General features: G+C 63.2%; 51 protein-coding genes (2 of these 51 cut by a window edge). 20 read left to right on the forward strand and 31 right to left on the reverse strand.

Annotated features, from left to right (window positions below; translation table 11 throughout):
• Positions 1-379 carry the 3' portion of a GcrA family cell cycle regulator gene (locus LB541_RS09120; RefSeq protein WP_140496642.1) on the forward strand. The gene continues 140 nt to the left of window position 1, outside the view, so only the last 379 of its 519 coding nucleotides appear in the window; its start codon lies beyond the left edge, outside the window; it ends in the stop codon at positions 377-379.
• A 90-nt stretch (positions 380-469) separates the two neighbouring features.
• Here LB541_RS09120 and LB541_RS09125 read toward each other — a convergent pair whose 3' ends face one another.
• The 3 genes from LB541_RS09125 to LB541_RS09135 all read right to left on the reverse strand — a co-directional run bounded on the left by LB541_RS09125 (position 470) and on the right by LB541_RS09135 (position 3,677).
• The gene (locus LB541_RS09125; protein WP_140496643.1) at positions 470-1,477 is read right to left on the reverse strand and encodes a magnesium and cobalt transport protein CorA; all 1,008 of its coding nucleotides are present in this window, start codon (positions 1,475-1,477) and stop codon (positions 470-472) included.
• A gap of 96 nt (positions 1,478-1,573) precedes the next feature.
• Positions 1,574-2,299: a phosphate signaling complex protein PhoU gene (gene phoU / locus LB541_RS09130; protein WP_140496645.1), complete on the reverse strand. Its 726-nt coding sequence runs from the start codon at positions 2,297-2,299 to the stop codon at positions 1,574-1,576.
• A gap of 112 nt (positions 2,300-2,411) precedes the next feature.
• Positions 2,412-3,677: an ATP-binding protein gene (locus LB541_RS09135; RefSeq protein ID WP_140663908.1), complete on the reverse strand. Its 1,266-nt coding sequence runs from the start codon at positions 3,675-3,677 to the stop codon at positions 2,412-2,414.
• Positions 3,678-3,871: 194 nt separating this feature from the next.
• On the opposite strand from LB541_RS09135, the gene ppk2 reads away from it, so the two are divergent.
• Positions 3,872-4,780, forward strand: a complete 909-nt coding sequence (ppk2, locus tag LB541_RS09140; protein WP_140496649.1) for a polyphosphate kinase 2 — start codon at positions 3,872-3,874, stop codon at positions 4,778-4,780.
• Positions 4,781-4,836: 56 nt separating this feature from the next.
• Here ppk2 and LB541_RS09145 read toward each other — a convergent pair whose 3' ends face one another.
• The 3 genes from LB541_RS09145 to LB541_RS09155 all read right to left on the reverse strand — a co-directional run bounded on the left by LB541_RS09145 (position 4,837) and on the right by LB541_RS09155 (position 7,262).
• A complete protein-coding gene (locus tag LB541_RS09145; protein ID WP_224518985.1) occupies positions 4,837-5,604 on the reverse strand; it encodes an enoyl-CoA hydratase-related protein in 768 nt (255 codons plus the stop codon).
• A complete protein-coding gene (locus LB541_RS09150) occupies positions 5,601-6,239 on the reverse strand; it encodes an acyl-homoserine-lactone synthase (protein WP_140496654.1) in 639 nt (212 codons plus the stop codon). Before LB541_RS09150 ends, LB541_RS09145 begins: the two co-directional genes overlap by 4 nt.
• A gap of 96 nt (positions 6,240-6,335) precedes the next feature.
• Positions 6,336-7,262, reverse strand: coding sequence for a helix-turn-helix transcriptional regulator (locus LB541_RS09155; protein ID WP_224618212.1), 927 nt, complete (start codon positions 7,260-7,262; stop codon positions 6,336-6,338).
• A gap of 60 nt (positions 7,263-7,322) precedes the next feature.
• Between LB541_RS09155 and LB541_RS09160 the strand changes: the two genes are divergently transcribed.
• Positions 7,323-8,174: a transporter substrate-binding domain-containing protein gene (locus LB541_RS09160; RefSeq protein ID WP_224618213.1), complete on the forward strand. Its 852-nt coding sequence runs from the start codon at positions 7,323-7,325 to the stop codon at positions 8,172-8,174.
• A gap of 84 nt (positions 8,175-8,258) precedes the next feature.
• On the opposite strand, the gene LB541_RS09165 is transcribed toward LB541_RS09160, so the two are convergent.
• A complete protein-coding gene (locus LB541_RS09165; RefSeq protein ID WP_140496659.1) occupies positions 8,259-8,666 on the reverse strand; it encodes a tellurite resistance TerB family protein in 408 nt (135 codons plus the stop codon).
• Positions 8,667-8,825: 159 nt separating this feature from the next.
• On the opposite strand from LB541_RS09165, the gene LB541_RS09170 reads away from it, so the two are divergent.
• On the forward strand, positions 8,826-10,472 hold the full coding sequence (locus tag LB541_RS09170; RefSeq protein WP_140523947.1) for a lysine--tRNA ligase: 1,647 nt from the start codon (positions 8,826-8,828) through the stop codon (positions 10,470-10,472).
• Here LB541_RS09170 and LB541_RS09175 read toward each other — a convergent pair.
• The 8 genes from LB541_RS09175 to LB541_RS09210 form a co-directional block, all read right to left on the reverse strand.
• Positions 10,438-11,289, reverse strand: coding sequence for a thermonuclease family protein (locus LB541_RS09175; protein ID WP_411969771.1), 852 nt, complete (start codon positions 11,287-11,289; stop codon positions 10,438-10,440). The genes LB541_RS09170 and LB541_RS09175 overlap by 35 nt on opposite strands.
• An 11-nt stretch (positions 11,290-11,300) precedes the next feature.
• Positions 11,301-11,945, reverse strand: a complete 645-nt coding sequence (locus LB541_RS09180) for a helix-turn-helix transcriptional regulator (protein ID WP_140496665.1) — start codon at positions 11,943-11,945, stop codon at positions 11,301-11,303.
• Between the two features lie 123 nt (positions 11,946-12,068).
• The gene (locus LB541_RS09185; RefSeq protein WP_140523944.1) at positions 12,069-12,614 is read right to left on the reverse strand and encodes a thioesterase family protein; all 546 of its coding nucleotides are present in this window, start codon (positions 12,612-12,614) and stop codon (positions 12,069-12,071) included.
• A gap of 64 nt (positions 12,615-12,678) precedes the next feature.
• Entirely contained in the window at positions 12,679-14,898 is a 2,220-nt protein-coding gene (locus LB541_RS09190) for a 3-hydroxyacyl-CoA dehydrogenase NAD-binding domain-containing protein (RefSeq protein ID WP_224618215.1), read from the reverse strand.
• 14 nt (positions 14,899-14,912) lie between these two features.
• Positions 14,913-16,121, reverse strand: coding sequence for an acetyl-CoA C-acetyltransferase (locus tag LB541_RS09195; RefSeq protein ID WP_140523939.1), 1,209 nt, complete (start codon positions 16,119-16,121; stop codon positions 14,913-14,915).
• 31 nt (positions 16,122-16,152) lie between these two features.
• Complete coding sequence (locus tag LB541_RS09200) at positions 16,153-17,322, reverse strand: acyl-CoA dehydrogenase family protein (protein ID WP_140685024.1); 1,170 nt, start codon at positions 17,320-17,322, stop codon at positions 16,153-16,155.
• Positions 17,323-17,432: 110 nt separating this feature from the next.
• The gene (locus tag LB541_RS09205) at positions 17,433-19,223 is read right to left on the reverse strand and encodes an acyl-CoA dehydrogenase (RefSeq protein WP_140629554.1); all 1,791 of its coding nucleotides are present in this window, start codon (positions 19,221-19,223) and stop codon (positions 17,433-17,435) included.
• A 262-nt stretch (positions 19,224-19,485) separates the two neighbouring features.
• Positions 19,486-19,947: a MerR family transcriptional regulator gene (locus tag LB541_RS09210; RefSeq protein WP_140497287.1), complete on the reverse strand. Its 462-nt coding sequence runs from the start codon at positions 19,945-19,947 to the stop codon at positions 19,486-19,488.
• Positions 19,948-20,392: 445 nt separating this feature from the next.
• Here LB541_RS09210 and LB541_RS09215 point away from each other — a divergent pair, with 445 nt between their 5' ends.
• From LB541_RS09215 to LB541_RS09230, 4 genes are all read left to right on the forward strand, one after another.
• A complete protein-coding gene (locus LB541_RS09215) occupies positions 20,393-24,409 on the forward strand; it encodes a peptidoglycan-binding protein (RefSeq protein ID WP_224618216.1) in 4,017 nt (1,338 codons plus the stop codon).
• Between the two features lie 192 nt (positions 24,410-24,601).
• Positions 24,602-25,525, forward strand: a complete 924-nt coding sequence (locus LB541_RS09220; RefSeq protein WP_140496679.1) for a sulfite exporter TauE/SafE family protein — start codon at positions 24,602-24,604, stop codon at positions 25,523-25,525.
• Positions 25,525-26,313 carry a TIGR02186 family protein gene (locus tag LB541_RS09225; protein ID WP_140523928.1) on the forward strand — a complete coding sequence of 263 codons (789 nt, stop codon included), beginning with the start codon at positions 25,525-25,527 and terminating at the stop codon, positions 26,311-26,313. Before LB541_RS09220 ends, LB541_RS09225 begins: the two co-directional genes overlap by 1 nt.
• A gap of 179 nt (positions 26,314-26,492) precedes the next feature.
• Positions 26,493-27,749, forward strand: a complete 1,257-nt coding sequence (locus LB541_RS09230) for an Hsp70 family protein (protein WP_140649384.1) — start codon at positions 26,493-26,495, stop codon at positions 27,747-27,749.
• Between the two features lie 12 nt (positions 27,750-27,761).
• On the opposite strand, the gene LB541_RS09235 is transcribed toward LB541_RS09230, so the two are convergent.
• The gene (locus LB541_RS09235; RefSeq protein WP_140496685.1) at positions 27,762-28,664 is read right to left on the reverse strand and encodes a LysR family transcriptional regulator; all 903 of its coding nucleotides are present in this window, start codon (positions 28,662-28,664) and stop codon (positions 27,762-27,764) included.
• 277 nt (positions 28,665-28,941) lie between these two features.
• Between LB541_RS09235 and LB541_RS09240 the strand changes: the two genes are divergently transcribed.
• Genes LB541_RS09240 through LB541_RS09250 form a run of 3 tightly spaced genes read left to right on the forward strand, consistent with a single transcriptional unit; the run spans position 28,942 to position 33,544 of the window.
• Positions 28,942-31,872, forward strand: a complete 2,931-nt coding sequence (locus LB541_RS09240) for a molybdopterin oxidoreductase family protein (RefSeq protein WP_140649386.1) — start codon at positions 28,942-28,944, stop codon at positions 31,870-31,872.
• Positions 31,869-32,603 carry a 4Fe-4S dicluster domain-containing protein gene (locus LB541_RS09245; protein ID WP_140649388.1) on the forward strand — a complete coding sequence of 245 codons (735 nt, stop codon included), beginning with the start codon at positions 31,869-31,871 and terminating at the stop codon, positions 32,601-32,603. Before LB541_RS09240 ends, LB541_RS09245 begins: the two co-directional genes overlap by 4 nt.
• A gap of 5 nt (positions 32,604-32,608) precedes the next feature.
• A complete protein-coding gene (locus tag LB541_RS09250) occupies positions 32,609-33,544 on the forward strand; it encodes a dimethyl sulfoxide reductase anchor subunit family protein (RefSeq protein ID WP_140513222.1) in 936 nt (311 codons plus the stop codon).
• A 5-nt stretch (positions 33,545-33,549) separates the two neighbouring features.
• On the opposite strand, the gene pdeM is transcribed toward LB541_RS09250, so the two are convergent.
• The 5 genes from pdeM to LB541_RS09275 form a co-directional block, all read right to left on the reverse strand.
• Positions 33,550-34,266, reverse strand: coding sequence for a ligase-associated DNA damage response endonuclease PdeM (gene pdeM, locus LB541_RS09255; protein ID WP_140496693.1), 717 nt, complete (start codon positions 34,264-34,266; stop codon positions 33,550-33,552).
• Positions 34,263-36,797 (reverse strand): ligase-associated DNA damage response DEXH box helicase, encoded by a 2,535-nt coding sequence (locus LB541_RS09260; RefSeq protein ID WP_224618217.1) that lies wholly within the window; start codon positions 36,795-36,797, stop codon positions 34,263-34,265. The genes pdeM and LB541_RS09260 overlap by 4 nt, the downstream gene beginning before the upstream one ends.
• Before the next feature lie 98 nt (positions 36,798-36,895).
• Positions 36,896-37,756 (reverse strand): NlpC/P60 family protein, encoded by an 861-nt coding sequence (locus LB541_RS09265; RefSeq protein WP_224618218.1) that lies wholly within the window; start codon positions 37,754-37,756, stop codon positions 36,896-36,898.
• A 29-nt stretch (positions 37,757-37,785) separates the two neighbouring features.
• The gene (locus LB541_RS09270) at positions 37,786-38,136 is read right to left on the reverse strand and encodes a MarR family winged helix-turn-helix transcriptional regulator (protein ID WP_140513216.1); all 351 of its coding nucleotides are present in this window, start codon (positions 38,134-38,136) and stop codon (positions 37,786-37,788) included.
• Between the two features lie 77 nt (positions 38,137-38,213).
• Positions 38,214-39,578: a leucyl aminopeptidase family protein gene (locus tag LB541_RS09275; protein WP_224618219.1), complete on the reverse strand. Its 1,365-nt coding sequence runs from the start codon at positions 39,576-39,578 to the stop codon at positions 38,214-38,216.
• Between the two features lie 130 nt (positions 39,579-39,708).
• Here LB541_RS09275 and LB541_RS09280 point away from each other — a divergent pair, with 130 nt between their 5' ends.
• Positions 39,709-40,503, forward strand: coding sequence for a tetratricopeptide repeat protein (locus LB541_RS09280; RefSeq protein WP_224618220.1), 795 nt, complete (start codon positions 39,709-39,711; stop codon positions 40,501-40,503).
• 109 nt (positions 40,504-40,612) lie between these two features.
• Here the strand turns inward: LB541_RS09280 and LB541_RS09285 are convergent, their stop codons facing one another.
• From LB541_RS09285 to LB541_RS09325, 9 genes are all read right to left on the reverse strand, one after another.
• Positions 40,613-41,629, reverse strand: a complete 1,017-nt coding sequence (locus LB541_RS09285) for a type II secretion system F family protein (RefSeq protein ID WP_140496706.1) — start codon at positions 41,627-41,629, stop codon at positions 40,613-40,615.
• Positions 41,630-41,638: 9 nt separating this feature from the next.
• Positions 41,639-42,652, reverse strand: a complete 1,014-nt coding sequence (locus LB541_RS09290) for a type II secretion system F family protein (protein ID WP_140496708.1) — start codon at positions 42,650-42,652, stop codon at positions 41,639-41,641.
• Between the two features lie 29 nt (positions 42,653-42,681).
• On the reverse strand, positions 42,682-44,190 hold the full coding sequence (locus LB541_RS09295; RefSeq protein ID WP_140496710.1) for a CpaF family protein: 1,509 nt from the start codon (positions 44,188-44,190) through the stop codon (positions 42,682-42,684).
• Positions 44,191-44,219: 29 nt separating this feature from the next.
• Complete coding sequence (locus tag LB541_RS09300; protein ID WP_224618221.1) at positions 44,220-45,503, reverse strand: CpaE family protein; 1,284 nt, start codon at positions 45,501-45,503, stop codon at positions 44,220-44,222.
• A gap of 40 nt (positions 45,504-45,543) precedes the next feature.
• Positions 45,544-46,281, reverse strand: coding sequence for a CpaD family pilus assembly protein (locus LB541_RS09305; protein ID WP_224618222.1), 738 nt, complete (start codon positions 46,279-46,281; stop codon positions 45,544-45,546).
• Between the two features lie 14 nt (positions 46,282-46,295).
• A complete protein-coding gene (locus LB541_RS09310; protein WP_140663946.1) occupies positions 46,296-47,816 on the reverse strand; it encodes a type II and III secretion system protein family protein in 1,521 nt (506 codons plus the stop codon).
• On the reverse strand, positions 47,813-48,625 hold the full coding sequence (cpaB, locus tag LB541_RS09315; protein ID WP_140624818.1) for a Flp pilus assembly protein CpaB: 813 nt from the start codon (positions 48,623-48,625) through the stop codon (positions 47,813-47,815). The genes LB541_RS09310 and cpaB overlap by 4 nt, the downstream gene beginning before the upstream one ends.
• 201 nt (positions 48,626-48,826) lie before the next feature.
• Positions 48,827-49,345: a prepilin peptidase gene (locus tag LB541_RS09320; protein ID WP_140513204.1), complete on the reverse strand. Its 519-nt coding sequence runs from the start codon at positions 49,343-49,345 to the stop codon at positions 48,827-48,829.
• A 161-nt stretch (positions 49,346-49,506) separates the two neighbouring features.
• Positions 49,507-49,686 (reverse strand): Flp family type IVb pilin, encoded by a 180-nt coding sequence (locus tag LB541_RS09325; protein WP_140557607.1) that lies wholly within the window; start codon positions 49,684-49,686, stop codon positions 49,507-49,509.
• 320 nt (positions 49,687-50,006) lie between these two features.
• Between LB541_RS09325 and LB541_RS09330 the strand changes: the two genes are divergently transcribed.
• The 3 genes from LB541_RS09330 (at position 50,007) to LB541_RS09340 (ending at position 51,797) form a co-directional block, all read left to right on the forward strand.
• Positions 50,007-50,429 carry a pilus assembly protein N-terminal domain-containing protein gene (locus tag LB541_RS09330; RefSeq protein ID WP_140496732.1) on the forward strand — a complete coding sequence of 141 codons (423 nt, stop codon included), beginning with the start codon at positions 50,007-50,009 and terminating at the stop codon, positions 50,427-50,429.
• A 127-nt stretch (positions 50,430-50,556) separates the two neighbouring features.
• On the forward strand, positions 50,557-51,138 hold the full coding sequence (locus LB541_RS09335) for a TadE/TadG family type IV pilus assembly protein (protein WP_140513202.1): 582 nt from the start codon (positions 50,557-50,559) through the stop codon (positions 51,136-51,138).
• A gap of 38 nt (positions 51,139-51,176) precedes the next feature.
• Positions 51,177-51,797, forward strand: a complete 621-nt coding sequence (locus tag LB541_RS09340; RefSeq protein WP_140496736.1) for a TadE/TadG family type IV pilus assembly protein — start codon at positions 51,177-51,179, stop codon at positions 51,795-51,797.
• A gap of 6 nt (positions 51,798-51,803) precedes the next feature.
• Here the strand turns inward: LB541_RS09340 and LB541_RS09345 are convergent, their stop codons facing one another.
• The gene (locus LB541_RS09345; protein WP_140523896.1) at positions 51,804-52,721 is read right to left on the reverse strand and encodes a phosphate/phosphite/phosphonate ABC transporter substrate-binding protein; all 918 of its coding nucleotides are present in this window, start codon (positions 52,719-52,721) and stop codon (positions 51,804-51,806) included.
• Between the two features lie 135 nt (positions 52,722-52,856).
• Between LB541_RS09345 and LB541_RS09350 the strand changes: the two genes are divergently transcribed.
• The 5 genes from LB541_RS09350 to dnaA form a co-directional block, all read left to right on the forward strand.
• Positions 52,857-54,098, forward strand: coding sequence for a phosphopentomutase (locus LB541_RS09350; RefSeq protein WP_140560884.1), 1,242 nt, complete (start codon positions 52,857-52,859; stop codon positions 54,096-54,098).
• Complete coding sequence (mutM, locus tag LB541_RS09355; RefSeq protein WP_140496743.1) at positions 54,091-54,981, forward strand: bifunctional DNA-formamidopyrimidine glycosylase/DNA-(apurinic or apyrimidinic site) lyase; 891 nt, start codon at positions 54,091-54,093, stop codon at positions 54,979-54,981. Before LB541_RS09350 ends, mutM begins: the two co-directional genes overlap by 8 nt.
• Positions 54,982-55,022: 41 nt before the next feature.
• On the forward strand, positions 55,023-55,796 hold the full coding sequence (locus LB541_RS09360) for an enoyl-CoA hydratase (protein WP_140564841.1): 774 nt from the start codon (positions 55,023-55,025) through the stop codon (positions 55,794-55,796).
• Between the two features lie 207 nt (positions 55,797-56,003).
• A complete protein-coding gene (rpsT, locus tag LB541_RS09365; RefSeq protein ID WP_140496747.1) occupies positions 56,004-56,270 on the forward strand; it encodes a 30S ribosomal protein S20 in 267 nt (88 codons plus the stop codon).
• A gap of 848 nt (positions 56,271-57,118) precedes the next feature.
• On the forward strand, positions 57,119-57,295 hold the start of the coding sequence (gene dnaA, locus LB541_RS09370; RefSeq protein WP_140496749.1) for a chromosomal replication initiator protein DnaA. The gene runs 1,368 nt beyond the window's last position; only the first 177 of its 1,545 coding nucleotides appear in the window; the start codon lies at positions 57,119-57,121; its stop codon lies off the right edge, out of view.

Raw genomic sequence — 57,295 nt, forward strand, 5'->3', positions numbered from 1 at the left:
CCGCGGGCGCGCCACGGCAGCGCCGGCACGCCAGAAGAAGACGGCGCAAGGGTCGGGCGCGCAGAAATCGGTGTCGCGCCCCGCGAGTGCGACCCGCCACGTCACGACATCGATCGGAGCAACGGCGCTGCAAGCGCAGTTCGATGCCGAGCCGGTGGCCCGCCACTATATCCGGCCGGTCGAGAATGTGGTGGTGCCGATCTCGCGGCATCTCCAGCTCACCGAACTCACCGAGCGCACCTGCAAATGGCCGAACGGCGATCCGCTGTCGGAGGACTTCAATTTCTGCGGCAACGAAGCCGCCGAAACCGGACCCTATTGTAAATACCATGCCCGCGTGGCGTTCCAGCCGGCAGCGGAGCGGCGGCGGAATAGATAAGGGACTAAGGCAGTAGGGCAGTAGGGCAGTATGTTTTGAATTTGCGCTCCCGAGCGTTTAGCCTACTGCCTACTGCCTACTGCCCTACTCTCACAGCCATCCATTCTTGCGAAACCGCCAGTAGAGGAAGCTGCAGATCAGCGCGATCGCCAGCAGCACCATCGGGTAGCCGTATTCCATCTTCAGTTCCGGCATGTCGCTGAAATTCATGCCGTATATGCCCGCGAAGGCTGTCGGCACGGCCAGGATTGCCGCCCATGAGGCGAGCTTTTTGGAGATCGCCGTTTCCTGGCTCTGGCCCACCAGCAGGCTCGCCTCGAAAGCAAAGGCCAGCACTTCGCGCAAGCTGTCGATCTTTTCCTGGACGGTGCGGATATGGTCGGTCACGTCGCGAAACAGCGGGTGCATGGCTGAATGGATCTGCGGCAGGTCGGCGCTGGTCAGCCGGCGGCAGACCTCCACCAGCGGCAGTGCGGCATTGCGCAGCCGCAACAGATCGCGACGCAGCATATAAAGGCGTTCGATATCGGGGCCGGTCATCGGCTTCAGCAGGACCCGGTCCTCGATCGCCTCGACCTCATCCTCGATCTGCTCGAGCACCGGCATGTAGTTGTCGACGATGAAATCGAGAATGGCATAGAGGACGAAATCCTCGCCCTTGGCCAGTGAATGCGGGCAGCTTTCCCAGTGCTGGCGCACCACAGCATAGGATGTCGAAGGGCCGTGCCTGACGCTGACGATGTAGCCGCTGCCCACGAACAGATGCGTCTCGCCGAAGGTGACGCGGCCCTCGATCAGCTGCGCGGTGCGGGCGACGATGAACAGCGCATCACCATATTGCTCGATCTTCGGCCGCTGGTGCGGATGCTCGGCATCCTCGATTGCGAGCTCATGCAGATGAAATTGCGCCTGCACGCGCAGCAGAAGCTCGCGGTCGGGTTCAAGCAGCCCGATCCACACGACGTGTCCCGCTTTCCTGGCCCATGTGCCGGCTTCCTCGATCGGGATGTCGGCGATGCGGCGCCCGGCTGTGTAGACGCTGGAGGCGATGACGGCCGATGTCGGCGGCGCGGGCTTGAAGTCCCGGACATATTCCATCGCAGCCTCCCGAAGCACTGCCTTTGCGGGGAACCAGCAGGCTTGCCTCAGGGATAGTCTAGCGCAATACGACCAAGCGTTCGAGAGAAAGTGCGTTCACTTGATCGGCTGCGTTGCGGAAAGGCCGATCTTGTCCGTCTTGTCGCCCTTCGGCCGGTCGGCAGGCATCTGGTCGCCGGTGACGATATAGTAGATCGTCTCGGCAATGTTGGTGGCATGGTCACCGATGCGTTCGATGTTCTTGGCGCAGAACAGCAGATGCGTGCAGGGCGTGATGTTGCGCGGATCTTCCATCATGTAGGTCAGCAATTCGCGAAACAGCGACGTGTACATGGCGTCGATCTGGTCGTCGCGGTCACGTACGAAGCCGATCCTTTCGACCGAGCGCGAGGCGTAGACGTCGAGCACTTCCTTGAGTTGGGTCAACGCCAGGTCGGCCAGGGCTTCGAGGCCGCGGAACAGGCTGGTCGGCTGGCGCCCGTCGGCAACCGCCACCACACGCTTGGCGACATTCTTGCCGAGATCGCCGACCCGCTCGAGATCGGCCGAGATGCGGATCGCGCCGACGATCTCGCGCAAGTCCGTCGCCATCGGCTGGCGCCGGGCGATGATGATGATTGCCCTGTCGTCGATTTCGCGCTGGCCTTCGTCGAGGACGGCGTCGTCGCGGATCACCTTCTGGGCAAGGCCGGGATCGGCATTGACCAAGGCGGAGATCGCCTGTTCGACCATGCGTTCGGCATGTCCGCCCATGGCGGCGATGCGCTTCGACAGATCTTTCAGCTCCTCGTCATAGGCGCTGACTATGTGCACGGACTGCATGACCGGATGCCTTCCCACGGATGATCTGATTTTGAGTCGTTTCCTCGAATCCCCGCTGATACGCTAACCGGATGACAGAAAAAAGAAATGGCACCTTGGAAACTAGGGCGGCTCAGGTCGCCGGCAAATGAACCGAGAAGGCGGCGCCCTTGCCGACTTCGGACTTGATCGAGAGCCTGGCGTTGTGGCGCGTCAGGATATGCTTGACGATCGACAGGCCAAGGCCTGTGCCCTTCTGGGTTCGACTGCTCTCGACGTCGACGCGATAGAAGCGCTCCGTGATGCGCGGAATGTGCTCCTCGGGAATGCCGGGGCCAAAATCCCTGATCGTCACGTCGATGCCCGCTTCGCCCTCGGCGTCGCCGCGCTCGATCGACACCACCACGCGGCCGCCCGACTGCCCATATTTGCAGGCGTTTTCCAGAAGGTTCTCGAAGACCTGGAACAGTTCGTCGCGGTCGCCCGGCACGTCGAGAGGGCCGTCGGCGAAATCCCGCTCGATGACGACGCCGTTTTCCCGCGCCAGCGGGGCCAGCGAATCGATGACGCTGTCGACGGTCTGGCGCAGGTCGACCTCGGTCCCCGGCCGCAGATAGGGCTTCATCTCCAGCCGCGACAGCGACAAAAGGTCATCGATCAGGCGTGCCATGCGGCCGGTCTGGTTCTGCATGATCTGCAGGAACTGCTCGCGCGCCGCCGGGTCATTGCGGGCCGGTCCGCGCAGCGTTTCGATGAAACCCGATATCGAGGCGAGCGGCGTGCGCAATTCGTGGCTGGCATTGGCGATGAAATCTGCGCGCATGCGGTCGATGCGGCGCGCTTCGCTCTGGTCCTTGAACACCATCACGTAGAGATCAGTGCCGTGACCGACGGAGGAGGCACTGACCCGGTAAGTCCGCTCGACCGGCAGCCTCTCGGTGTAATCGATGACATCCGACGCGACCTCGCCCGACAGCACGCCGTCCAGAAGAGCCTGCATTTCCGGCGCCCGGAATTTCAGCGACAACGATACGCCAGGCGCGATGCCGCCGAAGGCGGCGAAGGCGGCGGCGTTGGCATGAACAATGGCCGCGGCATGGTCGAAGATGATCAAGGGGTCGGCGACGGCCGCCGCCAGATATTCGCCGGACAGGCGTTGCAGGCCGATGGCCTCGATCGCCGCGCCGCTTTCGCCGGGCTGGCGCGTGGCTCCAGCCGGTATCATCGCCGCCACCAGCAGCAAAGCCAGCGCCGGCAGCAGCACATAGGCGGAAATGCCCGCAAAGGCATAAACCGCCATGACCGCGACAAGACCGGCGACCAGCAACCATCGGCTGTTCCACAGCCGCGCGGCAAGCGCCTGCGTCACGCCCTTCTCATCTGCGCCCTGGTCCGCCATTCGCGCCTGCGCCCCGCTCCCGGTCCGGCAATTTCGCTGGACCGGCCTGGCGCATGACGCCGAAAAATCAGAATCGATTTTCGGAAAGGATCATGCGCAAAATCCAAAAGTGCAGCGCCCTTTGCGTCTGAAGCGGCGCGCGGCACTGCAATGGCTCAATAGCACGAGTCCGTAAGCTGGAAAGGTTCGTCTCGATGAAAAAAGCCAAGGAAAACACCGCCGCGCCGACCCCGGGGCCGCTGAAGCTCAGGATCAACGGCAAGGAGCGGGAGTTCGACATCGAGAATCCAGCACTGCCGGACTGGATCGAGGAGCGCAAGCTGACCGCGGGCGGCTATCCCTACGACAAGAAGATGAAAAGCGACGAATATGACGAGACGCTCGAGGCATTGCAGATCGAGCTGGTCAAGGCGCAGGCGTGGCTGCAGTCGACAGGCAGGCGGATGATGGCGCTGTTCGAGGGCCGCGACGCGGCCGGCAAGGGCGGCACGATTTTCGTCCTGCGCCAGTACCTCAATCCGCGCACGGCACGCAACGTGGCGCTGACCAAGCCGACGCCGACCGAGCTGGGGCAATGGTACTACCAGCGTTATGCGGACCACTTCCCGACCGCGGGCGAATTCGTCACGTTCGACCGTTCCTGGTACAACCGCGCCGGCGTCGAACCGGTGATGGGCTTCTGCACGCCAGAACAGCACGAGAAGTTTCTCGACGAGACACCGCACTTCGAAAGGATGATCGTCAATGACGGCATCCACTTCTTCAAATTCTGGCTGAACATCGGCCGGGAAACGCAGCTCGAGCGATTTCACGATCGCCGCCACAGTCCGCTGAAGAGCTGGAAGTTTTCGCCGATCGACATTGCCGGCATTACCAAGTGGGACGATTACACCAGGGCGCGCGATACCATGTTCGAGCGCACCCACAAGGAATTCGCTCCGTGGATCATCGTGCGTGCCAACGACAAGCGCCGCGCGCGGCTGGCGGTGATGCGGCGCATCCTCCTGTCGCTGCCTTATGACGGCCGCGACCTCGACATCATCGGCAAGGAAGACAAGAAAATCATCGGCGAAGGGCCGTCATTCCTGGCAAAACAGGACTGACGGTGCCTGCGCCACGCGGCACTGGACCGCGTGGCGCAACGCCTTCGGCGCGACGCTCAGGCCGCCAACCGGGCAATCCGCTGCAGCCGCCGCAGCGTGGTGTCGTCCTGCAGCGCCTGCTGGAACAGCGAGATCTCCTGATCGATGCGTTCGCAAAGTTCCGCGGGGTTCCCCTTGAGCAGGCCCCGCGTCTGCAGCAACGCGGCGACCGGCTTCCTGGCGAGCTGCCTTGCCCGGCCGAGGGTTGCCTCCTCGACGCTGCCTTCGGAGACAATCTCGGCGACCAGCCCGAGCGCCCTGGCGTCGTCGGCGCGCAGCGTGTCGCCGAGGCAGAAAAAGCGGAAGGCGCCGGCGTAGCCGAGCTTCTGCGGCGCCAGGATGCTGGTCGCGGCATCCGGCACCAGGCCGAAATCGACGAACGGCACCCGGAACGTGCTTTCGGCGGACGCGATCACCATGTCGCAATGGAACAGGATGGTGCAGCCGACGCCGACCGCATCGCCGTCGACACAGGCCAGTATGGGTTTGGGGAACGTCGCCAGCGTGCGGAACATGTCGGTGACGGCGGCGATCAGCTTCTGGTGCTTGGTAGCGTCGAGGAATTCGGAAAAATCGCCGCCGAGGCAGAAGCAGCCCGCCAGGCCGCGCAGCACGACGACACGAACGTCGTCATTGTCGGCGGCTTCGTGGAACGTCCTTGCCAGGCTTTCATAGGCCCTTCTGTCGAGCACCGGCCGGCCGTCGGTCGACGATACGGTGACGATCAGCGTGTGGTTGCGCAGTTCGGGTTGCGGGTGCGCGTTCATGGCCGTTTCCGATCTCATGACGCCCGCCTTTGCCCGAACATATCGGGATATCCCCTGGCCAGAACGGGAGCGTGGTGATTGCGGCGCGAACGCACCACATCCAGCGTGTGCTCATTGAAGGTGAGCAGCGTCGCGACGACCTGCTGGTTGCCATAGGTGCGCTGATAGCCCAGCGGCGTGGCCAGGAAATGCAGCTGCAGCGCGCGCAGCACCCACATCGGCTCGAACTCGATGATCACCTTGTCGACGCCGCGCTTCAGCCCCCACTCGACGAAGCCGGCAATGAGCTCGGTACCGACGGTCGAAACGCCTCGGCGGCCGTCGCGAAAGCCGGGTGCCACTGCATAGCGGGTCAGTTCCCAGATGTTCGGACCCGACGGCGGCGTTCCCACGGAAAGATCGGCCAGCACCTCGGTCAAGAGATGTGGCCGCGTGGTCGGCAACATCCTCTGATAGCCCGCGACCTCGTTGCCTCTGATGACGATCTGATGCACCGCTTCGTCATGATCGAACTGGTCGATCTCGAAGCCATCGGGGCGCCGCAGGTCCTCCCACCCCATTTCCTCGACGAAAATCCTGTAGCGCAGCCGATGCACGGCCTCCCACAGATCGGGATGTTCCATCAGTTCTTTTGTTGTAAGGGAAAAAATCATTTTGCCGTCTCCTGTTCAAGAGGAAGATACGGCCGTGCCCTCGCAAGAAAATTACGCGATCACGTAGGCAGGAATTTCTAGGCCGACCCGGCCGACCTAACTAATATAGCCGCGCCTTATCGCTTCAGCGACTGCCTGTACGCGGTTGACGGCGCCGAGTTTGCTTTTGGCGTTAAGGAGGTGTTTCTCCGACGTGTGTTCCGAGATGCCGAGGATTTGCGAAATCTCCCATTCGGACTTGCCGACGGCGGCCCATTGCAGGCATTCGCGTTCGCGCGGTGTCAGCTCTACGCTATCGATGGTCTTGCTAGCCTTCGTGTGAAGCTGCATGGCGCGGCCCACCGCATAGGTCGACACCAGCGACACCAGGCCGAACTCGGCGGCGGACAGTTCCACGGCCTCGCCACCCAGTGACACCATGACGATCTGGCCGTCGAGCGTGATCAGCGGGAAGGCCAGCCCGTCGCGCAGCTTGAACACGACGGCGTCGCCCATCACTTCGCCGCTGCTTCTGTCGATGCTAACGCCCTGGGCCGCTTCCCGCCACTGGAACGGCGCCTGCAACTGTTTCATGTGGCTGACGATCGGGTCGTGATCGACATAGTTGCGCGCCACGTAGCGCTCCAACCATTCGACAGGCCAGTCGCAAAGCAGCACATGCTGCTTTTGCTGGCCGGTCGGCGTGCCCGGTTGCGGTACGGTGCCCGCCATCAGAGCGGTCAGGCCAAAATCCGACGTTATGCCCAACAGCCTCTCGCAAACCGCAGCCGCCGTTCCGGCTTGCTGCAGGTGATCTATGTATTCCAGCGTGCGATCGAACTGACCCATCGCAACATCAAACCCCATGTTGCCTCGTTGAAATCGATGATCCGTGCCTTGTTGGCACTTCGCCACCGACCAGGGATTGCAAAGCGTTGCCTTGTGGTTGTGGTTCTCGACCCTGGTCCCCACCCGGGCAGCCACCGCTGTTTGCAAACCTGCTAAAGCATATCCTGAAATCGACGCGTTGAAATCAAAAAGCATTGTGCCTGTACTATTTTCGTACCAGAACCGATGCGAACACAGGTGCGGCGGAAGTTTATCATGGCGTTCCAGCGGAGGTCTCTCGTCCTTGCGTCGATGCTGATCGCGTCGCTGGCGTTGGGTGAGCGCGCGCGCGCGGCCGAGCCGCAGGTGCCGGTGCTGTGGGATGCCAAGGAGCGGCTACCGAAACCGGATCTCTCCGCACTGCCGCGGCTGCGGTTCCTGACCACAACCGATTTCCCGCCCTTCAACTTCCTGGACGGCGCGGGAAAGCTGTCCGGTTTCCACATCGACCTGGCGCGCGCCATCTGCGCCGAGCTCGGCATCGTCGACAAATGTCAGATCCAGGCATTGCCGTGGGCCGAGCTCGAAGAAGCGCTTGAGAAAGGCGAAGGCGAAGCGATCATCGCCGGCATCGCCGCGACGCCGCAGTCACGCCAGACATACGCCTTCTCGCGCCCCTACCTGCAATTTCCGGCGCGCTTCATCATGCCGAAGGGCGAGACGCTGACCGAGCCGCTGTTCGCCAAGCTGCGCGGCAAGCGTGTCGGCGTGATATCAGGCTCGGCGCATGAGCGCATGCTGCGCGATTATTTCAACACCGTTCAGGTCGTCACCTTCGACAGGCCGGAAGACCTCTACGCCAACCTCAAGGCCGGCAAGATCGATGCCGCCTTCGGCGACGGCATGCGTTTCGCCTTCTGGCTGGGCGGTTCGGATGCGGCCGGCTGCTGCCGCTTTGCCGGCGGACCTTATCTGGCGCCGGAATATCTGGGTTCGGGCATGGCCATCGCCGCCCGATCCGATGACCCGGCGTTGGCCGCCGCTCTCGACTACGCGCTGCAGGAGATTTCGCTGAAAGGCACGTTCGCCGAGTTCTACCTGCGCTATTTTCCGGTCAGTTTCTTCTGATCCGGTCCCGGTCAGCTTTTTCTGAGTCAGCTTTTTCTGATCCGGTCCCGGTCAGTTTCTTCCGGTCGGGTTGAGTGTCGCCGCTCAGGTCAGCGTGCGCAGGCGCGCCTTGGCCGCACGGGCGATCGCCGCGACGGTCAGCGTGTCGAGATCCAGCTTGAGGCGAATGAGTTGGAGCACCCGCACCTCCTCCATCCGCATTTCGAGATCGACGGCCGCGACCTCGAAGGCGGCCGCATAGGCGGTGTCGCGCAGGCGCTCCGGCAGGGCCTCGGCCACGCTTGCCAGGACACCCTCCAGCCCGCCCTTTTCATGCAGCTTCTTCTGGCAGGCTTGGGCGACGCCAACCAGGCGGTCGTGGTCGAAATCCTCGAATACCGGCCATGAGCGGACGACCTCGCCGATCCGCGCCAGCTCGACATCCGTCATGTCGCGGTCGGAGGCGGAGGTGATGACCATCAGGTAGATCAGCGCTTCATGCGGGGTCGGCATTCAACAACTCCTCGATACGGGCTGCGAAGGTAGGAACGCGTTCCCTGCGCTGCAAGGAAAAAGCGCCGCGCTCGTTGACGCTCCGGTCAGGCGCGCATAGAGACCGGTTGAAAATCCTCACTTGCGGCTTTGCCGGCGTCTAATTTGGAAAACAGTGACATGGCGGGATCAAACATCATCGATCTCAATCCCGAAGTGCTGACGGCGGCGGCCGAAAGCAAGGCGTGGCCGTTCGAGGAAGCCCGCAAGATCATCGAGCGCTACAAGGGCCGCGAACTCCCGCAAACGGTGCTGTTCGAAACCGGATATGGCCCGTCCGGCCTGCCGCATATCGGCACGTTCGGCGAGGTGGCGCGCACGTCGATGGTGCGGCATGCCTTCCGCGTCATCACGCAGGACAAGGTCGCCACCAAGCTGCTGTGCTTTTCCGACGACATGGACGGGATGCGCAAGATACCCGACAGCGTGCCGGATCGCGCGGCGCTGGAGCCGCACCTGCACAAGCCGCTGTCTTCGGTACCCAACCCTTTCGGCGGGGATTATGCGAGTTTCGCCGACCACAACAACGCGATGCTCTGCCGCTTCCTCGACACGTTCGGCTTCGACTACGAGTTCGCCAGCGCGACGCAGTACTACAAGACCGGCCGCTTCGACGCGATGCTGTTGCGCGCGGCCGAACGCTACGACCAGATCATGGCGGTGATGCTGCCGACGCTGGGCGAGGAGCGGCAGGCGACCTACAGTCCGTTCCTGCCGATCTCGCCGAAGAGCGGCCGCGTGCTCTACGTTCCCATGAAGCATGTCGATGCCAGGGCGGGCACCATCACCTTCGACGATGACGGTACCGAGACCACGCTGCCAGTTACCGGCGGCAAGGTTAAGCTTCAGTGGAAGCCCGATTTCGGCATGCGCTGGGCGGCCCTCGGGGTCGATTTCGAGATGTTCGGCAAGGACCATCAGACCAATGCAGTGGTCTACGACCGCATCTGCAACATCCTTGGCGGGCACGCGCCGGAGCATTTCGTCTACGAGCTGTTCCTGGACGAGAACGGCCAGAAGATCTCCAAATCCAAGGGCAATGGGCTGACCATCGACGAATGGCTGACTTACGCGCCGACGGAGAGCCTGGGACTCTATATGTACCAGCGGCCGCGACAGGCCAAGAAGCTCTATTTCGACGTCATCCCGCGGGCCGTGGACGAATATTACACCTTCCTTGCAGCCTATCGGAGGCAGGACTGGAAGGAACGGCTGGGCAACCCGGTCTGGCACATGCACGACGGCAATCCGCCCGCCATCGACATGCCCGTGCCGTTCTCGCTGCTGCTCAACCTGGTCAGCGCCTCCAATGCGCAGAATAAGGACGTGCTGTGGGGCTTCATCTCGCGCCATGTCCGGGGCGTGACGCCGGCGACCCACCCTGAGCTCGACAGGCTGACGGGTTATGCGATCCGCTATTTCGACGATTTCGTGAAGCCGACGAAGACCTTCCGCGCGCCCGACGACGTCGAGCGGGAGGCGCTGGAAGCGTTGGATCAGGCGCTTGGCGCCCTGCCGGCGGGCTCGGACGGCGAGGCGATCCAGAACGCCGCGCTCAACGTCGCCCGCAAGGTGGAACGCTATCAGGATCATTCCAAGAAGAGCCCCGAAGGTGGTCCGGGCGTTTCGGGCGCCTTCTTCCAGATGATCTACCAGGTGCTGATCGGGCAGGAGCGCGGACCGCGCTTCGGCTCGTTCGCGGCACTCTACGGCATCGCCGAGACGCGCGGGCTCATTCAGAAGGCGTTGGCTGGTCAGCTGGCTTGAGAATGCCGCCGACCTCTTCCAAGATCGAGCCCGGCGCTTGCGGCGCCGGGGCGCGCGCGGCCGGCATCGAAGGCACGCCTGAAAGGCTTGGCGCCGATCCGAAAATGCCTTTCCTTTCGCTGCGCGCTTTTTCCCCGACTTCGACGTAAGGGCCGCCTTTGGCGGCGCGCGCCCAGCCGTTCTCGACCAGCCATCGGCCGACATCCTGCTTGCCGATCCGGCAGTCGGCGGCGATCAGGTCGCGGCCGCCTTCCGGCGGCACGGCGCAGACCACCGCCCGGCCGCGCAGGAAGGCGCGGAACGCCGTGCGCGCGCGGACGCCGCAGGGCCAGGATTTACCGTCCGAGGTGCAGGTCTCGTCCTGCCCGACAATGTCGACGCCGGAAACCGCGACAGAATAGCCCTTCGCCTCGATCAGTCCGGCGGCGGGCGCGAACGGCTGGAACAGCTTCGTCCCTTTCCAGTCGTCCGGCATTTTCGGCTTGGGCGGCATGGCCAGCGCCAGCTTGCTCAACGGCGCGCGCGGCTCCACCCGCTCCAGCTCCTTGCTGGGAAGCTCCGGCGGCGCCACGACTTGGGGATCGATCGCACGCGAGTGCGGGCTAGCGGCGGGGGGCGGCGGAGCGGCAATGGCCGATGTGGCCGGCTCCTCCGGCACGCCGTCGGTGCCTGGCTGAGAGACCGTATCGGCGCTCGGATCGATCTGTTCCACCGCGACGGCAGCTTCGCCGCTCTTCAGCGCGCGGCCGCCGGCGACTACCAGCGCGGCCATTCCAGGGACCATCAGAACCGCAAGGACAAGATGAGGAAGCCGCACCAGCCCGCACCCTATTGGCTTGCCCAGACGATCCGCGCCACCCATTCAACCTCGCGCATGGGAATGTCGCGGTCCGGATGATCGGGATTGAGCGAAACCAGTGCGATCGACCTAGCGGTCTGGCGATCGAGCACCTTGGCCATCACCTCGCCGCCCGTCGTCTTGACGACGACGCGATCGCCCTTGCGGATGAGGGCTGCCGGCTCGACGATGAGCACGTCGCCATTGCGGTAGAGCGGCAGCATTGAATCGCCTTGCACCTGAAGCGCATAGGAACTCTCGGTCGATTGCGCCGGCAGTTCCACCAGATCCCAGCCTTGACCGGCCGGGAAGCCGGCATCGTCGAAAAACCCGCCGGCGCCGGCCTGGGCAAAGCCGAGCAACGGAACGGCACGCCCGCGGGCGGGCATCGCGCCGTGGCCGGCCCGACCTTCTATCAGCCCGGTGAATTCGTCGAGCGAAGCGCCCGTCGCCTCGATGATCTTGGCCAGCGATTCGGTCGAGGGCCAGCGCGGCCTGCCGTCCGACGACAGTCGCTTCGACTTGTTGAAGGCAGTCGAATCAAGGCCGGCCCGCTTCGCCAGGCCGGAAGCCGAGAGCGAATACCGCTCGGCCAGAGCGTCGATGGCGGCCCAAACACGGTCATGCGAGAGCAATTCCGCTCTCCTTGCAAAAAGGAAAAAATGCCTTTCCTTTCTAGTCTTCGAATGAAGGTTTGTCCACCGGTTGTGCCATGGCACTACATCTTCCTGCTGGCCGCGCCAATTCCGGTTTCCGGGTCAACCGATCCGCTTGGCCTGCCCGCGCAGGTTCCGGTGCGAGGCCATGAACGCCCGCTCGGCTTCGCTGGGCGGACGCGGCTGGGCGGAGCGGCCAAGCGCGGCGACGACCTCGTCAATATCGAGAAAGCGCCGGGCGGCGCGGTCGTAGACGCCGGCTGTCGTCATGATCAATGCGGCGGTCTCGCCATTGTCGAGGACGAAACGGTGCTTGCCGATGACCTGGCTGCCTTCCCAGGTCTCGATCGAAGACACCACTTCGAAACGCCGCCACAGTTTGATCTCACGCACATAGGCCGATTGCAGCCCGCCGATCATCGGCGCCCAGCCATTCGTTCTCGCCAGAGTGATGAGGCCGGCGCGGATGAAGATATCGATGCGGCCAAGGTCCGCCAGCATCATATAGCGGGCATTGTTGAGATGGCGGTTAAAATCGATGTCCGTCGGCAGGCAGCGAAAGGCCAATCGGCTTTCATCACCCATCTGGTAGGAGCCACGGCTGCCCGCCGTGGCCATCATACGCGCAAGGCGCCCCCAGACATACATTACGGCGCGGCGCGTCTTTTCGGACGCGCAAGGGACGCCGCGGCACCTTTGATTCCGACCACGCTCAGGCCGCCTGCTTCACGTCGCCCTTCGCGTAGGGGTCGAAGCGCTGGTAAAAAGTCTCGCCCTTTTCGGCCATGTCGAGCAGCAGCCTGGGCACCTTGAACTCGGCGCCGTATTTCTTCTGCAAGCCCTTTGCGATCTTGACGAACTGCCCGGCGCCGATGCCGTCGATGTAGGACAGCGCGCCGCCCGTATAGGGCGCGAAGCCGAAGGCCAGGATCGAGCCGACATCGGCCTCGCGCGGATCGGTGACGATGCCCTCCTCCATCACCCGGGCCGCTTCCAACGCGATGGTGACCAGCAGGCGCTGCTGCAATTCCGCATAGTCGACCTTCTCCGGCTTGAGCTGCGGATAGAGCTCCTTAAGGCCCGGCCACAGCTTCTTCTTGGCCGGCTTGGCCGGATAGTCGTAGAAGCCCTTGCCGTTCTTGCGGCCGAAGCGGCCGTGGTCGTCGACCATGGTGTTGATCAGCGCCATCTGCTTCGGGTCGACCGCCTTCTCGCCGAGATCCCTGATGGTCTGCTTCATGATCTTCTGGGCGAGGTCGATGGCCGTCTCGTCGGTCAGCGCCAGCGGGCCGACCGGCATGCCGGCGGCCTTGGCGGCGTTCTCGATCATCGGCGCCGGAACGCCCTCGATCAACATCTTGTAGGCTTCCGACATATAGCGCAGGACGCAGCGGTTGACGTAGAAACCGCGCGTATCGTTGACGACGATCGGCGTTTTCTTGATGGCGCGCACGAAGTCGACCGCGGTGGCCAGCGCCTTGTCACCGGTCTTCTTGCCAAGGATGATTTCGACCAGCATCATCCTGTCGACGGGCGAGAAGAAATGGATGCCGATGAAATTCTTCGGCCGCGCCGAATTCTTGGCCAGGGCGGTGATCGGAATGGTCGAGGTGTTCGACGCGAAGACCGCCGACGACTTCAGCGCCGCTTCCGCCTGTTCGATAGCGCTTTTCTTCACCGCGGAATCCTCGAACACCGCCTCGACCACGAGATCGCAGCCGGCAAGGTCGGCATAGTCCGATGTCGGCGTGATCAGCGACAGGAGCCTGTCCTTGTCCTCAGGCTTGGCACGCCCCTTCTTCACCTGATCCGAGATCAGACCATCCGAATGGGCCTTGCCCTTCTCGGCGGACTCCATGTCGCGGTCGAGCAGCACCACCGGGATGCCGGCTTTGGCCGTGACATAGGCGATACCGGCGCCCATGAAGCCCGCGCCGAGAATACCGATCTTCTTGAACCTAGTTTCCGGCACGCCAGCCGGGCGGCGCGCGCCCTTGTTCAATTCCTGCAGCGACACGAACAGCGAGCGGATCATCGCCGCCGCTTCCTTGGTCTGCATGATCTCCGTGAAATAGCGCTGTTCGATCCTGAGCGCGGTGTCGAACGGCACCAACAGGCCCTCATAGACGCATTTCAGGATCGCCGCGGCGGCCGGATAATTGCCATAGGTCTCGCGGCGCAGGATGGCGATAGCCGGCGGCCACAGATTGGCGCCCGCCGCCGAATAGACCGGACCGCCGGGCAACTTGAATCCCTTCTCGTCCCACGGCGCTACCGGCTTGAGGCCGTTCCTGATCATGGCCTTCGCAGTCTCGACCAGCTTGGCCGGCTCGGCGATCTCGTGGATCAGGCCCATCGACTTCGCCTTCTGCGGCGACAGGTTCTGGCCGGAGGTCAGCATTTGCAGCGCCTGCTGCTGGTCGGTGAGACGCGGCACCCGCTGGGTGCCGCCGGCGCCCGGGAAAATACCGATCTTCACCTCGGGGAGCGCCATCTTCACCTTGTCGGAATCGGCGGCGACGCGGCCATGGCAGGCCAGCGACATTTCGAATGCACCGCCCATGCAGGTGCCGTTGATTGCTGAAACCCACGGCTTGCCCGATGTTTCCAGCTTCCGGAACAGACCGGTCATGGTGCCGGCGTTTTCGAACAGCGCCCTGGTCGCCTTTTCGAGATCCTTGCCCTTTTCAGCCGCGAAGGTCGTCAGCATCTTCTGGAGCATGGTGATGTCGGCGCCGCCTGAGAACGTATCCTTGCCGGAGGTGATGACCGCGCCCTTGATGGCGGCCTCGCCCGCCACCCTGTCGACAATGGCGTTCAGCTCGCGCATCACCTCCTCGGTGAAGACGTTCATCGAGCGGTCCGGCATGTTCCAGGTGACCAGCGCAATGCCGTCGGCGTCGATGTCGAGGGTGAAATTGGTGTAGCTCATCGTTTCTCTCCCCGTCAGACGCGTTCGATGATGGTTGCGGTGCCCATGCCGGCGCCGATGCACAGCGTCACCAGCGCGGTGTTCAAATCGCGGCGCTCGAGCTCGTCCAGCACGGTGCCGAAGATCATCGCGCCGGTGGCGCCCAGCGGATGGCCCATGGCGATGGCGCCGCCATTGACGTTGATCCTGTCGTGCTCGATATCGAAGGCCTGCATGTAGCGCAGCACCACGGAGGCGAAGGCCTCGTTGAGCTCGAACAGATCGATGTCCGACAGCTTCATCTTGGCGCGCTTCAACAGCTTCTCGGTGACGTCAACGGGGCCGGTCAACATCAGCACCGGCTCGGAGCCGATGTTGGCGAAGGCGCGGATGCGCGCGCGCGGTTTCAGGCCCATGGCCTTGCCGGCCTTCTTCGAACCGAGCAGCACGGCGGCCGCGCCATCGACGATGCCCGACGAATTGCCGGCATGGTGGACGTGATTGACCTCCTCCACTTCCGGATGCTTCTGCACCGCGACGGCGTCGAAGCCGCCCATTTCGCCGGGCATGACGAAGGAGGGATTGAGCGAGGCCAGCGACTGCATGTCGGTCGATGGGCGCATATGCTCGTCATGGTCGAGGATGGTGAGACCATTCTGGTCCTTGATCGGGATCACCGAATTCCTGAAGCGGCCATCGGCCCAGGATTTTGCCGCGCGCTTCTGGCTCTCGACGGCGTAGGCGTCGACATCATCCCGGCTGAAGCCGTATTTTGTGGCGATCAGGTCGGCCGAAATACCTTGCGGCACGAACCAGCCGGGCAGGCCGACCGAAGGGTCCATGAACCAGGCGCCACCCGAGGCGCCCATGCCGACGCGCGACATCGATTCGACACCGCCGGCAATGACGATCTCATCGGCGCCCTGGGCTATCTTGGCGGCGCCGAAATTGATGGCGTCGAGGCCGGAGGCGCAGAAGCGCGAGATCTGCATGCCGGGCGCCGAGGTCGCGTAGCCGGCCTCGAAGGCCGCGGCGCGCGGAATGACCGACCCCGCCTCGCCGACCGGGTCGACACAACCGAAGATGATGTCGTCGACAGTTGCAGTGTCGAGCCCGTTGCGGTCGCGCAGCGCCTCCAGCGTCCTGGCGGCGAGCCGCACTGCCGGCACTTCGTGCAGCGAGCCATCCTTCTTGCCCCTGCCGCGCGGCGTGCGAACGGCGTCATAGACGTAAGCTTCGGCCATTTTCCTGCTCCTTGGGTTTGCCGATCGATGCTCAGAGCGAGCGGCCGATCAGCAATTTCATGATCTCGTTGGTGCCGCCATAGATGCGCTGGACGCGGGCGTCGCGGAACATGCGGGCGATCGGATATTCATTCATGTAGCCATAGCCGCCATGCAATTGAAGGCATTCGTCGACGACTTTGCCCTGCAGGTCGGAAAGCCAGTACTTGGCCATCGACGCCGTCACCGGATCGAGACCGCCATCGATGTGGCGCGCCACGCAATCATTGTAGAAGACGCGGCCGATCGTGGCCTCGGTCTTCAGTTCGGCCAGCTTGAACTGGGTGTTCTGGAAATCGATGACCGCCTTGCCGAACGCCTTGCGCTCCTTGACGTATTCGATGGTCAGCGCCAGCGCGCGCTCGACCATGGCAATCGCGCCGGTGCCGATCTGCAAACGCTCCTGCGGCAATTGCTGCATGAGCTGGATGAAGCCTTGTCCCTCCTCGTGGCCGAGCAGGTTGGAGGTCGGCACACGCGCATCGTTGAAGAACAGTTCGGACGTGTCATTGGCCTTCAAGCCGATCTTGTCGAGATTGCGGCCGCGCTCGAAGCCGTCGACCTCGTCGGTCTCGACGACGATCAGCGAAGTCCCCTTGGCGCCCTTGGCCGGATCGGTCTTGGTGACGACGATGATGAAATTGGCGAGCTGGCCATTGGTGATGAAGGTCTTGGAGCCATTGATCTTGTATTGGTTGCCGTCCCTCTCGGCCCGCGTCTTGACGCCTTGCAGGTCGGAGCCGGCGCCGGGCTCCGTCATGGCGATGGCGCCGATCAGTTCGCCGGTGGCGAGCTTCGGCAGCCATTTCTTCTTTTGCTCCTCCGAGCCGTAGTGGAGGATGTAGGGGGCGACGATCGAATTGTGCAGACCGATGCCGAAGCCGTCGACGCCGACATGGCCGATGGCCTCGATGATGGCGCTCTCATGGGCGAAGGTGCCGCCTGATCCGCCATATTCCTCCGGCATGGAGGCGCAGAGCAGGCCGGCGGCACCGGCCTTCAGCCAGCTCTCGCGGTCGACCATTTCGTTCTTCTCGAACTCGTCGTAACGCGGCGCGATCTCTTCGGACATGAAGCGGTGAGCCATGTCGTAGAGCATGCCGACCTCGTCCGCCGCCCAGGCGGGCTTCGGCAGGCCAAGGATTTCGGCTGGGTTGGTCATGCGATGATCTTCCTCCCAAGGTCTGCCATCGAAATTGAAATCCGCGCACTGTCGCGGCGACCCCTCCCGGCCCTTTGGACCGCCCTCCCCTCAAGGGAGAGGGACTATTTCTAGAACGCTTCCGCCGGCAGTGCCATCAACGTATCGGCGCCACTGGAGATGCGGGCGAGACGCGTCGCGGTTTCCGGCATGATCCGCTCCATGAAGAAGCGCGCCGTCACCAGCTTGTTGTCGTAGAAGGACGACGCGCCGTTGGCGCCCGGCTTGCCTTGGGCGGCCCTGGCCATCCGCGCCCACATATAGCCGAGCGCCACGAGGCCGAAGAGATGCATGTAGTCGGTCGAGGCGGCGCCGGCATTGTCGGGCTTGGCCATGCCGTTCTGCAGCAGCCACATGGTCGCCGTCTGAAGATCGTTGAGGCTCTTCTTCAATGCCTTGGTAAAGGGGGCCATCTTCTCGTCGGCGCGGTTCTCTTCACAGAACTCGCCGACTTCCTTGAAGAACGCCTGCACCGCGCGGCCGCCGTTCAGACCCAGCTTGCGGCCGACGAGATCGAGCGCCTGGATGCCGTTGGCGCCTTCATAGATCATGGCGATGCGGGCATCGCGCACGAACTGGCTCATGCCGTGCTCTTCGATGTAGCCATGGCCGCCGAACACCTGCTGCGCCATCACGGCGTGATCGAAGCCCTTGTCGGTGAGCACGCCCTTCACCACCGGCGTCATCAGCCCGGTGTAGTCGTCGGCCGCCTGGCGGTCCCTGTCGTCTGCGGAGCGATGGGCGATGTCCGACTTGATCGCCGTCCACAGCGCCAGCGCGCGGCCGGCCTCGTTGAAGGCTCTCATGGTCATCAGGCTGCGGCGGATGTCGGGATGGACGATGATCGGGTCGGCCTTCTTGTCCGGCGCCTTCGGTCCCGACAGCGAGCGGCCCTGCAAGCGGTCCTTGGCGTAAGCGACGGCATTCTGGTAGGCAATCTCCGACAGTGACAGCCCCTGCAGGCCGACGCCGAGCCGCGCCTCGTTCATCATCGTGAACATCGCCTTGAGGCCGCCATTGGCCTCGCCCAGCAGCGTGCCTTGCGCCTCGTCATAGTTCATGACGCAGGTCGAATTGCCGTGGATGCCCATCTTCTCCTCGATCGAACCGCAGGAGACGGTGTTCCTCTCATCGGGATTGCCAGAAGCATCGAGCTTGAGCTTCGGCACGATGAACAGCGAGATGCCCTTCACCCCTTCGGGCGCCCCCTCGATGCGGGCCAGCACCAGGTGGACGATGTTGTCCGCCATGTCGTGCTCGCCGGCCGAGATGAATATCTTCTGGCCCGAGATCTTGTAAGTGCCGTCGCCATTCGGCACGGCCTTGGTGCGCAGCAGGCCCAGATCGGTACCGCAATGCGGCTCGGTCAGGTTCATGGTGCCGGTCCAGGCGCCCTCGACCATCTTCGGCAGCCATTTGGCTTTCTGCTCGTCGGTGCCATGGGTGATGATCGCCGCGATCGCGCCCTGCGTCAGGCCCGGATACATCATCAGCGACATATTGGCCGACACCATATACTCGGCCACGGCGGTATGCACGGCATAGGGCAGGCCCTGGCCGCCGAACTCGACGGGCGCCGCCAGCCCCATCCAGCCGCCCTCGCGATACTGATCGAAGGCTTCCTTGAAGCCCCTCGGCGTCGTCACCGAGCCATCGTCATGGCGCACACAGCCTTCCATGTCGCCGACACGGTTGAGCGGATGCATTACGTTTTCCGCGAGCTTGGCGCCCTCGGCGAGGATCGCCTCCAGCACGTCGGGCGTTGCATCAGAAAAGCCGGGGAGATTGGAATAGCGCTGGTAGCCCAGCACCTCGTTGAGCACGAACAGCGTATCCTGCACCGGCGCCCTGTAGATCGGCATGCTCTTCTCCACCCTGCGGACCTGATCCGAAACCCCCGAATTCATGTCAGGCGGCATGCGGACCCGTGTTCAGCGGGAGATAACAAAAATTGACGTTTGCGTAAACGTCAATTCAGCCGATGCGACAAAATTTCTCCTGCACCGCAGCAAACCGCACGCGATGCAGTACATGTGTTGGAACCCTTAATGACAAAAGCCGCGTGGCGCTCGCCACACGGCTTTTTTCGATCATGGATGTTGCGCCGCAAGGCGGCGGCCCAAATCAGCCGGCGACGCTCGCCTGCGGCGCCGAGCGCTCGACCAGCATCTGCCGGACGGCAGCCATGGAGGTGCTCAACTCGCTGATGGCGTCATCGATGAGCGTGCGCTGCTTCTGGAGGCGGGCAAGCTGCTTCTCCGACTTGTCCAATGCCAGCCGCAACTGCTTGGTGTTGGAGCCGGTGGGATCATAGAGATCCATCATCTGCTTGACGTCGCGCAACGAGAACCCGACCTTGCGGCCGAGCAGGATCAGTTTCAGCCGAACCCTGTCGCGGCGCGTGTAGAGGCGGGTTGAACCGTCGCGCTGCGGGTTGAGCAGGCCCTTGTCTTCGTAGAAACGCAGCGTGCGCAGCGTCACGCCATATTTCTTGGCCATTTCGCCGATGCGGACGAGGTCCTCGCCCGAGTCAACGGATATAGTGTTGGTATTGGCCGCGGTCTCGCCGGCCGAGATAAGCTTCATGGTCACTGGCTTTCCCCGTCTGTGGCGTCGCGGTCCTGGACCAAGCGATGCCTGACTGAAAGCGGGGGCGTGCTTCCAGCCTTGGTTTCAACAAACAAATCGCAAACAGCACGCTTGATGCGCCTTTTACGTTTACGTCAATTCTATACCGATAGCCCTCACATGACGCAAGGGCGTTGTGCGGGCGGCGCTTTATGCCGCAGCGGCTGGTTCACCGCGAACTTCGTCGCAACTTCTTAAGCTTGGTTAACGCGTTGTTTACCACGTTGGGCGAATTGTGCGCATGTCGGCTACCCGTGTTTATCCTGTATCGATTTTTTCACGGTTTTTCGGAGCGCGGGTGAACCCGGGAGGCTTGTCTTCCACCGTGGTGCGGTCGCCTTCGTTCCGGCGAGGATTTGGGGAGCTGGTCGCAAACCGGCCAATCTGAAAGACGGACGCACCGATGAACAGCAAGCGGTCCTACCTCGACACACTCAACGCCGGCAGGCAGCGCAGGCCTCAGACCACGCTCGAGCAGTTGAACCGCTCGCTGGAGACGCTGGAACAGCGGCTGGAGAGGACGCGCGAGGATACGATGGCACGTCCCGATCCCCGCCAATATGGCGCCGAACCGCGCTATCCCGCAGCACAGCCTTCGGCTCAGCCGCGCTGGTACCAGGATCCGCAGCCCGCGCCGCATCCGCAGGCGCCGATGCCGGCGCCGGCCGTCGGCCAGAACTACCAGAACCTTGCCCGCGATATCGACCGCATCCGCGGCCAGGAAGACAGCGTTGCCATGGTCGGCAAGATAGCCGGCGAGCTGCGCGGCATGCGCGAGGAATTGCGCCACCAGATGACTGCCGGGCTGCAGAGCGAATTCGAGGCGCTGCGCAAGGACATCGACCGCGCCCTGCTGGCAAACGCCAAGTCAGGCGCTTCGGGCAAGGGCAGCGCCGAACTTGGCCTCGAATTCGAGCGGCTTTCCGGCGCCATCAAGACGCTGTCGGAAAAAAGCGACGACAGAAGCGTCAACATGCTGCGGCTCGAACTCGAACAGGTCAAAGCCGCGCTCGACACGCTGGCGCGCGAGGAGAGCGTGCAGAAGGTCGACCGCCGCTGGGACGATTTCGATCGTCGCTGGACAGCCTTCGAGGACCGCGTCGACGCCGACCAGCGCAACCGCTCACCGGACCCCGCCATTTCGGGCCTGACCGATCGGCTGGAGCAGATCAGCAACGCCGTCAACAACCTGCCGGAATCGCTATCCCTGCGCTCGCTGGAGGAAAAGGTCCGCACGCTGGCCAGCGCCGTGGATCATTTCGCCAGCCAGCAGGACAATCGCGGCGGCAGCACGCTGGCCATGATCGACGAGCGGCTGGACGAGATCTCCCGCGCCATCGTCGCCTCGACCGTCGCGGCACAGGCCAATACGCTCGACCATGAAGCCTTCGAGCGCATCGAGAAACGGATCGATTCGCTCGCCCGGCAGATCGAGGAAGTGGCGCAGGACCACCCCGGCAACGCCGTCGTCGACCGGCTGAACACGCTGTCGAGCCGGGTCGACGAACTCGCCGGCCGCGCCGCCCTGCCCGAGCAGGCGATGGAACGGCTGGCCAAGCAGATCGCGCTCATCGCCGACAAGATCGACCGGGCGCCGGCCATGCCCGACGCCGACTATATCTTCCACGGGCTTGAGCAACGCTTCGACGTGCTGTCGTCGATGATGGAACGGCGCCAGGGCGACGCTATCGAACAGGGCAACATGCTGTTCCGCGACCTTGAGCGCCGACTGGACGAAGTTGCCGACCGGCTCGACCAGCGCATGCCGCAAGTCGACGGCGCCGGCATCATGGAAGCCATCGATGCCCGCTTCACGGCGCTCGCCAAGCGCATGGAAACACGCATTCCCGACCCCGCCGGCGAAGCCGCGATCCGTGGCCTGGAAAGCCGGCTCGAAGACATTTCGAGCCGCCTGGACTCGTCCGCCGCGCAAGTCGCCGGCATCGATCCGGCGCTGATCCGCAGCCTGGAGGCGCAAGTCGCCAGCCTGTCCGCCCACCTGTCCAGGCCCAGCGCACCGCTGCCGGAGTTCGAGGACATCAGCCCACGCCTCAATGAAATCGAGAAGGCGCTGGCGGGAACGCGCGACTCCATCCTTGGCGCGGCGCGCGAGGCGGCCGAGAACGCGGTGCGCTCGCTGGCCGGCTCGGGCGCCGACACGTCGGCAGTTTCCGGCCTTGCCCAGGACCTGAAGACGCTCGAGACGCTGACACGCCGTTCCGACGAGCGTAACTCGAGAACGTTCGAGGCCATCCACGACACGCTGCTCAAGATCGTCGACAGGCTGGGTTCGCTGGAGCCAGGCGAACCGTCCGAGGCGATGAGCGAGCTCCTGGACGCACGCCCGGATGAAGCGATCGGCAAGCGCCGTGCGCGAGCCGGCAAGATGGCCGTGGACGCTCCGTCGATGGATATCGACGAGCCCATGCCGCTGACAGGGGACATGGCCGATCTCGACGGCCGCGCCGCCGCGATCATGCGCAGCCAGCCCCCTTCGCCACGCGGGCCGGGTGCGCGCTCGCCCGCGGAGGCGGCGGCCGCCGCCGCCATGGCCGCGCTTGGTTCCGATCCGATCGCCGGGAAGGGCGAGCCGGCAGGCCGCCGCAAATCGATGTTGGGCGGCCTGGCGCGCGCCTTCAAGGGCAAGAAGGAAGCAGACGTTCCGCCGCTGGCGGGCTCGGTGCCGGGCCCGGAAATCCCGAGCGTCGATCTCGACGAGCCGCTCGACCCGAAAATGGCCAACCGGCCACTGGAGCCCGGCTCCGGCGCGCCCGACCTCAACGCCATCATGAAGCGCGTGCGCGACGAGCGCGGGCAACCGGCAAAGCTCAGCGACAGCGATGCCGCAAAATCGGACTTCATCGCGGCGGCCCGCCGCGCGGCGCAGGCCGCCGCCGCCGAGGCCGACGCCTTGAAGCGCCAGTCGACGATGAAGGGACCGGTGAAGGCGCTCAGGATCGGCGACCTGCTCAAGGCGCGGCGCAAGCCGATTCTGATGGCGGCCGCCGCGATCATGCTGGCGCTTGCCGGCCTGCAGCTTGGCAAGGCGTTCCTCGCCGATCCCGCCCAGGTGGCAAGCAATGATGCGCCGGCCGTTGCCTCGCAACCGCTGGAAACCGCATCCGTCGACGCTGCGAGCCCGCCCAGGCCGGAAACCCAGTTGGCGGCAGCGAACAGCGAACCGGCCCGTGAGGTCAGGCAGGCCGAGCCCTCCGCTCCGGCGGTCAAGGACGACATGGTGGCGCAGACCGCGCTCGCCATGCCGTCGGACGGCGATGGGCCGACGAACGCTGGCCCGACGGCGGAGCGGGCTCCGACGGCGATGGCTCCCGTCATGCCTGCCGGCGCGGGTGCGGCAGGCTCCGACGCGATGGCTTCGGCAGAACCCATTTCCGCCGGTCCCGTCGCAGCGGCTCCTTCTTCTCCGGCACCTTCCGCTGCTGCCGGCGGAACGCAAACGACGGATGCGGACAACGGTATCCAACCGACAATGGCTGCACCGGCCATGGCCAATGACACCACCGGCGCCGTCGTGCCCGCCGGCGCTCCCGCGGCCCCGGCCAAATTCGACATTCCCGCCGATGCGGGCCCGGTCGCCCTGCGCGACGCCGCAGCCACCGGCGACGCCAAGGCGCTGTTCGAGATCGGCTCGCGCTATTCCGAGGCGCGCGGCGTCAAGGAAGACATGGCGGCGGCGGCCAAATGGTATGAAAAGTCCGCGGAACTCGGCTTCGCTCCGGCCGAGTATCGCATCGGCAATTTCTACGAGAAGGGCATCGGCGTCCCGCGCGACATCAAGAAGTCGAAGACCTGGTACCAGCTCGCCGCCGAGCAGGGCAACGCCAGCGCAATGCACAATCTGGCAGTGCTGTTCGCCATGGCCGCGGACGGCGTGACCGACAATGAATCGGCCGCGCACTGGTTCCAGGAGGCCGCCGATCTCGGCGTGAAGGACAGCCAGTTCAATCTCGGCATCCTCGCCGCCAAGGGCGTCGGCATGAAGCAGAACCTGGAGGAGTCCTACAAATGGTTCGCGCTCGTCGCCAAGACCGGCGACAAGGACGCTGCCGCCAAGCGCGACGAGATCGCCAACGCGCTGCGTCCCGAGCAACTCGAGCGCGCCCGCGCCGCCACCGAATTGTGGAAGGCCAAGCCGCTCGATCAGGCCGCCAATTCGGCCGACATTCCCGAATCCTGGCAAGATGGCACACCGCAGACCACGGCCAGCATCGATATGAAGAAGGCGGTTAAGAATATCCAACTTATCCTCAACAAGAACGGCTACGACGCCGGCGGCGCCGACGGCGTGATGGGCGCGAAGACCAAGAACGCGATCGTCGCGTTCCAGACTGACAACAAGCTGCCCGCGACTGGTGCGGTCGACGAAAAGCTGGTCAAGGCGTTGCTGGCGCGCAAATAGCGGCAGGAGCGTCGTATCCGCGACGCCCCTGCCACACATTTGCCTGTTAACTGCTTGAGATGTTTTTTGTTTCGGCGCGGCGGCGGGGTTTGACCCTGCCGCCGCTTCGGCGCAAGGAAAAATTGGCTTTTCGGTGCGATACTATCCGCAACGGCGGTATTCGCCGACTGGCAAACTGATCGAGACCGACGGGTGGGCATCTATCTCCCGATTGCGGAAATTTCCGTCAACGTCTTCGTGCTGCTGGCCATGGGCGCTGCGGTGGGCTTTCTGTCGGGCATGTTCGGCGTCGGCGGCGGTTTTCTCATCACGCCGCTCCTGATCTTCTACAACATCCCACCGGCAATCGCGGTGGCGACCGGCGCCAACCAGGTCATCGCCTCATCCTTCTCCGGCGCGCTGTCGCATATGAAGCGCGGCACGCTCGACTTCAAGCTCGGCGGGGTGCTGCTTGCCGGCGGCATCGTCGGCTCCACTGGCGGCATCTATGTCTTCGCTTTCCTGCGCAGGCTGGGACAGCTCGATCTGTTCATCTCGCTGCTCTACGTCGTGCTTCTGGGCACCGTCGGCGGGCTGATGCTGGTCGAAAGCATCAACGCGCTGCGCGCCACGCGCAGCGGCGCGGCACCGGTGCTGAAGAAATCCGGCCAGCACAACTGGATCCACCGCCTGCCGCTGAAGATGCGGTTCAGGGCCTCGAAGCTGTTCGTCAGCGTCATCCCCGTGCTTGGGCTGGGCGCGGCCATCGGCTTCCTGTCGTCTATCATGGGTGTCGGCGGCGGCTTCATCATGGTGCCGGCTCTGATCTATCTCCTGAAAGTGCCGACCAACGTCGTCATCGGCACCTCGCTGTTCCAGATCATCTTTACCTCGGCCTACACCACTCTGGTCCACGCCACCACCAACCAGACGGTCGACGTGATGCTGGCCTTTCTTTTGATGGCCGGTGGTGTCGCCGGCGCGCAATATGGCGCCAAGGCCGGCCAGCGGCTGCGCGGCGAGCAGTTGAGAGCGCTGCTGGCGATGCTGGTGCTGGCGGTGGCGATAAGGCTTGCCATCGACCTCTTCGTCACGCCGCCCAACCTTTATTCGCTGTCCGGCGCGGGCTTCAACTGATGAATGGCCTGAAAGCGCTCGCAACCGCGGCTCTTCTGTCATTGATCGCCGCCGCACCCGCGAAGGCGCAGACGCCGCCGACCGAAAGCGTCCAGATCGGCCTTTCCACCGACAAAGTCTCGATCACTGCCGGCTTTTCCGGCGCCGATCTGACCATTTTCGGCTCGCTGGAAAATCCCGATCCGCTGGTGGCGCGCCAAGGCCGCTACGATATCATCGTCGTGCTCGAAGGCCCACCCAAGCCGGTGGTGGTGCGCCGCAAGGACCGGGTGCTCGGCGTCTGGGTCAACCTGGAATCCGAGACCTTCGAAAACGTGCCGGTGTCCTATTCGGTGGCGACGACGCGGCCGTTGCAGGACATCACCGAGCCGAACAGCTACAGGCAATTGTCGCTCGGCGCCTCCAATCTCTACATGCAGCCGGCCGATGCCGGCGACAGCCCGGCCACGATCGAGGAATTCACCGCGGCGTTGCGCGAACGCAAGGCCGCAACCGGCCTCTACAGCGAGAATGTCGGCGGCGTGCAGTTCCTGTCACAGAACCTGTTCCGCGCCACGGTGCGGCTGGCGCCGAACGTTCCGGTCGGCACCCACAAGGCGCGCGCGTTCCTGTTCAAGAGCGGCCTGTTCATCAAGGAGAGCTCGGCCCAGCTCGAGATCCGCAAATCCGGTTTCGAACAGTCGATCTTCCGTGTCGCCCACGACTATTCCTTCCTCTACGGCGTCTTCGCCATATCGCTGGCCATGGTGACGGGCTGGCTCGGAAGGTTGATCTTCCGCAAGGACTAAAGCGGCTACAAAGGGGTTTTCCTTTCCCGGATCATGCTATAGACCGCCACCTCCCGGCCCGCCGGGCAACACGCACAATTCAATTCGGCAGAGCGGTCCGATCACCCCGGACGACAGAGAGCGCACGCTTCACAGACGGCGCCGAACCGCTGCCTTAGCAGAGATGACAGGAGGCTGCGATGCGACCAGCATTCGCCGGCATCGATTTTGGCACTTCCAACTCCACCGTGGGCGTGGTCAGGAGCGGCCAGCCGCACCTCGTCGCGCTGGAAGGCGGCGAGGTCACGCTGCCAAGCGCCGTGTTCTTCAACTTCGAGGACAACCGTACCTGTTTCGGCCGCCACGCCATCGCCAATTACACCGACAGCGTCGAAGGTCGGCTGATGCGCTCGCTGAAGAGCGTGCTCGGCAGCGCGCTCGCGCAGGAAAAGACGCGCATCAAGGCGCGGTCGATCGGCTTCATGGAGATCGTCGGCCTGTTCCTCGGCCATCTCCGAAAAAGACTGGAGGACGATGCCGGCGGCGCCGTCGAGAGCGTGGTGCTCGGTCGGCCGGTGCAGTTCGTCGACGACGACGCCGAGGCCGATGCCAGGGCACAAAGCGAGCTCGAAGGAGCCGCCCGCGCCCAAGGCTTCAAGCATATCGCCTTCCAGTTCGAACCGATCGCGGCGGCCCTCGACTACGAGCAGAAGGTGACGCGCGAGGAACTGGCGCTGATCATCGACATGGGTGGCGGCACGTCGGACTTCTCGATCGTAAGGGTCTCGTCGCAGCGTGCCCGCTCGCTTGACCGCAAGGACGATATCCTGGCCAGCCGCGGCATCCATATCGGCGGCACCGACTTCGACCGATTGCTCAGCATCGCGCATGTGATGCCGGAACTCGGCTACCTCAGCCCGACCAAGGACGGCAAGCGCAACCTGCCGGCCAGCTACTTCATCGATCTTGCCACATGGCAACGCATCAACCTGGTCTACACGGCCAAGGCGATGACGCATCTGCGCCAGATCCGCTACGAGGCCGAGCGCGCCGATCTCGTCGACCGCTTCATCCAGATCGTCGAGCACCGGTACGGGCACGCGCTGGCCGCTCTTGTCGAAAGGGCCAAGATCGAGCTGACCGACAAGGTCTCGGCCGATGTCGAGGTGAGGCTGCCGGAAGTCCAGTTCGCCGCCGAGATCACCCGAAAGGCGCTGGACGCCACGATCGCCAGGGACATCGAGCGCGTTGCCGCCACGGTCGGCCAGACCATCGGCGACGCCGGGGTCAAGTCGTCCGACATCACCGCCGTGTTCCTGACCGGAGGATCCACCGCGATCCCGCTGGCGAGACAAAAAATCCTGTCGCTGGTGCCTCAGGCTTCGGTCATCGAGGGCGACATGTTCGGCTCGGTCGGACTTGGCCTTGCGCTGGACGCGCAGCGCAAGTTCGGCTGATATCCGGACAATTCACGAACGCGCGGACGCCTTCTCGTCGGCCCCCAAATGCGCCTTGAGCGCCATCTGGGCCAAGCTTGCCTGGCGGTCGCGATGTGTAATCATGGCGAAGTCGCGTTTCGGCAGTTCGAGCGGCACGGACCGCAGGCTGCCTTCGGCGACGGCGCGTCCGACGACGAGCTCCGAAATGATGGTGGCGCCGGCACCGGCCTCGACCGCCTGGCGAACCGCCTCGTTGCTCGGCAGCACCAGAAATATCTGCAGGTCGTCAAGCGAAATCCCTTCGCGGCGCGCCAGATCCTCCAGCACCTCCCGCGTGCCGGAACCGCCCTCGCGGATGATCCAGCGCAGCCCTTTTATGTCGGGGCGGCCCGGCGCGATTTCGGCGATCTCGGGATGAGAACCGGCAACCACCAGCATCAACCGGTCGATATCGACCTTGGCGCGGCGCAATATGTCGGACTCGGTGCGCCCCTCGACCAAGCCGAGATCGGCGGTTCCATCCAGCACGCTGGCTTCGACCTGCCTGGTGTTGCCTATGCTGACGCTCAGCCTGACCGCAGGATAGGCTTCGTGGAAGGACGCCAGCCGGCGCGGCAGCCAATAGCTGGCGATCGTCAGGCTGGCGGCAATGGAGAGGCTGCCGGCAACCGTCTGCGAGACATGTTCCAGCACATTGCGTGCGGCGGCGGCTCGTTCCAGTACGGCCTTGGCTTCTGGCAGGAACCGGTGACCGGTCTGGGCAAGCTCGATGTTGCGGCCGACGCGGTTGAACAGATGGACGCCGTGCTGCTCCTCAAGCGCGCGGATGGCGGCCGACGCGGCCGATTGGGAGATGCCCAGCAGCTCCGCCGCCTTGGTCATGTGGCCGCGCTCGGCGACGGCGACAAATATCCGCAACTGGTCAAGTGTCATAAGGCATTAAGAACCAATATCGATCGAATTTACAAGAACAACTGATTAGACGGGTTGATAGGCTTATTCTAAGTTTTCAATCGAAGTTAGAAAAAATTCGCTACCGATTGACAGAGAATGAAATGATCGGGCGGTTCAAGTCCCTGTTCGCGCACTGGACCCGCGGCCTGCGGCGGCGGCTGGCCGGCGATCGCTATCATCCGGAAGAGCATTACATGCGCGGTCCCGGGCCGAAAACCAGGGCCAAAGCCGCGAACCGCAGAAGCGCTCGGGGATCATGACCCAAGGATCTCTGCGCGGCGCGAATTCCGCCCCGTCCCAACGCCCGCTCGCCGACACGAACGCACCCGACGAGAACGATGGCGTCGACACCTCGCCCGCCATCTCCGACCGCATCGCCAAGACCACATGCTATATGTGCGCCTGCCGCTGCGGCATCGACGTGCACATCAAGGACGGCAAGGTCCGCTACATCAACGGCAACAAGGATCATCCGGTCAATCGCGGCGTGATCTGCGGTAAGGGCAGCTCCGGCATCATGCAGCATTACAGCCCTGCCCGGCTGAAAAAGCCGCTGCTGCGCACCGGCTCGCGCGGCTCGGGAGAATTCCGCGAGATCGAGTGGGAAGAAGCGCTGACGATCGCCGCGGAGCGGCTTTCGTCCATCCGCCGCAGCGACCCGAAGAAACTCGCCTTCTTTACCGGCCGCGACCAGTCGCAATCCCTGACCGGCTGGTGGGCAAGCCAGTTCGGCACGCCGAACTTCGCCGCGCATGGCGGTTTCTGTTCGGTGAACATGGCCGCAGGCGGGCTTTATACGATCGGCGGCTCGTTCTGGGAGTTCGGCGAACCCGACTGGGACAATACCCGGTATTTCATGCTTTTCGGCGTCGCCGAGGACCATGATTCCAACCCGATCAAGATCGGCCTCGGCAAGCTGAAGGCGCGCGGCGCCAAGGTGGTGTCGATCAACCCATGTCGCACTGGCTACAACGCCATCGCCGACGACTGGATCGGCATCCGGCCGGGCACCGACGGCCTGTTCGTGTTCGCCCTCATCCACGAGCTCTTGAAGGCAGGCCGCGTCGATCTCGACTATCTCCTGCGCTACACCAACGCCCATGTGCTCGTCATCCAGGATCCGGGTGCGGCCAATGACGGGCTGTTTGTCCGCGACAGCGCCGGCAACCTGCTCGCCTGGGACAGGGTGGCGAAGGTGCCTGTCCGCGCCACCGACGCCAGCGCCAAACCGGCATTGACCGGCAGCTTCACCGTCGACGGTCGTCGCTGCGTTCCGGTGTTCCAGCTGATCGCCGATCGATACCTCAATGAGAGTTATTCGCCCGATGCGGTCGCGGAGCGCTGCGGCATTGCCGCCGATACGATCCGCAGGATCGCCGCCGAGCTCGCTCATGTCGCCTTTGAGCAGACGATCGAACTGCCGGTGGCGTGGACCGACTGGGCCGGCCGCCGCCACGAGACGATTACGGGACGGCCTGTGTCGATGCACGCGATGCGCGGCATCTCAGCCCATTCCAACGGTTTTCATTCTTGCCGAGCCATTCATCTTCTGCAGGTGCTGCTCGGAACGGTGGACGTCCCGGGCGGCTTCCGCTTCAAACCGCCTTATCCGCGTTGCGCGCCGCCAGGACCGAAGCCTGCCGGCAAGAACGTCCGGCCGATGACGCCACTGGACGGCATTCCGCTCGGCTTCGTCTGCGGGCCTGACGACCTTCTGGTCGATGAGGCAGGGGTGCCGATCCGCATAGACAAGGCCTATTCCTGGGAGGCGCCGCTCGCTGCGCACGGCTTGATGCACACCGTCATCCGCAATGCCTGGGCCGGCGATCCATACAAGATCGACACACTGATGATGTACATGTCGAACATGGCCTGGAATTCCTCGATGAACACCGTCGAGACGATTCGTATGCTGACCGACCGCGACGAGGCGGGCAATTACAAGATCCCTTTCATCATCTATTCCGACGCCTATTATTCCGAGACCGTGCCGTTCGCTGACCTCGTGCTGCCCGACACAACCTATCTCGAACGGCACGACTGCATCAGCCTGCTCGACCGGCCGATCAGCCATGCCGACGGACCGGGCGATGCTATACGCCATCCCGTGGTCGAGCCGGACCGGGACGTGCGCCCGTTCCAATCGGTGCTGATCGAGCTCGGCGCGCGCCTCGGCCTGCCGGGTTTCGTCAGAGAAGACGGGGCGGCCAAATATGCCGACTATGCCGACTACATCGTTAATCACGAGCGCACGCCCGGTATCGGCCCGCTTGCCGGCTGGCGCGGCAAGGACGGCAATTCGACCGGCAAGGGCGAGCCAAACCCGGACCAGTTGCAGCGCTACATCGACAATGGCGGCTTCTGGCACCACGATTTCGCTGAGGACCAGCGCTACTACAAGATGGCCAACCGGTCCTATCTCGATTTCGCGGTGCAGATGGGCTTCATCCCGAAGGCCGAACCAGTCGTCTTCCAGCTCTATTCCGAACCCTTGCAGCGCTTTCGTCTTGCCGCGCGCGGCCATGGTCGGGCCGTGCCGCCCGAGAGCGAACGCCAGCGCATCGAGACCTACATGGACCCGCTACCCTTCTGGTACGTGCCGTTCGAGGAAGCGGCCGTCGACCAGCAGAAATATCCGTTGCATGCGCTGACGCAGCGGCCGATGCACATGTACCATTCCTGGGGTTCGCAGAATGCGTGGCTGAGGCAGATTACCAGCCAAAACCGGCTGTTCGTGCATGAGAGGACCGCCGCAGGTCTCGGCCTTGCCGACGACGACTGGGTGTGGATCGAAAGCATCAATGGCAAGGTCAAGGGACAGATCAAGCTGGTCGAGGGCGTGAACGAAAGCACGGTCTGGACCTGGAACGCCATCGGCAAAAGGCGCGGCAGCTGGGGGCTGAAGGACGATGCCGCCGAGAGCAATCGCGGCTTCCTGCTCAACCACATCATCGGCGACCAGACCGCGGCAGACACCAACGGCAGGCGGTATTCGAATTCCGATCCGGTGACCGGCCAGGCGGCATGGTTCGATCTCAAGGTGCGCATCGTCAAATGCGCGGCGGAGGAAGCCGGTTTCACCGAGCCGCAATTCGAGCGTTTCCACCAGCCGCCGCAATTCCAGCCATCGCCGGACACACTTCGCTTTGGCGCCGAATTCCGCATGAACAGGGAAGCCGCCAAATGACCTGCGTCCCCGCCCATACGGGCAAGAAACTAGGCCTGGTCATCGACCTCGACACGTGCGTGGGCTGTCAGGCCTGCGTCACCGCATGCAAGGAATGGAACACCGGCGGCCACATGGCGCCGCTGACAGACATCGATCCCTATGGCGGCCATGTCGACGGCGTCTGGTTCAACCGCGTGCACAGCTACGAGCACACCACCGCGATGGGCGGCCGCACGGTGAACTTCCCGCGCTCGTGCCTGCATTGCGAGACGCCGGCCTGCGTCACTGTGTGTCCGACCGGCGCTTCCTACAAACGAGCCTCGGACGGCATCGTGCTGGTCGATGAGGACAAGTGCATCGGCTGCAAGCTATGCAGTTGGGCCTGCCCCTATGGCGCGCGCGAATTCGACACCGATGTCGGCGTGATGAAGAAATGCACGCTCTGCGTCGACCGCATCTACAATGACAATCTCGCCGAGGAGGACCGCCTGCCGGCCTGCGTCGCGGCCTGTCCGACCAGCGCACGGCATTTCGGCGATCTCGGCGACCCCGCCTCGGCGGTGTCGCAACTGGTTGAGGAGCGTGGCGGCGTCGACCTGATGCCGGAACTCGGCTACCGCCCGACCAACAAATACCTGCCGCCGCGCGCGCATACCGAACGCGCCGCAAAGATTTCTGCGCCAACCCTGGAGCCGGTGAGGGCCGAGGGTGGGTTCCTCGGCTGGGTCGACCGCATGCTCTCGAACTAAACCCCATGCATCCAGCCTTCTCGGTCGTCTTCTTCACCACCGCCACCGGCGCCGGCTACGGCCTGCTGGCGCTGCTCGGCGTGCTGGCGCCACTTGGCGTCATCGCACCCGATTTCTGGCTGGGCTTCATCGGCATGGGACTGGCGCTCGGGCTGATCACCGCCGGCCTGTTGTCCTCGACCGGACATCTCGGCCGCCCCGAACGCGCCTGGCGTGCGTTCTCGCAATGGCGCAGTTCCTGGCTGTCGCGCGAAGGCGTCGCCTCGGTCGCCACCTTCGTCCCGGCCGGACTGTTCGGCATTGGCTGGGTCATTCTTGGCCGCACCGATGGCTGGGTCGCCGCCGCCGGACTTCTGGCAACGATTGGCGCCGTCATCACCGTCTGCATGACCGGCATGATCTATGCCTCGCTGAAACCCATCGCTCAGTGGCACAGCCCTTACACCTTGCCCGGCTATCTCATTTTCTCGGCTATGAGCGGCAGTGTGCTTCTGGCCGCGCTATGCCAAGGCTTTGCCGTCGGTTCCAAAATGCTTCTGGCAGCCTGCGTACTGCTGACCCTGCTCGGTTGGGCCTGGAAGCTTGCGACCTGGCGGTACAACGACCAATTGGAAATCCCCACCAACGCCAACACCGCAACCGGGCTTGCCGGGGGGACGGTTAGATCGCTGGAATGGCCGCATACCGAGGAAAATTATTTGCTCAAGGAAATGGGTTTTCGCATCGCGCGCAAGCACAGCGCAAAGCTGCGGCGGATCACCCAGCTCCTGGGTTTCGCGCTGCCCGCCTTGCTGCTGATTACGGCCTTCGCCTTGCCGTCACCTTTCGCGGCGCTCGCATCGGTGTTCGCCGCGGTCGCACAGTTTGTCGGCATGCTGGTCGAACGTTGGCTGTTCTTCGCCGAAGCGAAGCACACGGTCACTCTCTACTACGGGAAATAGCGGCTTCAGCCGGGTCGCAGCATCGAGCCTGAAATCGCAAAGATGCGGTCCGTGCCGAGCATATAGGCCATCAGCGATTCCAGGCGGAACAGGCCGGCATAGGCGCGGTCGAGCACGTTGAGTGAGCCGGTATAGGCGCCGAAGGCGGGCATGATCATGCGGCCGCCATCGCCGGCGAAGCAGCGCCGCCGCACTGAACGGCCCTGCTGGACGATGCGGGCGCAGGGATGGAGATGGCCCGATATCTCGCCCTCGACGCGCAGCTTCGACGGCTCGTGCCGGAACAGCAACGAGCCGATGGCGAGTTCGCGCACCGTATCGCCCGGCAGGTCGGCCGGCGCCTCCGGGTCATGGTTGCCGGCCACCCAGAACCAGTCGCGGCCCGCCATCAGCGCCTCCAGCCGTTCGCGGAAACTTCGATGCATGCGCTCGGCGCCGCCGCCATCATGGAAGGAATCGCCCAGGCTGATGACGATTGCCGGCTGGTAGTCTGAGATGACGGCCTGCAATCGCAGCAAGGTCGCGCCGGTGTCATAGGGCGGGAGCAGCATGCCGCGCCTTGCCAGCGATGAGCCTTTTTCCAGATGCAGATCGGAAACGGCCAGAAGCTTGAGCTCGGGAAAGTAGAGCACGCCGCGCGGATCGCAGACCGCACGTTCGCCGGCGATGCCGACCAGATCGGCGTCGGCGATCAACGATGCGCGCGCCAGCGAAAAATTCATTCCTCAGCCATCTCCGGCCCCATGGCTTCCTCAACCAGCGTGGCCGCATCCATCAGCAGCGTTTCATCGGCTTCGCCGTGCACCGGCATCTTGCCGATCTCGAGCATGATCGGCACGGCGAGCGGCGATATCTGTTCGAGGTTCTTATGCATGATTCGACCTTGAATGCGCGAGAGCATGTCCGCAAGTCTGCTGACATCGAGCAGGCCCGCCGCCGCGTCCGCGCGCGTCGCCTGGAGCAATATGTGATCCGGCTCATGGCTGCGCAGGACGTCATAAATAAGGTCTGTCGAGACAGTCACCTGACGGCCACTCTTCTCCTTGCCGGGATGACGCTTTTCGATCAGCCCTGAAATCAGCGCGCAATTGCGAAAAGTGCGCTTGAGAAGCCAGCTGTCTGCCAGCCAGGCCTCGAGATCGTCGCCAAGCATGTCCTCATCGAAAAGCGCGCCGAGCGAAGGTTTTCCGGCTTTGAACATCGCCCCCATGTCGCCCAGCGACCAAATGGCCAAGGCATAGTCGGTGGCGACGAAGCCAAGCGGCCTGGCGCCCGTCCTGTCCAGACGGCGGGTAAGCAGCATGCCGAGCGTCTGGTGGGCCAGCCTGCCCTCGAAGGGGTAGGCGACCAGATAGTGGCGGTTGCCGCGCGGAAAGGTCTCGATCAGCAGGTCATCGCGTTTGGGCAGCACCGATTTGTCGGCCTGGAAGCGCAGCCAGTCGGCCACCTGCTCGGGCAGTTTCTTCCACCGCTGCGGATCGTCCAGCATGGCGCGGACCTGTTCGGCGAGATAGGTCGAAAGCGGGAACTTGCCGCCGCCATAGTAAGGCACCTTCGCATCGCTGCCGGGCGCGTTCGAGACGAAGCACTCATTCTCGCGAATGCCTTCGAAGCGAAGAACTTTGCCGGCGAACATGAAGGTGTCGCCATGCGTCAGCGTCTCGAGGAAAGCCTCCTCGATCTTGCCTAAAACCCTGCCGCCGCGCGACACGGAACCCTTGCTGCCGGCCTGGACATAACGCACGTTGAGCGCCGGCACCTCGATGATAGTGCCGACGTTCAGCCTGTATTGCTGGGCCACGCGCGGATTGGATACCCGCCACAATCCCTCCTTGTTGAGGCGGATGCGGGCGTATCGCTCATAGCTCTTCAAGGCGTAGCCACCCGTGGCGACGAAATCGACGACGCGGTCGAATGTCGGCCGACCCAGCCCGGCATAGGGGGCCGCCGACCGCACCTCCTCGTAAAGATCGTCCGCGCGGAACGGTGCGCCGCAAGCACAGCCAAGGACATGTTGCGCCAGCACGTCCAGCCCGCCATCGACCAGTGGAGGCGTATCCTGCGCGCCGAGATAGTTGGCGTCCAGCGCTGCCCGGCATTCGAGCACCTCGAAGCGGTTGGCCGGAATGAGGACGGCTTTGGACGGTTCATCCATGCGGTGGTTGGCGCGGCCGATGCGCTGCGCCAGCCGGCTCGCTCCTTTCGGTGCGCCGACATGGACGACGAGGTCGACGTCACCCCAGTCGATGCCGAGGTCGAGCGTCGAGGTGGCAACGATGGCGCGCAGCGCATTGTCGCCCATCGCCTTCTCGACCCGCCGCCGCTGCGCGACATCGAGCGACCCATGATGCAAGGCGATCGGCAAGGTATCTTCGTTGACGCGCCACAGTTCCTGGAACAGCAACTCCGCCTGGCTGCGCGTATTGACGAACAGCAGGGTAGTCTTATGGCGCTTGATCTCGCGGTAGATCTCCGGCGTCGCGTAGCGCGCCGAATGCCCCGCCCACGGTACGCGCTCTTCCGAGTCAAGGATGGATATTTCGGGCTTTGCGCCGCCGGTAACGACGATCAGTTCGGCCATATCGCCGGGTGGATTCTGGCCGACCAGCCAGCGGCGCAATTCGTCCGGTTCGGCCACAGTGGCGGACAGTCCAATGGTCTGAAGCTCGGGCATGAACTGGCGCAGGCGCGCCAGACCAAGCGCCAGGAGATGACCCCGCTTCGAAATCACCAGCGAATGCAACTCGTCGAGCACGACATAGCGCAGGTCTTCGAAGAAACGCCTGGCATCGGGTGCCGCGATCAGCAGCGCAAGCTGCTCGGGCGTGGTGAGCAGGATGTCGGGCGGCACCAGCTTCTGCCGCTGGCGCTTGTGCGCCGGCGTGTCGCCGGTGCGGGTCTCGATGGTGAGGGAGAGCCCGATCTCCTCCACCGGTTTGCCGAGGTTGCGCTCGATGTCGACAGCCAGCGCCTTCAGCGGCGAGATGTAGAGCGTGTGGATGCCGCGGCGGGCCTGTCCCGGTTTTCGCCTGGCCCTGACGGCCAGTTCGGTCAGCGAAGGCAGGAACCCGGCCAGCGTCTTGCCGGCGCCGGTCGGTGCAATCAGCAGCACCGACTGCCCTGCTTGAGCCCTCGCCAGCAATTCGATCTGGTGGGCGCGCGGCGACCAGCCTTTCTCGCCAAACCATCTCAGGAATGGCTCGGGCAGGACAACGGCGGCATTCTGGTCGGCAAGGCGTGGCTTCTCTGTCACGCGTCAGAGTTAGCGCGACGGCGCGCTAACGCCAAGAACAATCGGAACAAAAGGTGATCGAGCAGTTTTTCTCTCCCTGGGAGAAGGGAGGATTGGCGCTAGGGCCGCCGGAACCCCGTCGGCCCGCCGTAGAGATAGCCGATGCGGGCGACGGCTTCCTTCAGACCTTCGCGCGACACCAGCATGGTGTGGCCGTTGGCATGGATCATGGTCTCGGCATCGGTCATGATGGCGACATGGCCTTTCCAGAAAACGAGATCGCCGCGGCGCAGGCCGGAATAATCGGGGCCCGGATCGAGCGGCTCGCCGATGCTCTGCGCCTGCATGTCGGAATCGCGCAAGACATCGGCGCCGGCCATGCGCATCGCCAGTTGCACGAGGCCGGAGCAATCGATGCCGAAGCCGGAGACACCACCCCAGAGATAGGGCGTGCCGAGAAAGGTCTCGGCCACCGAAACATAGTCGGCGGCCACATTACTGAGCGGCCGCAGGTGACCCGCTATGATTGCCTCACCGGAGGGCAGGACGGCATAGTGGGTGCCGCGCGTTTCGGCGGACCCGGTCACCGTGACGGTGGACCCCATCGACAGCTGTCCCGCGATCGGAAGGCGCAGATCCGGGCCGGGATAGAGGAAAGTTCGGGGCACGGAGACGATATGGGTGAGCGCATGATCCCGCCCGCCCAACATGGCGTCGGCGACATAGCCGACATAACCGTCCCGTTCGGCCTGGATCCAGGCCCAGCCCTCTCTGTCCTCGAAAACGAGCACGTCATCGCCGAACAGGGCTTGCGTGTTGACACCAGCGTCTGGACGCGGAGCCTTGCGGATATCGGCAACCGGGATCGAAATCCGCGCCGGCCGGCCGGCGACAAAGCGGTCGGCAGCGACCTCTCCTTTCAATCTCGCATCGGCAAGATCGGGCCGAAAGGCGTGGAGGCGGGCATCCCTGGCGGTCAAATCAGTTTATCCATTGAAGCGGCTGATCGTCAGATGGGCAGCTCTTGTGCCTTGGCGATGATACCATCGCCGAAGCGCTCGACAAAGAGGGCGCCTTCGACCGTGCGCTTGATCAGCACATTGCGCTTGTCGAGCTCGTCGCGATGGCGCGACACCAGTTTGAGCGCACCCATTGTATCCAACGCGCGGGTGATGACCGGTTTGGTGACGTTGAGACGGGCCGCCAGCCCGCGCACCGTGTGCGGCGGCGGATCGAGATAGATGGTGAACAGGATAGCCGTCTGGCGCATGGTGAGGTCGGGCGCGTCGTCGCGCACCTGCGACAGCATCACTTGCTGCCACAATCGCAAGGCCTGGCTCGGGCGCATCGAAATCGACATCGCACGAGAATGACGGCAAATTGTTTCGGTTCCGTTTCAGTTTCGGCAACCTGCCGGCGCTGAAAGTCGCCGCCACCTCAGCCAAAACGCTTCGAGATGACGCGCTCCAGTGCCCGGATGCCTTGCGCCTCGCCGCCGGCAGGTCCGTGCGGACGATCGGCGGGGTTCCAGGCGAATATGTCGAAATGCGCCCAGCTTGCCGTCTTCTCGACAAAGCGCTTGAGAAACAGCGCCGCGGTGATGGAACCGGCGAACCCATCCGTGGTGACATTGTTGATGTCGGCGATCTTCGACGACAGCTTCGCATCATAGGGCCGCCACAGCGGCATGCGCCACAGCGGATCCTCGACCGCCAGCGAGGCTGTCGTCAGTTCCGAGGCTAGTGCCTCGTCGCTGGTGTAGAAGGGCGGCAGGTCCGGACCTAGCGCGACACGAGCAGCCCCGGTGAGCGTCGCCATGTCGACAAGCAATTGCGGCTCCTCCTCGTCGGCCAGCGCCAGCGCATCGGCCAGAACCAGTCTTCCCTCGGCATCGGTGTTGCCAATCTCGACTGACATGCCCTTGCGGCTCGCCAACACGTCGCCAGGCCTGAAGGCGTTGCCGGCGATCGAATTCTCGACGGCCGGGATCAGCACGCGCAGCCGCACGTTCAATCCGGAGGCCATGATCATCGAGGCCAGACCCAGCACATTGGCGGCGCCCCCCATGTCCTTCTTCATCAACAGCATGCCGGACGACGGCTTGATATCGAGGCCGCCAGTGTCGAAACAGACCCCCTTGCCGACCAACGTCACTTTCGGCGCGCTCCTTGACCCCCAGCCCATGTCGATAAGGCGCGGCGCACTGGACGAAGCCCGACCGACGGCATGGATCATCGGGAAATTCTGCTTGATGAGATCGTCGCCCTTGATGACCGACACCTCGGCCTTGTGAATTTCGGCCAGGGCTCGAACCGCCTTCTCTAGCTCGTCCGGCCCCATGTCGCTGGTCGGCGTGTTGACAAGATCGCGCGTCAGGAAGACGCCTTCGACGATGCGGCGAACGCGTTTTGCCTCTACGCCGGCCGGCAATTCGAAGCGCAGCGCCTTGCCCGGTTTCTTGCCATAGCGGGTAAAGACATAGCCGCCGAGGGCCAGCGCGATCGCCGCCAGCTCCGGCTCGGCCGGCGCGGAGGCGAAATGCCAGTCGCCCTCCGCCAGGCTTTTCGCCAGCGCGCCGACGGCCAGCGCGCCCTCGCCGTCGCCAATGCCGAACAAGGCACCGCCGAGCGCGCCGTTTTCCGCAGGCACGATGAGCGTCCTGCCCGCTTCGCCGGAGAAGCCGTTGGCCCTGGCCCACGCCACGGCTGATGACGTCAGACCGGCCGTCTCCAGACCGTCCTTAGCCACTAGATGGACAGGAAGCGGGTTGTTCAGCTTGTTCTCGACCAGTTCCACTGACATTCGATGTTCTCCTGCCGACGTCCGTCGATTCGGCGCTTCTTAACTGTCCGTTAGGGTTAACAGAATATTTCTTCGAGAGGGAAGATGGCCACGCAATGGCCGCGCGCATGAATGGAGGCCCAGGGTGCCGATGTCGACGAACCGCACGATGAACGCCAGCGGAAAGCGGCTCATCACCACGGCCTTCATGCTCGCCCTCGCCGCAGGCGTTGCCGGCTGCGGAACCGACAAGATCAGCACAGGCTCGATCGGACGCACCAGCGGCAAGCCGCTGGAGACGATGTCGGCGGGAGAATTGCACAATGCGACGGCAGCGCTTGGCCAGTCCTATTCCAGGAATCCCAACGATAAGCGGATAGCGACCAACTTCGCTGCGGCGCTGCAGATGGATGGCGATGCCGACCAGTCGCTTGCCGTGATGCGCAAGCTGGCGATCGCCTATCCCAAGGATCGCGACGTGCTTGCCGCCTACGGCAAGGCGCTGGCCGCCAACGGCCAGTTCGAGGCGGCGCTTGATGCCGTGCGCCGGGCGCAGACGCCGGAATATCCCGACTGGAGGCTGGTGTCGGCGGAAGCGGCCATTCTCGACCAGCTCGGCCAGAAGGACGACGCGCGCCAGCTCTACCGCAAGGCGCTGGAGCTCAAGCCGAACGAACCTTCGGTGCTTTCCAACCTTGGCATGTCCTATGTGCTGGGAGGCGACCTGCGCACCGCCGAAACCTATATGCGCTCGGCCGCACAGCAGCCGAATGCCGACAGCCGCGTGCGCCAGAACCTGGCGCTGGTCGTCGGCCTGCAGGGCCGCTTCGACGAAGCCGAGAAGATCGCCTCGCAGGAGCTGTCAGCCGAACAGGCGCAGGCCAATGTCGCTTATCTCAGGCAGATGCTGGCTCAGCAAAATGCCTGGAGCCAGCTCAAGGACTAGGACAAGGCGAAAGCCGCAACCAACTGAGCGGCACGCGGCCACCGAACCCTGCATAAGAGAACCGCGCTGCGTCAGCCGCGCAGTTTTTCTTTGGATCGGTCAGATTCACCTACTGGCTGCTGGTTTCGTGCGCCTGGCCGAAGATGCCGCGCTGGCTGACCTGGATGCCGGCAGGGCCGAGGATGATGGCGAACAGCACCGGCAGGAAAAACAGGATCATCGGCACGGTGAGCTTGGGCGGCAAGGCGGCGGCCTTCTTCTCGGCAGCGTTCATGCGTTGGTCCCGGCTTTCACCCGCGAGCACGCGCAACGCATGCGCCACAGGGGTGCCGTAACGCTCGGCCTGGACGAGTGCCTGCGACACCGACTTGACGGATTCCAGGCCGGTGCGGCTGGCGAGATTCTCATAGGCCTGCTTGCGCTCCTGCAGATAAGAGAGCTCGGCGTTCGTCAGGATGAATTCTTCCGCAAGGGCCACCGATTGGGCGCCGATCTCGTCGGCGACCTTGCGCAACGCCGCTTCCACCGACATGCCAGACTCGACGCAGATCAGCATCAGGTCAAGCGCGTCCGGCCATGCCATCTGGATCGATTGCTTGCGCTTGGTGGCGCGGTTGTTGACATAGACGACCGGTGCGTAGAAGCCGCCATAGGCAACGAGGACGCAGACGAACAGCCGGATGAACAGTGGCTGCTGCGGCAGTCCTCCGAGCACGAATATGTAGATAACGCCCAGTGCGAAGCCGACAAACGGAAGCACGAGGCGGAAGAAGAGGAATCGCGTCAGCGGGTTCTGCCCACGAAAGCCGGCAACCTTGAGCTTCTGCAAAGTACCCTCGTCGGCGAGGGCGCGCCGCAGGTCGAGCCGGTCGACGATGTTGCGCATGCCGATCGACTGTTCCTCGCGCAGGCCCTTGCGGCGGCGATCCGCCTCGCTTGCAAGCCGCGCGCGCTGCTTGGCGCGCAATTCGTCGCGTTCCAGCGCGACCGACTTCATGCGCGCCTTGAGCTGGTTTCCGCCAAATGCCGGCAGCAAGGTGAAGACCGTCGCGAACACGGCAATGCCGACCAGCAGCGCGATCAGGAGGCCGGGATCCGTCAGTGATTTGACGACTTGTTCGGTCATGCCGCGGCCCTAGACTTCGAAGTTCATCATCTTGCGCATCACGAAGATGCCGATCGACATCCAGACGGCCGAAACCCCCAGGATCAGGTTACCGATGCTCGTGGTGAACAGCGGCATCAGGTAGTTGGGGCTGGAGAGATAGACGAGAAACGCGACGATGAAAGGCAGCGCGCCGATGATGGCGGCGGACGCCTTGGCTTCCATCGACAGCGCCTGGACCTTGGCCTTCATCTTCTTGCGGTCGCGAAGCACGCGCGAAAGATTGCCCAGCGCCTCGGAGAGATTGCCGCCGGCCTGCGACTGGATCTGAATGACGATGCCGAAAAAGCTCGCCTCGGTGCATGGCATGGTTTCGGGCATGCGCAAGGTGGCATCCGGGATCGACAGGCCCATCTGCTGCGAATCGACGATGCGGCGAAACTCGGCCTTGACGGGCTCGGGAGATTCATTGGCGATCAGGCGCACCGCATCGTTCAGCGGCAGGCCGGATTTGACCGCGCGCACGATGATGTCGAGCGCGTTGGGAAATTCGTTGAGGAATGCCTTGACCCGCCGCGCGCGGCGAAATGAGACGAACCAGCGCGGAAGGCCCAGCGCACCGGCCAGCAGCACACCAGGCAAAACAAAAAGCGGCGCCCCCACCACAAAGGCGATGATCGTCAGGGCTAGGCCGCAAATGGCGGAATAGATGTAGAAGCGTTCGATGGAAACCTTCAGGCCGGCTTGGCGCAGTTGGGCCTTCAGCGGCGGTTTCTTGACCGCGCTGTCCTTGGATTTCTGCTTCTCGTCGAGTTCCTTCAAGGAATCCTGGACCGACTTGCGTCTTTTGGCCGCCTCCGCCACGCGATCGCGCGAGGCCTTGACGACGGAGCGATCCGTCTCCGCGGTCTTGATCGTTTCCAGCCGCTTGCCGGCCTGCTTTTCGTTGCTGATCCGGGTGAACAGGAATGCATAGGCGACCGCGCCGGCGCTGAAGCCGGCGAGCACGACAAACGCCAATACGGTGCCGTCAATTCCAAACATCGACCAGAACCCTTACGCCTGCAGCAGCGTCAGTCAGCGCGTTTCTCCATCGCCTCAAGCGCTATTGCGAGGCGCTGCTCCTCGCCATAGTAACGGGCGCGGTCCCAGAAATGCGGGCGACCGATGCCGGTCGATACATGCTCTCCCAGCAGCCGCCCATTCGCGTCCTCGCCCTTGATGTTGTAGAGGACGATGTCCTGCGTGATGATGACGTCGCCTTCCATTCCGATCACCTCGGTGATGTGAGTGATGCGGCGCGATCCGTCGCGCAGGCGTGCCGCCTGGATAATCACGTCGATGGAGCCGACGACGATTTCGCGCACGGTCTTCTGCGGCAGCGAAAAACCGCCCATTGCGATCATGGATTCGATACGATTCAGGCATTCGCGCGGGCTGTTCGAGTGGATCGTTCCCATCGAGCCGTCATGGCCGGTGTTCATCGCCTGCAGAAGGTCGAACACTTCGGGTCCGCGCACTTCGCCGACGATGATGCGCTCGGGCCGCATGCGCAGGCAGTTCTTGACCAGATCCCGCATCGTCACCTCGCCTTCCCCTTCGAGGTTGGGCGGGCGGGTTTCCAGACGGACAACATGCGGCTGCTGTAGTTGCAGTTCGGCCGAGTCCTCGCAGGTGATGACGCGTTCCTCGCGATCGATGTAGTTGGTCAGGCAGTTGAGCAGCGTCGTCTTGCCCGAGCCGGTGCCGCCGGAGATGACGATGTTGCAGCGAACACGGCCGATGATCTTGAGAACCTCGGCTCCTTGCGGCGAGATGGCGCCGAACTTCACCAACTGATCGAGCGTCAGCTTGTCCTTCTTGAATTTGCGGATGGTGAGCGCGGTGCCGTCGATGGCGAGCGGCGGCGCGATGACGTTGACGCGGGAGCCGTCGGGAAGACGCGCATCGCAGATCGGGCTGGATTCATCGACGCGGCGGCCGACCTGGCTGACGATGCGCTGGCAGATGTTGAGAAGCTGCTGGTTGTCACGAAAACGAATGCCGGTCTGTTCGACCTTGCCGTTGACTTCGATGTAGACGTTCTTGGAGCCGTTGACCATGATGTCGGCGATGTCGTCGCGGGCGAGCAATGGCTCGAGCGGCCCATAGCCAAGCACGTCGTTGCAGATATCCTCGAGCAGTTCTTCCTGTTCGGCGATCGACATCGCGAAATTCTTGATCGCGATGATGTCGTTGACGATGTCGCGGATTTCCTCGCGCGCGCTTTCGGGATCGAGCTTGGCGAGTTGCGACAGGTCGATCGTGTCGATCAGGGCGGCGAAGACCTGGCTCTTGGTGTCGTAATAGGTTTCGCTCTTTTCGCGCGCCGCCCGCTTCGGCTCCGGAGCTATCGGCGGCGCCTCGACCGCGCGGCGGGCCGGCGGTGCAACAGGAGCGCTCGACGCAGGTGCGGCCGCCGGCCTCGCAAGAACCGCCGTATCGGCCGAATCCGCGACGGCTGGCGCGGTCGGCGCCGGTGCCGGCTGGCGGAATTCCGGCTTGAACCGGTTGCCGTCGTCGCTGCCTCTCTTACCAAACATGATCGACTACCGATTCCACTGAAGAAGCATCATTTCTTGTTGCGCGAAAGTTTGCCGAGCAGATTTCCGAGACCCGCTTTTTTCTTCACCCGGATTTCGCTGCGACCGGTCAGCACATGGGCAATTTCGTTGATCGTGGCGACAACCGGGTTCTTGGCGTCCATTTCACCAAGCATACGTCCGTTGTTGGCGGCATTGCCGAACAGCAGCGGGTCAAAGCCGATGATCGCCATCGCGGCCAGGCCGAGCGGCTCGGCGAAATCGGACGGGGAAATCTCCGGACGTTTGGGCACGCCGGCCTGATTGATGATGAGTTTGGGCGGCGAGTCGTTGGGACGAAGCCGTTTGAGCATGTCGACCAAATTCTTGGTATTGCGCAAATTGGCCAGTTCCGGCGTCGCCGTGATGACGATTTCATCGGCCTTGATCAGGGTGTTCTTGGTCCAACCCGTCCAGACATGGGGAACGTCGAGCACCAGGAGCGGCACGGTGCGCTGCGCGGTGTCGACAAGCTGCGTAAAGGCGTCGGGATCGAAATCATAGACGCGTTCGAGCGTCGAGGGCGCGGCGAGCAGCGAAAGGTGTTCGGCGCACTGGGTCAGCAGCCGGTCGAGATAGACTTCATCGATGCGCTCGGGCGAAAACACCGCTTCGGCGATGCCTTGCGCAGGATCCTGGTCGAAATTGATGTTGGCCGTGCCGAAAGCGAGGTCGAGGTCTGCGACGACCACCTCGGATTTGAACAGGGAGGACATCGCCCAAGCCACGTTGTGGGCGATGGTGGAAGAGCCGACGCCACCCTTGGCGCCGACGAAGGCGATCGAGCGGCCGAGCGGCTCGGCTTCCGGATCGACAAAGATCGACGATATGACGCTGACGATGTCGGCCATCGACACCGGCGCGATGACATATTCGGAAATGCCGGAGCGGATGAGCTCGCGATAGAGGCCGACATCGTTGTAGTGGCCGATTACCACCACTTTGGAAGACGGGTCGCAATATTCCGAGAGCTGCGCGAGCTGTTCCAGCAGCTGTTTGGGTTCGCTGCGCGACTCCAGCAGGATCAGGTTCGGCGTCGGCGCCGACTGGTAGAATTCGATGGCCGTGGGGACGCCGCCCATATGGACCTTGAGATGGGCCTTGGTCATGCGGCGGTCCTCGCCGGCGCGCTCGACCGGATTGGCGACCCCCTCGGTCTCGCAGAATGCCTGGATCGAGATGCGCGGAACCGGCCGCAGCGCCTGCATCGCGGCGATGTCCTGCGACGAGGTCTCAGCGCCGTCCAAGGGGGTGTCATAGGCAAGATTGCTCATGGTCATCTTTCCGTGACTTCTCTTTTCCTTAGGGCGCGGCTCAGTACGTCACTTCAGAATTGCCGAGGAACTCGTCCGAAATACCCCTGCTGCGGTAGACATCGATCACCGCGCCACGATTTTCCGCGTCGATGGTGGTCTGCTTGCGCGGCCCGATCAGGTCGGCCGGATTGGCCATCTGGGCGGCGAGATTGTTTTGATAGGAGCAGCCGAAATCGGCATAGTGTTTGTTCTCAGACGTCTCCAGCAGGTCATCTGGCCATCGTCCGCATTTATCGGTCTGGGCCTTCACGGCGATGTAGGCGACGCGGATCGGGGCGGATGTCTCGCTCGAGGCAGCCTGATAGGTGACGACCACGATCCGGCTGCGCTTGACGCCCGCGGCAACCGCGAGCCGGGCGAAATCGCGCGCGGCGGCGGCGGCGGCGACCTCGTTGGCCGAGCCGCTCGGAACCTGGATCGTCAGCGTCGGGGCAGCACTCTTGTCATAGCCGTCGAGGAAACCCAGGAGCGTGTCGCGCTGCGAGCCGGTCATGCCGCGGTCACCCGCGCCGACAGGTAGGTCTATCTTTTGGTTCTTCTCGGCGATCACGATCGGATGGTTGGTGCGGTAGTCGTCTGGAATGGCGCCGACGGTGACACTGTCGCGCTGGGCGCAGCCGGCCAGCAATGCCGCCATCGCCACCGCCAGGGCAGGAATGGCGCGCCGGAGAATTCGCGAACGGCCGGAGCGCGTGGTCATGGCGATGGTCCTTGCCTGCAATGCTGACTGAGACATGTCCGCTTCCCCGTTCACTTATAGATGAAGCCGACGACGCCGTGATAACGGCCGCTGGGCTTGTCCGTCTGCATTGTGCCGTAGACACGATTGACTCGGCCCAGGAACATACCGGCGCCATCGCTGGCGGCGTTGAAATTGTCGTCAGGCTTGGCAAGGTCGTTTCGTGCCACCGGTTTCACCAGATAGGGCGTGATGATGATCACCAGTTCGGTCTCGTTGCGCACGAAGTCTCTGCTTCGGAACAGTGTGCCGAGCACCGGGATCTTTGTCAGCCCGGGCAGGCCGGCGACAGCCTGCCTGACGTCATCGCGGACGAGGCCGGCGATCATCATAGAACCACCTGACGGCAATTCGACGGTCGTGTCGGCAAGTCGCTTGCGGATAGACAACAGCGTGGTTCCGGGCAACCTGCCTGCAGCTTCCAGCGTGGTGGCGCCTTCGGCAGTCGGCTCCGACACGGACGTCCGGACCTTGAGGCTGATCCGACCGGCCGACAGCACAACCGGCTGAAACTCCAGGCCGATGCCGTATTCGAGTTTGTCGTTGGTGTATGTGACCTGCCCTGTCTTGTTCTCGTCTGAAACATTGTTCGTACGGCTGGTGATGAGATTGAACTCGCCACCGACCCTGAATGTCGCCTTCTCACCCGACACGGCGGTGAGGGTCGGCTCCGCCAGCGTCTTCATGACACCACCTTGCTCCATTGCGTTTAGATACGCCTGAAGCGCCGAGGTGCCGATCGAAGCTCCCGAGAATTGCGACAGCGGTTTCCCAAGCCCGTATGCCGGGGTGCTCATCGCGTCATAGCTGATGCCGTTGCTACCGCCGCTGCCCACCATGTTGACGCCAAGCTGCTTCATCACGGAGCGGCTGACTTCGGCGACCGTCACCTTGAGCGTGACCTGGTCGTCGCCGATGATCTGCAAAAGATTGACGATTTTCGAGACGCGGCGTTCCTGGTCCGGATTGTTGATGTCGACACCACTCTGGGCCGAGCCGCCGGCCGCGGTCTGCGAATATTGTCCCGTCGTCGCTTCACCGCCCGAGACGAAGATCGTCGCCAGGTCGACGGCGCGTTTGGCGTCCAGCGGCGTGTCGACGGTTCCTGTCAGGACGACGTTGTCGTTCAGCAGTTCGACCTTGATGGCCGATGTCGGGATGAAGCGCTTGATATAATCCTCCAGGCCCGCGACGTCGCGTTCGACGGCCAGATCGAGGCTGACGATCTGTTCGCCATTCGGCCCGAACACAAAGATGTTGGTCTCGCCAACCGCCTTGCCGAACAGGTAGATGCGCCTCGCGGTGCGGGTCACCGCATCGGCGACGGTCGGATTGGCGACAAGAATGTCGTAGGCATCACTCGGCAGGTCGATGACCACCGACTTGTTGAGGCCGAGCTTGACGCGCTGGGTGGCCGCCGAAGCCGAAACCTGTGCACTCTTGGCCTCGACAACGCTCTGCACGTTTGTCCCAATGAGCAGCAGGCCGAAAGCCGCTGCCATGATCGCCGGCAGTTTACCGCTTAGCCTCATTTCCTTGCCCCCACTTCGGAAACTTCGCCCGACTTGATCAGCCTGACCGTTCCCTTGCGGCCATTGCCGGAAACGAGATAGTCGGCCTCATCCAAATTCTTTTCCTGGGTGTCCGTGATCGCGCGCAGCGCGAGCGTCAGGCGATCCGCCATCTGCTGGGCGACGGTGATGATCTCCGCCTGCTTGGGCGTCAGTTCCAGCGTGGCGGTCTGGCCTACCCTGGTCTTCTTGCCTTCCTCGTCCTCCTGGATGGTCTGGTCGATCGCCAGGACGCGGATGTTCTTGAGGATGGTTTCGGTGTTGAAGCCGGAGCCGCCGCTGTTGGCATCGGCCCGGCGGGTCATGATGACGTCGACGAAATCATTCGGAAGGATGAAGCCGCCGGCAGAGGTGTCGGCCGATATCGTCGTGGCGACCGCCCGCATGCCGGAAGGCAGGATCGACGACATGAAGCTTTGCCCCTCGCCGATCAGCTTGGAACGCCGCACCGGCTCGCCCGCGTACATTGGCACACGGGCTATGGACGCCTTCAGTTTCTCTAGGGCATCGGGAGCAGTGGCCTTGGTGATGAAATTGGCGTTGATGCCGTCAGCCGGCCAGGATTGCCAGGCAATGTTGTTCTCGAGCGGGCTGCCCATGGTGACATCGCCCGACAGGACAAGCACGTCCTGCAATGCCACGGCGGGAGCCGCTGGACCGGACTCGACGATCTGCGGTGGCGGCGCGGCGACCATGTTCTTCGCGACATAGCCAGCACCACCCGCCGCGGCGACCGCCACGCTCAGAATAATCAATCGGGATGCTGGCATCTGTCCGAACCCTCGCCTTGGCAAACCACCTAGCCAGGCCGGACTTTGCAGCGGCAATCGTCAAAACAAGGTTAATGTAATGCTTACGATCGTGATTAATTTAAGGTTTACATAAATTAGCTGTATTGCGCAGCCACAGACAAACAGCCAGCCCCGCTCCGCGGAGCCAGCCGCAACACAGCCAAGGAATGATCGGTAAGGTCAGGCCGCCAGCCTGGCCAGCGCCCATACCATCAGGGGCGAATCCGGGTAGGTCAGCAATCCGCCCAAACCGAGCGCGATGCCGTAGGGAACCCCGGTCGTCTCGTCCGCGAAGTGACGCAGGAACGGATTGCGGCCGGTAAAAACCGCAAGCGGCGACTTCCGGTAGACGAGAATGGCAAGCGTCAGCAAGCCGCCTATGAAGGTCGAGACCACGAGATACTCGACGAGCTGGATGTTGAGTCCCATCCACACGGCGGTCGCGGCCAGCAGCTTGGCGTCACCGCCGCCCATGCCGCCCATTGCAAAGAGGCCGAACGTTGCGGCAAGAACCAGCGCGCCGGCGGCGAAATGCCAGCCATAGGCCGCCCATTCCATGCCTGTCAGCGGCGCAACCAGTGCGAAGACGACGACGAGCAGCACCGGCACGCGATTGGCGATCGTCATCGACAGCATGTCGGAGATTGCCGCGAACAGCATGCAGAACGGGAAGACGACGAAGATCAGGGCTTCAAGCATCGGCGCTATGCCTATTATCGGATTAAGCCGCACTCAATCTAAGCATGTTCGATTAACGATTGATGAGGCCCAGGGCAAAAAGACATTGAATAGAACAAGGGCCGCCAGGTGGCGGCCCTTGTCCAGAACGCAATCCGAGCGCTCAATATACTTGACGTCGTTCAGGGCGTCGGGACTTTATTCAGAGAGGTTCCGATAGCTTCGAACTTGGCGTTGATGGCGTTGCCAAGCGCGCCGGCGCCGACGATGATGGCGAGCGCGATGAGGGCGGCGATCAGACCATATTCGATAGCGGTCGCGCCGGATTCGTCCTTTACGAAACGTGCAATGAGATTAGACATTCGAGAGCTCCTACTCCACGTGTTACAGCACTTCCGTCAACTTCTGTGATGGTTGATCGGATGCTGCCAATCTAGGGAGAAGCTCTTTCGATCGACTTAATAAACAGCCTTACCGATTCCTTTCCCGGTTGGAACATATTGCGTGGTTAACTATGGGCTAAGCGCCGGCCGAGGCGCAATTCCCAGGCAAGCAGCCGCAAAAGAAACAGCTCCGCGGCGCGTATGACGATCGCGGCATATGGCGCCCGGGCCTGCTTAACCGTTGGTTCACCAATCTCGTTCATGTTCCGTTGAACAGTCCGCCCGCCTGGAGCGCGTCAATGGCCGAGCCGAAATCGTCGATCCTGATTGCCGTGCTTCTTGCCGCCGTGAGCTTTGTCATGCCCGCCAGGGCCGACACCGGCATCGAGGTCACCATGAACCAGGCCAAGATCGTCAAACTGTCGCGCCCCGCCGACACGATCGTGGTCGGCAACCCGGCAATCGCCGACGCGTCCGTGCAGGACGCCTCGACGATCGTGCTGACTGGCAAGGGCTTCGGCGTCACCAACCTCGTCGTCCTCGACCAGGATGGCAGCCCGATCATCGATGAACAGATCACCGTCGTGCGGCAGGCGGCCTCGTCGGTGCGCATCTACCGGCGCGCTGAAGTTCAGACCATGTCCTGCACGCCCTATTGCGAAAGCTCCTACAAGAGCGAAGCCGAAAAATCCTCAGAAGCCGAGATGAGCGTCAGCCGGTAGGCACGCGGTCCAGGTTAGCGGGTGGTTAAGGCGCCCGCGGCGACTTTAACGATCATTCAAACCGGACTTCAACTGGTTTGCACTAGTACACCTGCCGAGACCGTCTGGGGATGGGCAGGATCAGAGCATGAGCATCGAATTCGTCTCGACAAGCGACCGCAAGGCAAGACGGGCACGGCTTTTCGCACGCTTCGCCGGCGACCGCCGCGGCAGTACGGCACTGGAATTCGCGCTGCTCGCATTGCCGTTCGCGGTTCTTGTCTTCGCCATCCTGGAAAGCTGCATCTCATTTGCCGGCCAGGAAGTTATGGCCAACATCACCGACGACATCGCGCGCAAATTGCGCACCGGGCAGTTGAGACCGGCCGACGTCGCCGGGGACAAGTTGAAGACCATGATCTGCGACAAACTGAAGATCATCGTCTCGCAGGATTGCCCAAATCAGCTGGACGTGGACCTTCGCGCATATACCACGTTCGCCGACGCGGCCACGGCCAGCTTCAAGATCGAGAATGGCGAGATCATCTTGATGCAAGGCGCCAACTCGCAGCCCTTCGCGACCACGCCGGGCCTGGCAGAATCGAAGAACATGCTGCGGGTCTTCTACAAATGGCCCGTCATGACCGATCTTCTGGCTCAGTCGATGGGCGGTAACAAGACACTGCATTTTGCATCGGTGACCTGGCAGAACGAGCCATTCGACAACTGAGTTCGCGGCGAAAGCAAAGCCAAGAAAAAGGGACGGGCATGATGCGTGCGGGGGCACATCCAGGAATTGCAGGACGCTGGGGGAAGTGGGTCGGTTTCATACGCGATCGCCGCGGCATCGCGGCGGTCGAGTTCGCCCTGATCGTCCCCATCCTGCTGATCATGTATTTCATCACAATGGAGGCCTCTCAGGCCATCGAGACCAGCAAGAAGGTCAGCCGCATCGGCAGCATGGTCGCGGATCTGGTCACGCAGCAGCCGACCATCGTCAAGGCGGATCTGGATGCCATCATGAAGATCGGCACCTCCACCTTGCAGCCGTACAATCGCTCGAAGCCGGATATCACCATCACGGCAATACAGGTCACAACCGACACGCCGCCCAGGGTGAACGTGGTGTGGTCGCGCAAGGTGGTCAATGGTGCTTACAGTATCGGCACCGCCCTGCCCGCAACCACTACGGTTCCGGCAACGCTCAGGGTCGCAGGCACCTTTCTCATTCGTGTCGAAAGCAAACTTGGTTACAAACCGATCATCACCTGGTCCGCAGACAGCTCACAGACGGCCGGATTGACGACGGTCTTCAACAACATATCGATGGGCGAGACCTATTATCTGCGTCCGCGCAGAAGCCTGACGATCCCTTGCGGCGACTGCTGACGACCCCTATCGCCGCACGCCACCATCCGACACCAGACGCACGATGGCGTGCGCCATCTCGTAATCCTTGGGAACCACGGTGGCGAAACCGCCGGAATGCCTCGATTCCAGCAGGTCGTAGATGTCGGGCGTCGTCGATTTGAGATTGGTCAGGAAAACCGCCAACCGGCGCTTGGCTTCCGGGTCGAGATCGCTACGCACCGCGTGAGGACCGTATCTCAGCAAACCCGACGTCCATGCGACTTGAAGGGCGGTCGCCGAAAGCCCGGCGGCTTCGAGCCTTGCCTGCGTGCCCGATAGTCTTGGCTCGCCGTCGGCCGCCGCCGTCGCCCAGCCGAACAAGGCATCGGCCTGGCCATCGACCAGCATTCCTTCCGCGGCCGAGGCGGAATCGGCGCGAACCAGAAACGATGCATCCTCTGCGATCTTGACGTGCTCGGCGGCCAGTCCGGCCAATGGCAAAAGAGAACCAATGCTGTCCGCCGGCGGCATGGCGATCCGGTGGGTTTCCATCGCGGCCAGGCTGGGCACCTTGCCATCCTTCGTCAGCAGCACGGCGCGGATGCCGACCGCGCCATCGGAATCGACCGGAGCCACGAGCGGTTCGACGCACTCGCAGCGTCTTGACGCCGTTGCATAGGCGGTCGCCGAGTAGACGGCATATTCGATGCGGGCATTGGCCTGCGCATCGATCAGCGCGGCATAGTCACGGGCAACGACGAACTCCACCTTCATGCCCAGCGCGTTGGTAAAGGCCTCGGTCAACCGCGCCAGGCCTGGAACGGTGTTGGCGGCGCCGGGTTCGGCGACGATGCCGATGCGAAACGTGCCGATATCGTCACGCCAGTCGGCGCGCGCCGAGCCGGACCAGACCGCGCCTTGCGCGATCATGAGAGCGGCGCATGCCTTCAGGGCAGCTTTCATGGGAGACCCGGTCCTGCGATCCGTCAGTGAATTGGTTCCGGACTATCGCGCCGAGCGGTTGCCGTTTGGTTTCCGAATTGCCAATGCCGCCGTGGAACCCTATGTCTGGATGCTCAAACCGGCAACAATGTTCTCATGGCGCGTGCTTTCCTCTTCGTCCTGGATTCCTTCGGCATAGGCGGCGCCGCCGACGCCGAACGCTACGGCGATGCCGGTGCCAACACCTTCGCCCATATCACCGAGGCCTGTGCGGAAGGCCGCGCCGATCGTGAAGGACTTCGCCAGGGACCGTTGTTTGTTCCCAACATGGCGTCGCTCGGACTTGGCAAGGCTGCCGAGACCGCGACGGGGCTGGGCTTTGCCTCTTTCGGGACGGATCTCGTCGCCAATGCCTTCCACGGTGCCGCCCAGGAGGTTTCGAGCGGCAAGGACACGCCATCCGGCCATTGGGAGATAGCCGGCCTGCCGGTACGTTTCGACTGGGGCTACTTTCCCGACACGGTCCCGGCCTTTCCCTCCGAACTGACCGAGGCCATCATCCGCGAAGGCAAGGTGCCGGGCATTCTCGGCAACTGCCACGCGCCTGGCACCGAGATCATCGAACGGTTCGGTGAGGAGCACGTCCGCACGGGCAAGCCAATCTGCTACACCTCCGTGGACTCAGTCCTGCAAGTCGCCGCGCACGAGGTCCATTTCGGCCTGGAGCGGCTCTACGAATTCTGCAAGGTGGTGCGTCGCCTGGTTGATCCGTTGAGGATCGGAAGGGTGATCGCGCGACCGTTCGTCGGCGAGACGGCAGCCACTTTCGAGCGGACCTACAATCGACACGACTACGCCGTGCCGCCACCCGAGCCGACATTGCTCGACCGGCTGACGGCGCGTGGCAGCCGCGTCATCGCCGTCGGCAAGATCGGCGACATCTTTGCCCATCGGGGGATTTCGGAAGTGCGCAAGGCCGCGGGCAACATGGCCATGTTCGACCAGGCGCTTGATGCAATGGATGCGGCCCGCGACGGCGATCTCGTCTTCGCCAATTTCGTCGATTTCGACACCGAGTTCGGCCATCGCCGCGATGTTGCAGGTTATGCCGCCGCGCTCGAGGCCTTCGACCGGCGACTGCCGGAAGCATTCGCGAGATTGCGACAGGGCGATCTGCTGATCCTGACGGCCGACCACGGCAACGACCCGACCTGGCGCGGCACCGACCACACACGCGAACGCATTCCGGTGATCGGCATCGGACCAGGTCTGACGGGCGGCGACATCGGGCTGAGAACGACATTCTGCGACATTGGTGAAACCGTGGCCGAACATCTCGGGTTGGCGCACGGCCGCTACGGCACTTCCTTTTACCCGGATATGGGCGGCCATGCCTGAATTGCCCGAGGTCGAGACGGTCCGGCGCGGGCTGGAGCCGGTTCTGGAGGGTGCCCGCATCATCCGCGCCGAGGCACGCCGGCCGGACCTGCGTTTTCCATTCCCCGAAAAATTCGCCGAGCGGCTGACCGGCAAGACGATCACGGCGCTCGGACGCCGAGCCAAATATCTGACGATGGATCTCGAAGGCGGTCCCGCCCTGATCTGCCATCTCGGCATGTCGGGCTCGTTTCGCATCGAGACGGCCGACGCTGCCGAAATGCCCGGCGTGTTCCATCACGAGCGGTCGAAGAGTTCGACGCACGACCATGTCATCTTCGACGTCGCCTCTCGGGACGGCACCCGCTCGCGCGTGGTTTTCAACGATCCGCGTCGCTTCGGCTTCATGCTGTTTTGCGAAGGGCCGCCGGACACCCATCCGATGCTGGCGGGGCTCGGCGTCGAACCCACCGGCAATGCGCTTGACGGAGTGCTGCTGGCCTCACTGCTGAAGGGCCGGAAATCGCCGCTGAAGGCCGCTCTTCTCGACCAGAGATTGATAGCCGGGCTCGGCAACATCTATGTCTCGGAGGCGCTATGGCGCGCCGGGCTGTCGCCGCTGCGCGAGGCGGGCACGATAGCCAAAGCCGGCAAGAAAGCGGGTGAGCAAAGCCGGGGGCTTGCCGTGGCGGTCCGCTCGGTCATCGCAGATGCCATTGCGGCCGGCGGATCGTCGCTGCGCGACTACATGCAGACCGACGGTTCGCTGGGCTATTTCCAGCACTCCTTCGCGGTGTATGACCGGGAGGGCGAACCCTGCTCCAAGCCTGGCTGCGGCGGCCATATCGAGCGCATCACGCAGAGCGGCCGCTCGACCTTCTATTGCCGGACCTGTCAGCGGTGAGTTAGATCGATCTTCAATTGCCTGGAAGAGGAGCCGAAGCCATGGCCTATGAAACGATCGTCGTTGAAACCAGGGGCAAGGTCGGGCTGATCACCTTGAACCGGCCGAAGGCGCTCAATGCGCTGAATTCCCAGGTCATGGCGGAATTGGTGGCCGCGGTAAACGTGTTCGGGGCAGATGACGGCATCGGCGCGATGGTCGTCACCGGTTCCGAGAAGGCCTTCGCCGCAGGCGCCGATATCAAGGAAATGCTGTCGATTTCCTACGTCGATGCCTACATCAAGGACTTTTTCGTCGGCTGGGAAGAGTTGACCCGGGCGCGCAAGCCGATCATCGCGGCGGTGGCGGGCTATGCGCTGGGCGGCGGCTGCGAACTGGCGATGATGTGCGACTTCATCATCGCCGCCGACACGGCAAAATTCGGCCAGCCCGAAATCACGCTCGGCGTCATTCCCGGCATGGGCGGCTCACAACGCCTGACCCGGTTCGTCGGCAAGTCGAAGGCGATGGACATGTGCCTGACCGGGCGGATGATGGATGCCGCGGAGGCCGAGCGTTCCGGGCTGGTCTCGCGCGTCGTGCCTGCCGGCGAGCTTGTCGAGGAGGCCGTCAAGGCGGCGGCCAAGATCGCCGATTTTTCGCTGCCGTCGGTGATGATGGCAAAGGAAGCCGTCAACCGAGCCTATGAAACGACGCTCGCCGAGGGGCTGCGGTTCGAACGTCGACTGTTCCATTCGCTGTTTGCGCTCGACGACCAGAAGGAAGGCATGGCGGCCTTCGCCGAGAAGCGCAAGCCGAATTTCACCAATCGCTGACAGCGCACCTCCGGGGCGCGAAATGCTTCGGCGTGGCTGAAAAAATGCTCCGGCGCGACGACAGCCAAAAAGAACGCCAGCCAGCGTTGACGCGCCGGGAAAGCTGAACTATAAGCCGCACCAACCGAGGCGGCCCTGTGGCTGCCCGTTTGTTTTTTGTGCCCTGCGGCATGCCGCATGCGCCGACCAGATCAGAAGAGAGGCATCATGGCCAATACATCCTCGGCCAAAAAGGCAACGCGCAAGATCGTCCGCCGCGCGGCGATCAATAAAAACCGCCGCTCGCGCGTCCGCACTTATGTGCGCCAGGTCGAGGAGGCGCTCGCCTCCGGCGACAAGGCCGCCGCGCAGGCGGCGTTCAAGGCCGCCGAGCCGGAATTGATGCGTGCCGCGACAAAGGGCGTGATCCACAAGAACACCGCGGCCCGCAAGGTTTCACGGCTGGCCCAGCGCCTCAAGGTGCTGTCGGCCTGACGTCCCTTTCCGGACTGATCTTCTGAGAACCCGGCCGATAGTGCCGGGTTTTTTCGTTTGCCGGCAAGCACTTAAAAAGAATACTCGGAAACGGCGTCGAAAGCGGAGTTTGCGGTCCGAAATGCTTTGCCGGCATATGCGTGCCGGCTGATGGTCCAGATACTTGAAAAGTGTCGGCTAAAAAATTCTCCCTCCGCAGAAATAATCAATATTTCCCAGCTAGTTACAGATAGTCATCCACACGTTGTCCACAGCGCGGCGAAGCGCCAGGAGAACAACTGGCTGTCAAGCGATTTATTTCACAAAATTTCGCGCCAGCCCGGCTTTTTCATATTCGCCGGAAAAGGGTTTGAATCACAATGGCTTTGTCAAACTATAGTGCTGCCGCATGGCGCTTCGGCGCGCCGGACCTAACCAGATTCCTTAAAAATCCGTTAGACGTGGCCTTGCCCTATCCACAGCGATTTCGGTAATGTCGGTCCATCGAAAGGGATGGGCCGGGTGGCCCTGACCCAGCCTGAATGGGCCAGCTTAAATTGGCGGGGTTTGTGGCGCGGATCAAGTCCGCGGACAGGTTTGGTTTGCTCTTTTTCGATACGGTAGGGGACTGGCGTAACTATACATGGCAGGTCGACAGCGCCGGCGATTTTCGCCGGACGGTGTTGCATTGCCCTGACATACCCAACACGGACTGGCTTCCATGGGCCGGCACCGGTTCCCTGGACAATGGGCGACGTTCATCTGCCGGCGGCGGCAGCGGGCGTCGTAGCAAAGCGCAGTCGCTGGAACACGGATGCAGGAGGCGCATCCCCGGCGGAAAAACAGGTACAGAGACAAGGAACTCGATCATGCAGAGCGGCGTCGAAAGGGAGCTTACCAATGACATCCCATTTTCAGGAAATCTGATCGGAGCTGATGAGATGGCGGCTTCCAGCGACGCGGAACAGAAGTTCGACCGGGTCAAGGCCCAGTTGAAGGCGCGGTTGGGAACCGAAGTCTATTCGAGCTGGTTCGGGCGCATGAAG

This window comes from Mesorhizobium sp. BR1-1-15 (assembly GCF_020165475.1).
In the GTDB taxonomy this organism is placed as follows: domain Bacteria; phylum Pseudomonadota; class Alphaproteobacteria; order Rhizobiales; family Rhizobiaceae; genus Mesorhizobium.

What these genes read in the sequence shown, in the direction of transcription:
- LB541_RS09290 (WP_140496708.1), bottom strand. Translation starts at nt 42,652, where the DNA reads ATGTTTGGAATTGACGGCACCGTATTGGCGTTTGTCGTGCTCGCCGGC.
- LB541_RS09300 (WP_224618221.1), bottom strand. Translation starts at nt 45,503, where the DNA reads ATGAGCAATCTTGCCTATGACACCCCCTTGGACGGCGCTGAGACCTCG.
- pdeM (WP_140496693.1), bottom strand. Translation starts at nt 34,266, where the DNA reads ATGAATTTTTCGCTGGCGCGCGCATCGTTGATCGCCGACGCCGATCTG.
- ppk2 (WP_140496649.1), top strand. Translation starts at nt 3,872, where the DNA reads ATGAAAAAAGCCAAGGAAAACACCGCCGCGCCGACCCCGGGGCCGCTG.
- LB541_RS09330 (WP_140496732.1), top strand. Translation starts at nt 50,007, where the DNA reads ATGGCCGAGCCGAAATCGTCGATCCTGATTGCCGTGCTTCTTGCCGCC.
- LB541_RS09270 (WP_140513216.1), bottom strand. Translation starts at nt 38,136, where the DNA reads ATGTCGATTTCGATGCGCCCGAGCCAGGCCTTGCGATTGTGGCAGCAA.
- LB541_RS09275 (WP_224618219.1), bottom strand. Translation starts at nt 39,578, where the DNA reads ATGTCAGTGGAACTGGTCGAGAACAAGCTGAACAACCCGCTTCCTGTC.
- LB541_RS09295 (WP_140496710.1), bottom strand. Translation starts at nt 44,190, where the DNA reads ATGTTTGGTAAGAGAGGCAGCGACGACGGCAACCGGTTCAAGCCGGAA.
- LB541_RS09250 (WP_140513222.1), top strand. Translation starts at nt 32,609, where the DNA reads ATGCATCCAGCCTTCTCGGTCGTCTTCTTCACCACCGCCACCGGCGCC.
- LB541_RS09340 (WP_140496736.1), top strand. Translation starts at nt 51,177, where the DNA reads ATGATGCGTGCGGGGGCACATCCAGGAATTGCAGGACGCTGGGGGAAG.
- LB541_RS09240 (WP_140649386.1), top strand. Translation starts at nt 28,942, where the DNA reads ATGACCCAAGGATCTCTGCGCGGCGCGAATTCCGCCCCGTCCCAACGC.
- LB541_RS09155 (WP_224618212.1), bottom strand. Translation starts at nt 7,262, where the DNA reads ATGCTTTTTGATTTCAACGCGTCGATTTCAGGATATGCTTTAGCAGGT.
- LB541_RS09350 (WP_140560884.1), top strand. Translation starts at nt 52,857, where the DNA reads ATGGCGCGTGCTTTCCTCTTCGTCCTGGATTCCTTCGGCATAGGCGGC.
- LB541_RS09305 (WP_224618222.1), bottom strand. Translation starts at nt 46,281, where the DNA reads ATGTCTCAGTCAGCATTGCAGGCAAGGACCATCGCCATGACCACGCGC.
- LB541_RS09225 (WP_140523928.1), top strand. Translation starts at nt 25,525, where the DNA reads ATGAATGGCCTGAAAGCGCTCGCAACCGCGGCTCTTCTGTCATTGATC.
- LB541_RS09160 (WP_224618213.1), top strand. Translation starts at nt 7,323, where the DNA reads ATGGCGTTCCAGCGGAGGTCTCTCGTCCTTGCGTCGATGCTGATCGCG.
- LB541_RS09150 (WP_140496654.1), bottom strand. Translation starts at nt 6,239, where the DNA reads ATGATTTTTTCCCTTACAACAAAAGAACTGATGGAACATCCCGATCTG.
- LB541_RS09195 (WP_140523939.1), bottom strand. Translation starts at nt 16,121, where the DNA reads ATGGCCGAAGCTTACGTCTATGACGCCGTTCGCACGCCGCGCGGCAGG.
- LB541_RS09135 (WP_140663908.1), bottom strand. Translation starts at nt 3,677, where the DNA reads ATGGCGGACCAGGGCGCAGATGAGAAGGGCGTGACGCAGGCGCTTGCC.
- LB541_RS09215 (WP_224618216.1), top strand. Translation starts at nt 20,393, where the DNA reads ATGAACAGCAAGCGGTCCTACCTCGACACACTCAACGCCGGCAGGCAG.
- LB541_RS09280 (WP_224618220.1), top strand. Translation starts at nt 39,709, where the DNA reads ATGTCGACGAACCGCACGATGAACGCCAGCGGAAAGCGGCTCATCACC.
- LB541_RS09125 (WP_140496643.1), bottom strand. Translation starts at nt 1,477, where the DNA reads ATGGAATATGTCCGGGACTTCAAGCCCGCGCCGCCGACATCGGCCGTC.
- LB541_RS09310 (WP_140663946.1), bottom strand. Translation starts at nt 47,816, where the DNA reads ATGAGGCTAAGCGGTAAACTGCCGGCGATCATGGCAGCGGCTTTCGGC.
- LB541_RS09210 (WP_140497287.1), bottom strand. Translation starts at nt 19,947, where the DNA reads ATGAAGCTTATCTCGGCCGGCGAGACCGCGGCCAATACCAACACTATA.
- rpsT (WP_140496747.1), top strand. Translation starts at nt 56,004, where the DNA reads ATGGCCAATACATCCTCGGCCAAAAAGGCAACGCGCAAGATCGTCCGC.
- LB541_RS09230 (WP_140649384.1), top strand. Translation starts at nt 26,493, where the DNA reads ATGCGACCAGCATTCGCCGGCATCGATTTTGGCACTTCCAACTCCACC.
- mutM (WP_140496743.1), top strand. Translation starts at nt 54,091, where the DNA reads ATGCCTGAATTGCCCGAGGTCGAGACGGTCCGGCGCGGGCTGGAGCCG.
- cpaB (WP_140624818.1), bottom strand. Translation starts at nt 48,625, where the DNA reads ATGCCAGCATCCCGATTGATTATTCTGAGCGTGGCGGTCGCCGCGGCG.
- LB541_RS09245 (WP_140649388.1), top strand. Translation starts at nt 31,869, where the DNA reads ATGACCTGCGTCCCCGCCCATACGGGCAAGAAACTAGGCCTGGTCATC.
- LB541_RS09345 (WP_140523896.1), bottom strand. Translation starts at nt 52,721, where the DNA reads ATGAAAGCTGCCCTGAAGGCATGCGCCGCTCTCATGATCGCGCAAGGC.
- LB541_RS09235 (WP_140496685.1), bottom strand. Translation starts at nt 28,664, where the DNA reads ATGACACTTGACCAGTTGCGGATATTTGTCGCCGTCGCCGAGCGCGGC.
- LB541_RS09190 (WP_224618215.1), bottom strand. Translation starts at nt 14,898, where the DNA reads ATGAGCTACACCAATTTCACCCTCGACATCGACGCCGACGGCATTGCG.
- phoU (WP_140496645.1), bottom strand. Translation starts at nt 2,299, where the DNA reads ATGCAGTCCGTGCACATAGTCAGCGCCTATGACGAGGAGCTGAAAGAT.
- LB541_RS09325 (WP_140557607.1), bottom strand. Translation starts at nt 49,686, where the DNA reads ATGTCTAATCTCATTGCACGTTTCGTAAAGGACGAATCCGGCGCGACC.
- LB541_RS09185 (WP_140523944.1), bottom strand. Translation starts at nt 12,614, where the DNA reads ATGTATGTCTGGGGGCGCCTTGCGCGTATGATGGCCACGGCGGGCAGC.
- LB541_RS09200 (WP_140685024.1), bottom strand. Translation starts at nt 17,322, where the DNA reads ATGACCAACCCAGCCGAAATCCTTGGCCTGCCGAAGCCCGCCTGGGCG.
- LB541_RS09360 (WP_140564841.1), top strand. Translation starts at nt 55,023, where the DNA reads ATGGCCTATGAAACGATCGTCGTTGAAACCAGGGGCAAGGTCGGGCTG.
- LB541_RS09170 (WP_140523947.1), top strand. Translation starts at nt 8,826, where the DNA reads ATGGCGGGATCAAACATCATCGATCTCAATCCCGAAGTGCTGACGGCG.
- LB541_RS09320 (WP_140513204.1), bottom strand. Translation starts at nt 49,345, where the DNA reads ATGCTTGAAGCCCTGATCTTCGTCGTCTTCCCGTTCTGCATGCTGTTC.
- LB541_RS09205 (WP_140629554.1), bottom strand. Translation starts at nt 19,223, where the DNA reads ATGCCGATCTACAGGGCGCCGGTGCAGGATACGCTGTTCGTGCTCAAC.
- LB541_RS09165 (WP_140496659.1), bottom strand. Translation starts at nt 8,666, where the DNA reads ATGCCGACCCCGCATGAAGCGCTGATCTACCTGATGGTCATCACCTCC.
- LB541_RS09335 (WP_140513202.1), top strand. Translation starts at nt 50,557, where the DNA reads ATGAGCATCGAATTCGTCTCGACAAGCGACCGCAAGGCAAGACGGGCA.
- LB541_RS09285 (WP_140496706.1), bottom strand. Translation starts at nt 41,629, where the DNA reads ATGACCGAACAAGTCGTCAAATCACTGACGGATCCCGGCCTCCTGATC.
- LB541_RS09145 (WP_224518985.1), bottom strand. Translation starts at nt 5,604, where the DNA reads ATGAGATCGGAAACGGCCATGAACGCGCACCCGCAACCCGAACTGCGC.